The sequence below is a fragment of the Mesorhizobium sp. XAP4 genome (assembly GCF_029269325.1).
Classification (GTDB): domain Bacteria; phylum Pseudomonadota; class Alphaproteobacteria; order Rhizobiales; family Rhizobiaceae; genus Mesorhizobium; species Mesorhizobium ciceri.
The window spans coordinates 230,687-288,155 of record NZ_JARIXW010000004.1 but is presented as its reverse complement, the minus strand read 5'-3'; the positions used below and the strand labels follow the sequence as shown (position 1 = coordinate 288,155).

The window sequence follows — 57,469 nt, the reverse complement described above, 5'->3', positions numbered from 1 at the left end:
CGTCGAACAGATATTCGTTCTGCTGCTGGCCGACCGCATAGCGCTTGCGGCCGCAGTCGCCGAGTTCGCCGAAATTGCAGTCGACCGAAATCTGCGTCTCCTTGCCTTCTTCGGAGCGGGCAATGATGTCGAACACGGCATGTTTGCCGGCCAGTTTCTCCAGCACGCCTTGTCCAACGTCGAAGCTGATCGCCGAACCGGACGCGCCGGAACGGATGCGCAGGAACGAACCGGTATCGTCCTTCATCACCTCGGCCCTGGCGTCCGATGGCGCACTGACATGCGATGCATCGGCCGGCGAAAACACATTGATCCAGTCGCGCGACTGGTCGGCGGCGCCGGGTTTTGCCGGACCGCCGTCGGCCGGTGTGAAATCGTCGTCCTCGACGGTCGGCGGCGCTTCAGGCGGTGCGGTGTCGAGTTGGGCCGACGTCTTGAACACGCCGGTCTGCACGGCGAAGAACAGGCCGATGCCAACTGCTGCCAGCAGTGTCACGGTCAGGAAGATGGCGGTCAGCGGCAGGCGACGCCCTCTTATGCGTCGTTCATCGCGGTCGGGCGCCACTTCCGTGGTCGCGCCGGCCGAGGCCGGAACCGACATGTCGATGGCCGGAGCATCGGGAAGCGTGGCGTCCGGCATGATGTCGGGAACGACGGGCAGGACGCGCGAGCGCGGCGCATCGGCAGCGGATTGCACGGGGCCGTCGACGACGACATCGGGGGACGATGCCTGTCGGCCGGTTTCGACCGCGGACGCCGAGTCCGCTCCGAGTTCGACCGCCGGTGCATCGCCCTGCGGGCCGACATCCGGCACCGCCGGCAGGAACTCGGATTCGATTTCGGTGATTTTCGCCTGGATTGCCTTGCGGCGCTTGATGGCGACCTCAACGGTCACACCGGGATTGGCCTGGAGCGCGCGATCAAGCGCGGCAAAAGCCGAGCGATAGACCCTCTCGCGGAACGCGCGGTCCTCGGCATTGCCTTTCTCCAAGGCGTTCCGGATCGCTTTTTCGATCGCGTCCAAGCGGGTCCCTCTGTCTTTGCCAACCTTGCCGTGATCGTTAGCCGCAGGCGACCAATCAATCAACGGGCGAGCGGCGCATTCTGCCTCGCAGAGGTATGCAAAGTCCATTCCGGCGCTGTTCCGGCAACAAAATCAGCATGTTTCACCGATCTTCACGCGCGGGGAGCGCACGCACCGTGCGCCGCATCCCCTTGACGATTGATTGGCGGACAAGGCGGCGGCCGGCTTTCGAGGGTGCCATGACGCCGCCGCAGGAATTGCCAAGTCGCATCTTGAATTCGCGCCCGGTTGCGTCTATCACCGCCGCATCTTGGAGGCGTTGGCTTCCCGGGCCGCTTTAGCTCAGTTGGTAGAGCACCGCATTCGTAATGCGGGGGTCGCGTGTTCGAGTCACGCAAGCGGCACCATTTACTTGTTCACAGCCGTCCATTCGTTTGGGGCCGCCCCCCAACATCTCACGACTTAGATGGGACGGCTGACGTGCCTCGGGACTGCTTGAAGTCGGTGGGAGTAAGGCCAGTTTGGCGCTTGAAGGCGCGGCTGAAGTGTCCCGCATTGCTGAAGCCACAGCGGAATCCAATCTCGCCCATGTTTAGGTCGCTAACCTCGAGGAGCGTCTTTGCGTAGTGCACGCGTATCGCGAGATATGCCGACAGTGGGCTCCTACCGATTTCAGCAAAAAACAACCGTTCAAGCTGTCGTCTCGAAACGCTGAGCGACCCTGCAATGTCGCTGACAGCCAACGTTTCTTGGACGTTGCTCTCCATGAGAAGGAGGGCACGCCTCAGTTGTCTACTTTCGGCGTTTGGGAAAAGATCTCCCACGGGCTGGACGTCGCGGGTCGTCCTGACCCGATCAAGAATAAGGATCTTGGCAGCTTTCTCGCTGGCTTTCTTACCAATGGACTCTGCCACAAAATGACCAGCCAGGTCGGCCGCTCCGACACCGCCAGCGCAGGTTGCGCGGCTTCTGTCGACGGAGAACAGGCTATCCGCATGTGCCAAGACTTGCGGGAACATGGTACGGAAATCTTTGACGTGGAGCCAGCTCACGGACACGTTGTAGCCGTCCAGCAATCCATATCGAGCGAGTACGAAACTGGCTGTGCAGAGCGCCGTCAATCGAACTCCGCGCGATGCGGCCTTTAGCAGGAAGGCTTCCTTCTGGCTTCCAAGAGTATCGCCCGTGTTCAGAAGCCCCCCAACGACAACGATATCGTCGTATTCCTCCGGGTGCTGGAGTTCTCTCGTCGGCATCACTTCGATGCCGCAACTTGCGCGGATAGGCAAACCACGCTCGCCAACCACTTGCCAGTCGAACTCTACTCTTCGACTCCGATCATCCTCGTCGCCCGCAAGCCGCAGCGTGTCGACGAAAAGCGCAAACGGCGAAAGCGTAAAATGGCGCGTCAGCAGAAACGCAAACTTTCTGGCCATCTCTCGTCATCACCGGTTAGATCGGAGAACTACTGCAGCGTATCGAAAAGTGCCGCGACGATCATTTCAGGCGCATCTTCCTGGACGAGATGACCTGCTTGAGGCACGGCCGTCATCACCCCGTTGGTGAGCTTCTCGGACAATTTCTGTCCTTGCGCGATTGGGATCCACTCGTCTTCACGACCCCATAGAATTCGAACGGGAAAATTCATCGGCCTATAAAGCTTTTCGACTTCGTCGGTGAATTTTTGATCCATTTGGGCGATCTGTCGATAGAAGGCCGGCTTGCCTACGGGCCCAAGCCAAGGCTGCATGTAGAGGTCCAGAGCTTCGCTGCGAAGGGTCTGGAACGCCGCGCCTTGCAGGTACGCTCGCAAGATCGATTCGTGAATGTAATCCGGGGCGCCGGCAAACGCGGCTTCGTGCTTTCGCACATGCTGCACCAATGCGGAGCCCCAAGGGGCGACCGCCACAGGGTCGACCAACAACAGGCTACGATACCGCACATCGTTAAGATAGTGGGTGCGAAGTGCAGTCGAGCCGCCAAAATCATGACAAAGGACGTCAGGCTCCTTCACGCCCCACTCCTTCAACAGTGAGGCAAAAAGTTTGTTCTGCACGCCTAGCGACACATCCTGACCATCCGCCTTTGCGGATTGACCATATCCGAGGAGATCGAAGAAATAGACCGTCCGGCGTGAAGCTATGAGAGGCGCTATGCGGCGCCATACTTGTGACGAAAACGGCGTTCCATGAAGCATCACCAAGGGAGCGCCCTCCCCGATCCGGCCCCACGCAACGTCCTGGCCTTCAAAACGAAACGACTGATCTAGCTTCAGCATCGGTGCCTCTTGATAACCTCTATGATGATGATTGCGGAAATCGTCCCAAGGCGGAACGATCCCGAGCGACGCCTATCGTTCTGCGCGGTTCCCCGGGTTCGCCGGCTGATTGGCAGAGTACAACACCGGTCGAAATGAACTGGTGCCCCCACCGTTTTCGCTACCCCACAGTCCGCCGTATCCAATCATGGCCGCCATGATCTGGTCCTTTGTCACTCGACCCAACGGTTTGCCGTGTCCGTCGACGACGACGCTCTCGTGCCCGCCATGCTGGCACATCAGCTTTGCAGCCGCATTCAGGGTGGTGTCAGCTGAGAGAAGAGATTTCGGCAAAGCGCTCGCCGGATTTGACGGCGTCATAATCGCGTCAACTCGTATTATACGTCCTCTGTTGACGTCCTTTACAAACGAGGCCACGTAGTCATCTGCCGGCCGAAGAACGATGTCCTGGCTCGAACCTTGTTGAACTATCTGGCCGTTGCGAAGGATGGCAATCTGGTCTCCCAGTCTCAACGCCTCATCAAGATCGTGCGTGATGAACACGATCGTTTTTTTCACCTCCTGCTGAATATTCCGCAGCATCTCCTGCATGTCTGATCGAATGAGGGGATCGAGGGCAGAAAACGCCTCGTCCATCAGCAGGATTGGCGAGTCGCTTGCCAAAGCCCGAGCCAACCCGACACGTTGCTGCATGCCGCCCGAAAGCTGGTTCGGATACCGGTTTTCAAATCCGTTCAACCCAACGCGTGAAATCCAGCGCATCGCCTTTTCACGATGCCTATAGCGATCGCCGCCTTGGATCTCCAGGCCGTACAGGGTGTTCTCCAGAACGTTGCGATGCGGAAGCAAAGCAAATTTTTGAAACACCATCGCCGTGGTGTTGCGACGAAAGGCCCGCAAAGCATGCTCATCCAGTTTGAGAACGTCTTGGCCGCCAACGATGATCTGGCCAGCCGTCGGCTCAACCAGCCGGTTAATGTGCCGTATCAAGGTGGATTTCCCGGATCCCGAAAGGCCCATTATGACGTGGACCTGGCCAGCAGCCATATTGATGCTAACGTCGTTCAGTCCAAGGACAAGCCCGTGGCGTTCGTTCAACTCATCTTTCGTCATGCCTCTCGCCAATGCATTCAGGTGGTTGTTGGCATTGGCTCCGAAGAGCTTGAACAGATGTGAGATAACGATTCCGACTTGTTTTTCTTCACGATCAGGCATGCATCAACTCCAGGTGTCGCTGCAGCCGCTTGCCATAAGCTTGGCTGATACGGTCAAAAATGATGGCGATACCAACAATGGCTAGTCCATTGAACAAACCCAGCGTGAAATACTGATTGTTGATCGCTTTGAGGACGGGTTGACCCAAACCCTGCACCCCGATCATCGAGGCAATGACGACCATGGCTAATGCCATCATGATGGTCTGATTGACGCCAGCCATGATGGTCGGCAGCGCCAGGGGAATCTGGACGTCTCGCAGCTTTTGCCAATTGGACGAACCGAAGGCATCGGCCGCCTCTAGTACGTCCTTGTCCACGAGGCGGATGCCCAGATTTGTCAGCCTGATCATGGGAGGGATCGCATAGATTACGACGGCTATCACACCAGGAACCTTGCCGATTCCCAGCAGCATCACCACCGGGATCAGATAAACGAAGCTTGGCATGGTTTGCATGACATCGAGTACCGGATTGATGACCCTCTGGATGCGCTCCGATCTCGACATCGCAATTCCAACCGGCGCACCGAGCACGATGGCTATGATCGTCGAGACAAGGATCATGGACACCGTCTTCATCGTATCGTCCCACATGTTCAGGAACCCGATTGCAACGAGGGTGACGACGGTTCCAGCCACGGTTGTCAAGTTTCGGGATGCAAGCCATGCCAGCCCAGCCGCCAGCGAAATGATCAGCGGCCAGGGCGTGTCGGTTAGAAAGTGCTCGCACTTGATCAGAAGGTACTGCAACGGCGCGAAAACGCCCTCAATTGAATCGCCGTATGTTCGGGTGAAGGTTCGAAAAGCGTCATCCAGCCCCTTTTTGACAAGCCGCAAGGCCTCGTCATTGAGATGGGGAAAATTTGTCAGCCAATCCATGAGGAGTTCTCGGTCGGTCAGCCCAGTGAGGGCAATGGCGGTCGCAATGATGGCCGCTCTAAAGGCCACCACCGCGACACGTTGATTAAAGTGCCGCTTTGATTTTTCCGGCGACGCCGACCGGGACCCACTTGGCCCAGATATCCTCGCGTGTCTTGAGGAAATACTTTGCCGCATCGTCACCAGTGGCCTGGTTGTCGGTCATCCAGGTCAAGAGACCGTTCACCGTATCGTTGGACCACGACCGGGTTTGCAGGTACTCCATCACTGCGGGATCAGTACGATCCGAAAAGCCTTTCGTGACGATCGTCTTTACTCGATCTTGCGGCCAAACGTTTGGCTTTGGATCGGCACAATCCGCCACTGTATTGCAACGCTTCCATTCAGCCTGATTGTAAGGAACCCCGAAGTCGAGCTTCACCATTTCATACTTTCCCAGAATCGACGTCGGAGCCCAATAGAATCCGAGCCAGCCTTGGTGGCGCTCATATGACTTTGCTATCGATCCATCCAAGCCGGCTGCCGATCCGGTGTCGATCAAGGTGAAGCCGGCTTTTTCAGCGCCGTAGGCTTTGAAGAGCTGCGTTGTAACAACCGTCGCGCCCCAGCCCTGAGGCCCATTGAAGACCGCCCCTTTCGATGAATCTTCAGGTGCTGGAAAGAGCTCCGGATGTTTGAGCGCATCCGCAATGGTTTTGATATCCGGGTGTGCTTCGGACACATACTTTGGAATCCACCACCCGTTGACGCCACCATCTTTGAGGGCCGCGCCAGTTTCAACAAGCTTGCCTAGCTTGATGCCGGTAGCGACAACATCTGGCAGCAGATCGACCCAGATCTCGGGAGCAACATCGGGCTTTCCCTTTTCGATCATGGAGGTGACCGTCGGCACGGTGTCCCCTTCGAGAATTTCCGCATCACATCCGAACCCAGCTTTAAGAATGAACTTGTCCAGGCTTGCCAGCACTTCAGCGCTCTGCCAATTCATGCTGGAGATTGTCAGCTCATCGCAGCTTGATGCAGCATTCGCAGGGAGTGACTCCAGTACAAGAATTGTCAGGCACGCCGCCAGTGGGAGATTTTTCACGTCGTTTCCCCTTTCATTTGCCTATGTGTTACTGAGTAGCGCGCTTGATCGGAGCCGGTCTGTCCGGCGACCGTGATGACGGAACAGACACGCAACGCATCAAAGAGCGCAGCATGGATGTTCCTCGAAGAGACCGCGTCACCAATCCGGAACAACACGAAATCACCGGCCGGATTCACCGTTCGGTACTCGGCTTTGCCGTCCAATAGAGATGCTACTTCTATTTGGCCGTTGTTGACTGAATGACTTTGAAGATCGAAGTACAATTCAGCGTTTTCTTCCGTCCCGACTTCATAGAAGACATGATCGGCCTGGAATTTTTCTTCCAGGTCGGTGAGGACGTTTCGCACGGTGACGGTCAAACGGTTGCCGTCAGGGCTCAAGGCAACGATCTCACGGTCGGTGAGGAAGTTCACCCCGCGCTGATACAGGTTGCGCATGCCGACGCCGTAGTTCGTCGGCCCGAGATTATGAAGAGGTGTGCGATCCGGCGTTAAGAGAGTGACGCAAGCACCGGATTGGGTTGCTACCTCCGCCGCCACCAGCGAGTGATGGTCGCCTCGATCGTCGAAAATGATGACCTCTCCAACAGGAGGCTGTCCGGTGAACACGTCCCAAATCGGCCGGGCAAGATGCGCGCCGCCAATGTTCAGCGAGCGCGGCAGTGCGCCTGTCGCGATCACCACCAACACAGGTTTCTCACGCAGGATGTCCTCGGCTTCCGCCAGCATGTTGTAGCGAACATCAACGCCGAGATGCTCGAGTTCATTGACCAGCCAATCGATGACCCCGCGCATCTGGCGCCTGGTGGAACCTGCGGCCGCCATGTTAATCTGCCCACCCAGCTGGTTGGACGCTTCGAACAGGGTCACCCTGTAGCCCCGCTCGGCGAGAACACGGGACGCCTCCAGTCCTCCTGGCCCTCCACCAACAACGACAGCGCGCAAACCCGCTATTTCATGGCGGCGAAAGCGATGCGGGAAGAAACGCTCGCGACCGGTCGCGGCATTCTGGCCGCATAAAGCGTCTTTGCCTTGATTAACCCGGTCTGCGCAGTAGTTCATTCCGACGCAGGTGCGGATACGATCTTCCTGCCCGGTTTGCAGCTTTGAGACCAGGTAGGGATCGGCGATGTGAGCCCTGGTCATTCCCACCATATCGACAATGCCGTCGCGCAGGGCATGGCGAGCAGTTGCGATATCGGCAATGCCTCCTGCATAGAATATAGGTAGTGAAACGGCCTCACGTATGTCTTTGGCAACTCCAAGGAAACGGGCTGCGGGAGTGCCCATAGGAGGCATCCATTGAGCCAAGCCCAGATCGTCGTATGGCGCTCCCGCAAGCACGTTGAGGAAGTCGACCAGGCCGCACTGCTCAAGCCGCTGGGCGATCTCGATGCAGTCCTCGCGGCTGAGCCCACCTTTGAGGAAATCGTTACCGGTGATCCTCAGTCCTATGATGAACTCGTCGCCCACAGCATCGCGGACGCCGTTCAGGACGTCGAAGGTGAGTCGAAGCCGGTTCTCCAGGGAGCCGCCATAATCGTCCTGTCTGAAATTGATCAGAGGGGATAGGAATTGTCCCAGCAAGTGCGAGTGCGACAGGATTTCGATTCCGTCAAAACCGCCCTTTTTGCATCGTACAGCCGCGGCCGCAAAGTCCTTGGTGACGCGTACTATGTCAGCCCTTTCCATACTCTTTGGATAGGCTCGGTGCGCCCGTTCTCGCGTGTTAGATGGTCCTATTACTGGCAGCCATTCCCCTACGTCGCTGGATGTACGCCTCCCCATATGTGTCAGCTGACACATAATCGCGGCGCCATGGGAATGAACGCCCCCGGTAAGCAGTTCAAACCAAGGCAGGATGCTGTCATCGCCGGCATAAAGTTGCCCAAACGCGGACGGGCTGTCCGACGAAACGTTGGTCGATCCCCCCACCACCGTTAGAGCAAGCCCTCCCTTGGCCTTCTCCTCATGATAGAGCCGGTAGCGCTCCGTAGGCCAACCGTTCTCTACATAAGCCGGCGCATGAGCGGTGCTCATAATCCTGTTTCGAAGTTGCAGAGACCTGAGCTGGAATGAATCGAGCAACGGGTCCTTTTGTCGATGGCTATCGTGAGATGGCACTCTTGGCTTCCTCAGCGTATTATGGCTGGGACTATGATTACGGGGTGCTTTTCGGATAGTCAGCGTAAGATCGATCACGCCTGAGGTAAATCAGATTGACGTCTCGTCCGCCTTTGAGATTGCCGCCACTACACAGTCTGGTCGCGTTCGAAGCGGCGGGAAGCCACATGAATTTTACCGCTGCGGCTCATGAGTTGAATGTCACCAGGGAAGCGGTAAGCATGCAGGTCAGGCTCCTGGAATCCAGGCTTGGCGCCAAATTGTTCGAGCGGGGGCAACGAGGCGTGGCACTTACAGAATATGGGCGCCAATTTCACAATACAGTTTCAGAAAGCTTATGGCTGATCTCAAGGGAGTTTAACGAGAAAGTCGCTGACATTCCGGCAAATGTAACAGTTAGTACAACCGTTGCATTTGGAAGTTGCTGGCTGATGCCGAGGTTGGCTGATTTTCGAATTCGCAATCCCGGGATCAATATAAAACTGGTTGAAACCGATGAATGCTTGGATATGAGCAAATTCGGGATAGACATTTCGATTAGATATGGTCGCGGTGACTGGAATAGATTGAAGTCCGAGAAAGTGTTTAGTGAGGAGTTTTTTCCGATTTGCAGTCCAGGATATGTAAATGCTGTCGGCGCCGAAAACCTCCGCAAGTTTCAAAACGTGACGCTGCTGCATCTAGATGGGCGGGCTCACGAATGGGAGAATTGGGACAAGTGGCTTGAATTCGCGAAGCTAACTTCTTTACGCCCTCAGCAAGGAATCTGGTTTCAGAATTACGACAATCTGCTGCGGGCCACCCTCGAAGGGCAAGGGTTGGCGTTGGGATGGACACGCCTTGTTGAGGAGAAGCTGTCAAATGGGAGTCTCGTACGCCCTTTTGACCTCACCCTCACGACCGGCAATGGCTACTACATTCTTGAAGCTCCAGCGAATGCTCCAAATCGTGCCAGCAAGATCTTTAGGAACTGGATACGCGACAAAATGCGCATCTAGTCCCGTCGCCGTCGGGCGCTCATGGCAACCATGCAAGGATTTTTTCGTGTGTAACAGCGCCGTTACCCGCTGAAGGCCGCACACAGTAGTGTTCTTGTACATCGCGGATTTATACTGATTCGTAACTGGCTAGCTTTCCAGTTGAGTTCATGGACTACGCGCCCTCACTTGCGTCGGGTGGGATGGCCGATCCCATGCTGATTCAAGGCGCGGGCAAGGACGTTACGGGACGATGTCTAGGGAACTCGTTGCGACCCGCTTGGCATTTGATCGGCTGGCGGTCTTCGGCGCCGGTGGCCCCTGGGCTCGACGGTCAACGATTACTCGATCAGCATGAGCCGGCAATTGGCTGCCCGCAAGCGCACCATCCCCCCTCCTTTTCGTCGTCTACCCCTTCGCATCTGGTGCAAAGGATTGCGGCGCCGGCCTGGCAGATCTGCCATTGTCGAGACCCCGGTTTGGTGTGAAACTCATGGCCTCAGCATGGGAGGTCAAAAAATGCCCAACAATTTCAAGACCGGAGACGTGGTCAAGCTGAAATCCGGAGGCCCCAGGATGACGGTCAGCGATGGCGCAGCCTCGGGCATGTATCTGTGCCACTGGTTCAATCGCGAGGGCGAGGTGTGGACCCCGCAGCATGCCGGGTTCAAGCCCGAACAACTGATTGCGGCCGACCAGTCGGACTAGAGCTCCTTCCATCCCGATCGACGGGATGCGCACCCGAGCACGAACGGATCAGCACGCGCGACCGACGGATTTTCCGGGTCGCGGCGTTTAACGGTTGAAGCGCGATGACGGCACAAGCCGTCTGCGTCGCGCCAAGCTGGAGACGCACAACATGATCAGCCGTTCGATATTAGTCGTTGCCTTGAGTTTGCAGACCGTTGCGGCTCTTGCCCAGGCAACGACCCCGCCTGCACCGCAGACCGCCGCGCCACTTGCCGCGCCAGGCGCGTCGGGGACCAGGTCCGACATCACGCTGGCCAAATTCCAGAAGCGGCGCGAAAAGGCGATCATGGCGGCCGACACGGATGGCGACGGCAAGATCAGCCTGCTGGAATGGGAGGCCTTTCAGGCGAAGCGCAACGTCAAGAGCGACGCCGCCAAATCCTTCCCGCGGATCGATTCCAACCATGACGGCTTCATCGATCGCGCCGAACTCGATGCCTTCTTCGCCAAGCGCTTCGCCCGGCTGGACAAGAATGCCGACGGCATTTTGACGGCCGACGAACTGCCGGGCCACAAAACCGCTCCCAAGCAAGAGCAATGACCAAGAGGCAATGACGCGCGATGAACATCGGGAGTGCGCCGACTGATGGCTGCGGATCCGGACGAGGAGCTGGTTCGCCGTGTCGGCGCCGGCGAGCCGGCAGCCGTGCAAACGCTCGTCGCGCGCAAGCTGCCGCGTATCCTGGCGCTTGCCGTGCGCATGCTCGGCGATGCGGCGGAGGCCGAGGATGTCGCGCAGGAAACCTTCGTGCGGATCTGGCGCCATGCCGCGAGCTGGCGGCGCGGCAATGCGCGCTTCGACAGCTGGATCCACCGGGTGACGCTCAACATTTGCTACGACCGGCTGCGTCGCAGGCGCGAGTGGGTGACCGGCGACCTGCCGGACGTCGCCGATCCTGCGCCGCTTCCCGATGCTCATTCCGAGGAAGAAGCCCATCGGGTCGAACGGGCGCTGCAAGCCATAGCGCCGCGCCAGCGCGAAGCGATCGTTCTGGTCTACTATCAGGAGATGTCCAATATCGAGGCGGCAGCGACACTGCAGATCAGCGTCGATGCCCTGGAAAGCCTGCTCGCGCGCGGCCGGCGGTCGCTGCAAGCGATCCTGGCGGAGGATGGCGCCGATGAGTAAACGCCGGGCAAGCAGCAACGCAGCACGGCCATTGCGCCTTGCTGGTGCCGCCTGGCGCTCGGCGCCGACGGGCAAGGGGGAGACACATGGCTGAAGGGTCCAGGAACGAACCCGCAATGGATGCCAGGCGCTTTGCCGCCTTGGCGCAGGCCTATGGCGGCGACTTGCGGCGATGGCCCGAGGCCGAGCGAATGGCCGGCACGGTCTTTGCCGCAAGCGACGCGGGCGAGGCCATCTTGAGGCAGGCCGGGACACTTGACGCGCTGCTCGACAGCTACCGCGTCGACGCCCCGGACAAGGCACTGCACAGCAGCATTCTGCAGGCTGCCGGCCGGCACATCGTCCAGCGCCGGCGTCAGTGGTTCTGGTGGCTGGGACTTGGACTTGCCGGCATTGGTCTGGCCGGTGCCGTGGCAGGACTGGCCCTGGTGACCATCGTCACGCCGGAGGTCCAGCCGGACCACTATGTGCTCGATGCCGATGTAACGGCGTTTGGCGATGCCGGCCCGGATGCCGAGAACGGTGAGGAAAACCTATGAGCCCGCGCTGGATCCGTGGTCTGGTCATTGCTTCCGTGGTGCTGAACGTCTTTCTGGCCAGCGCATTTGTCGGTGGCGCGGTCTGGCTGAGAAATGCCAAATCGGGCTTCTCCCTGGAATCGGCCGGCCGACAGCTGCCCGACCAGGACCGCAAGGCGTTCCGCGAGGCGCTGCGCCAGGTTCGCGTGCAGTCCCGTCAGATTATTCTCGATGGCCAGCAGGCGAGGCAGGAGGCAGCGGACCTGTTGCAGCAGCCTGTCATGGATAAGGCCGCCTTGTCCGCCGCCCTGGAACGGGCACGCAATGCCGATGTGACGGTGCGCAGCCGGCTTGAACAGGCCATTGTCGACTTCGCGGCGAGCACATCGCCTGAAAACCGGAGCGTGCTGGCACAGGCGTTGCTGCGCCATATGGAACGCCGCGCCACCGTTACGCCAAAAAAATCGCCATGACGACCGACGGAAAAGGCCGGAGACGCCGTTTAACGATGCGAAGGGACAAGCCTGCCCTGTGCACCATACAGGACGGCCATCTTCATCGTCGAAAGCACTCGGAGTCCAATTATGAGTCGCCTGAAAAACTATGCAGCAACCGCTATCCTGGCCATCGGTGGAACTGTCGCGACAGCCTCCGCGTCCAGCGCAATGCCCATCGTGTCCGTTGCCAAGCCAGCCACCCCGGCACTGGTCGAGCATGTCCGCTGGGGCTGCGGCATCGGCTGGCACCCTAACAGATGGGGCCGCTGCGTGCCGAACGGCGTCGTCGTCGTGCGCCCGCGCTACCACTACTGGCACGGTCCGGCCTACGTCTGGCATCCGCATCATCACTGGCGCCACTGGCACCATTACTGATCAAAGCACCGCGGGGCCAGGCACCTTCGGGGCGGCCCCGCGCGAGCGCTGGCGCGCACCGGACAATCCCGACCAGCCGAGTTAAGGTTAAATTCACTATACATTTGTTCTTAGCCCGCAAATAATCGAAGAATTTCCCGAAACTATGCTCAGGCATCTTCGTGGGAAAATCTGTGGTTCAGCTTCAAGGTCTTGGACGGGTGCTCTGCCATCCGCTGACGCTGGCCGTGGTCAGCCTTGCAGGCGTCTTCGCCGCCGGACGGGCCGAGCACGAATGGCTGTCGGTGCCGTTCTCGCTGGCGCTGGTGGCTGCCCTTGCCGGACTTCTGTTCCTGGCTTCGGGGCGCCTTGCCTTTTCCGTCTATCTCGCCTGGATGGGCATTGCCTTCGTCACCGTGGTTTCGGCGATCAAGTTCAGGCTGAAGGGGTTTTCGCTGCACTTCTACGACACGGTCTTCGTGTCGAGGGATCCGGAAGTGTATCGTTTCCTGCTCGGCTCCTACCTCCATCTGATCGCGCCGGTCGTCATTGCCCTGGGGCTCGGCATTACGGCGGCGGTGCTTCTGTTCCGGATCGATCGGAAAATCGGCTGGCCGGTGTCGGCACGCGTCCTGGTCATGGCGGCGCTCGTCGTTCTGGTGCCGCTGACCTTTCCGGCCGAGGCCTCGAAGGACCGCTATTTCTACTACATGCAGGGCCGGCACATGTCGGCCTTCTTCGTCTCGCTGCTGGATTTGCACAACCTGGTTGTAGAATCGGGCTTCGAAAAGCGGCTGCAAGCCGTGGCGCCGCAGCCGCCTTTTGCCGACACGGTCGATTGCGGCGACCGGGCTGATCTTCCCGACGTCTTTTTCGTGCTCAGCGAAAGCCAGTCCGATCCCGGCTATTTTCCGCAGGTCGGCAACGGCGCGGGATTCCTGCAAGATTCGCACCGGGGGCCGGCACGCCGCACCAGATGCAGGTCGAGACGTTTGGCGGCGGCACTTGGATCACCAATCTGTCGCTGATGACCGGCCTGTCGGCCACCGATTTCGGCTGGCGAAGCCCCTATCTGACCATCACCCTGCAGGACAAGGTCGCCGGAGCCTTGCCGGAGGTGCTGGCGCGTTGCGGATATCGGACTGTCGTGATGACGCCGATGGACTTTTCGTTCGTCAATGAAGGGCCGTTCCTGAAATCGATCGGTTTCGAGACCGTGCTCGACATCAAGGACATCGCCGCGCCCTTCTATCACCTGCGCGACAACTTTTATTACCAGGCGGCCGAGGCATTCATCGCCAGGCACCATAGGGAAGACGGCCGGCCGCTGTTCCTCGAAATCCAGACCATGTTTCCGCACTCACCCTATGAGGGGCGGATGGAGCCCGGGCTGAAGGTCGAGGGCGAGCCTTTCTCGGGCGATTTCCAGACCAATGAGTATCTGCGCCGGATGGCGGTAGCGCGCGGCGATTTCCAGGATTTCCTCGACAAGAGGCAAGCGGATGCCGGTGAACGCGGCGCCGTGGTGCTCGAATTCGGCGATCACCAGTCGTCGGCGACCAAGCCGTTCGTCGAGGCGATCGCCGGGGACGACGCCTTGGCGACCCCTGGCTCGCTTGCCTATCGCACTTTCTACACGCTCACCACCTTCAACCATCCTTTGCGCCATCCGATGCCTGACCTGGCCCCGCTCGACGTCGGCTTCCTCAGCGCAAGCCTGCTCGACGCCGCCGGCCTGCCGATGTCGCCTGTCATGGCCGATCTCGTGCGCCTGCGCGACCGTTGCGGCGGCAGGTTTCATGGTTGTCAGGATCGGGCGGAGGTCGATGCGCATCTGCGTAGGCGCGTCGATTCAGGGCTGCTGTATCTGTTCGCCGAAGCGGCGCCGCTGCATGGGCTGGCGCCGCTCCAATCTGTGGATGCCCGTTAAATCAGCCTATTTTATCCGGCCCCAGCGTCGCCACGGTCTTCAGCGCACCATCCAGCATGTCGCCCTTCTCGTCCTTCAGCGCCATCTCGCGCAGGCGGCGGATCCAGTCGGCGGCGTCGGTGCGGCCCTTGACCAAGTCGAGCGCCGAGAGCACGCGGTCGAATTTCGATTGCGCCCGGACATGGGTGTCGCTGTAGCCCTTGATCAGCCGGCGGCAGTTGAGGATTTCGACGGCCAGTGCGTAATCCTGGGGCACATGGTCGAGCGCCAGCGCGTACCAGCGGTCGAGATGCGCGACCTCGACCTTGTGGCGCAGCAGGTTGCGGCGCCAGCGACGCAGGCCGCCGATGAACCACAGAGCGGCAAAGCCGGCAAAACTGTCGGTGCGGATGCGGCGGCCATGATTGATGCGACGATCGAGAAAGGCGGCGAGCTTCGGCCGGTTTTCGATGTAGCTGCCCAGACCCGCCGGCAGCGTGCCGCAGAACTCCTCGATGCGCGGATGGAAATATTCGGTCACCTGCAGGATCGAGCCATCCTTGACGCCGACCTCGCGGCGCACGCGTTTGTCGCGCGTCGAACGTGTCTTGAGATCGGCGACGCGGATCATGTCGTCGTAGCACAGCGCGTTGGCCAGATGCTTGGCGGCAGCGATGGACAAGCCATAGCCCTGAATCGGCCCGTCCAGCGCGACGGCCTTGTCCAACCGGTCGAGATAGTCGCGCCCATAGGCGATGTCCTGATAGTCGACGACCTTTCTCAAGCCTCGAAGCGCCATATCGCGCACGGCCACCGGCAACAGATCGATGCGGGCAGCCAAGGCCTGCCAGCCTTGCAGCAGGTTTCGCGGGCCACTCACCTGTCCGGCGCCCAGGGCAGATTCGACAATCGCGGGCTCGGCCGGCTTTGGCACCGGCGCTGCCGTGCCGCGCGCACGGTCAAACGCGGCACCGAAGGCGGCGAGGCTGGCCTTGACGCCCCGGCCGCCGGCACCGATCGCCTGTTCGTAGCTCTCGCGCGTGAACGGCAGGGCGTCGGACCCCGCCAGCGCGCCAAGCAGGCTGGCCGAGATCATCGAGCCATTGTCGGCGGCGATCTTTTCCATGTCGAAAGCGATGAAGCGCTTCGATGCGGCTTCCGCCGTTGCATGCACCTTGGAGGACGAAGCCCGGCCGTCGCCCGGTTCGATCTTTTCCGACACGGCGGCGATGCGGTGCGACGAGGCGATCAGCGTGGTGCGCTCGGGCGTGACGAAGCCGCGAATGATGGCGCGGCCGGCTTCCATCAACTCCGCCGCGATCAGTATGTCGACATCGCCCTGCGAGGGCGACAGCGCAAAGACCGGCAGCCGGCCGGTGTCGCGGGCCATCTCGACATAGTAGATGGTGGCGCCGGTACGCTGGGCGACGCCGGCGACCGAGGTCGACTGCGCGACATAGCCGTTGCGCTCAGCGACATCGGTAATCCAGTCGGCGAGCACGCCGCCGCCCTGGCCGCCGACCGCCAGCACGGCGAGCTTGATGACACGCTCACCATCTTGAGCGCTGGCGTGGGCGCGAAGTGGGGGGACGGCGTCAAGCATCGGCGAAAGTCAGGCGCCGGCTTTCGCGGCGACGCTGCAACAGGCTGATGGTGGCGCGGCGCGCCGCTTCCAGGAAGCGATCCCAGCGGCTTGGATTGTGGACGACGTCGGCGCGATAGAAGGACGGGCAGAGCACCGCCGCATCGGCGACCTCGCCGCAATTGCCGCAGCCGACGCAACTCTGGTCGATATGCGCGACCGGATCGTCGCGCAAAGGATCGTCGAGCGACTTGACCGACAGCGATGGGCAGCCGGACAGCCGCATGCAGGCATGGTCACCGGTGCAGATGTCCTCATCGACGCCGAACTTCGGTTTCACGACACGGGTCCCGCCCTTGATCGCCTTGTCGACCAGCGGCTTTTCGCGGCGCTGGCGGTTGAGCATGCATTCGGACGAGGCGACGATGACTTTCGGCCCCTTCTCCTCCGTCGTCAGCGCCTCGCGCAGCGTGTCCTGCATCTTGGTCACGTCATAGGTGCGGTCGACATGGCGCAGCCATTTGACGCCCATGCCTTTGACCGCCTCGGTGATCGGATGCTTCGTCGACTTGGTCTTGTTGCCGGCGCGGGATGAGAGGATGTCCTGGCCGCCGGTGGCGGCCGAGTAAAAATTATCGACGATGACGATGACGCCGTCGTTCTTGTTGAACACCGCGTTGCCAATTGAGGAGGTCAGGCCGTTGTGCCAGAAGCCGCCGTCGCCGACGAAGGAGATGGAACGCCGCTTGGCATCAGGCGAATTGAAGGCTGAGGCGGAGGCCGGGCCCAGCCCGTAGCCCATGGTGGTGGCGCCGAGCTCGAAAGGCGGCATGATCGAGAACAGATGGCAGCCGATGTCGGAGGCGATGTGATGCTTGCCTAGCTCCTGCTCGACCAGTTTTGTCGCGGCAAAGATCGGCCGTTCCGGGCAGCCGATGCAGAAGCCCGGCGGACGGCCCGGCACGACATTGATGAGGTCAGCGGCATCAACGCCGTCGCCGACCTTGTTGGGCGCGCGCACCTCGCCCGGCAAAAGATGCGGCGCCTCGGCGCGCAGGAAGGCGCCGATGCCGTCGAGCATGACCTGGCCGGTGTATTCGCCGGCCATCGGCAGATGCTCCTTGCCGACCAGCCTGGTGCCTCGACCGGCCTTGTGCAGCATCGAAGCAAAGGCCTGTTCGATGTAGTTGGGCTGGCCTTCCTCGACGACCAGCACCGACTGCTTGCCCTCGCAGAACGACAGGAACTCGTCGTCGATCAAGGGATAGACGGCATTGAGCACATAGAGCGGCACGTCGGTGTCGCCATAGGTGTCGGCAAGGCCGAGCCGCTGCAGCGCGCGGATGACCGAATTGTACATGCCGCCCTGCATGACGATGCCGACCGAGCCATGGTCCGAGCCGAAGAACTCGTTGATCTTGTTCTTGGCGATGAAGTCGACCGCCGCCGGCCAGCGTTTCTGCACCTTCTCCTTCTCATGCAGGAAGGAGGCGGGCGGCAGCACGATGCGGCCGGTGTCGCGGCGCGGCGCGTCGAGGGCATCGGCGACCGTCATCGGCGGCCGCTTGTTGTCCTTGGCGATGAAATGGCCATGCACGTGGCAGCAGCGGATGCGCACCTGCAGCATGACCGGCGTGTTGGAAATCTCCGACAGCTCGAAACCATCCTCCACCGCCTTGACGATCGATGGCAGATTGGGTCGCGGGTCGAGCAGCCACACCTGGCTTTTCATGGCGAAGGCATGGCTGCGCTCCTGCATGATCGAGGAGCCCTCGCCATAGTCTTCGCCGACGATGATCAGCGCGCCGCCGGTGACGCCGCCGGAGGCGAGATTGGCGAGCGCGTCTGAGGCGACGTTGGTGCCGACCGTCGACTTGAAGGTCGCCGCACCGCGAATGGGATAATGCACTGACGCCGCCAGCATGGCGGTGGCAGTGGCTTCCGAGGCGCTGGCTTCGAAATGCACGCCGAGCTCGCCCAGAATGTCCTGCGCGTCGGCCAGCACGTCCATCAGGTGGCTGATCGGCGCGCCCTGATAGCCGCCGACATAGCCGACGCCGCATTGCAGCAGCGCCTTGGTGATGGCGAGAATGCCTTCGCCGACAAACTCCTCGCCGGCACCGAGCCTGAGTTTTTCGACTTCCCTGGCAAAAGACCGTTCGGCCATTCTTTTTCTCCCTTCCGTTACCGCCAGCGCTGGCGGCGCGTAGGTCTAGATGTCGTGCTTGCGAATGTTCTTCAGCATCTTCAAAAGCGTGGCGATGAGTGCGGAATATTCGGCATCGTCGATGTCGTCGAACATCGCTTCGAACGCGTCGTGCATGGCCGGCCAGGCGCGGGTGAACTCGGCGCGGCCCTCGTCGGTCAGGAACACATGGCGGATTCGGCTGTCGGTGACACCCTGCTCGCGTCGCACCAGACCCTGGCCCTCCAGCGTATCGAGGGTCCGGCTCAAGGTCGATTGCTCGATGACCGTATAGACCGAGAGGTCGTTGACGGTGATGCCGTCGGTGACCGACAGCACGGCGAGCGTGCGCACCTGCGGAATGGTCAGGCCCTGCTTGCGGAAATCGTCGCGCAAGGTGGCGTTGTAGCGGCCCATGATGCGGTTCATCAGATAGGGCGCGAATTGCTGCAGCCCGATCTGCCCCAGGGTCGAAATGCGCTGGCGCTTTTCCGCGACCTTCTCTTCCATCACAGCCTCCCCGCCAGGAGAAATCCGGAACCGCCGCCGAGACCCGCGCCCGGGTGGGTCGAGGCGCCGATATGGTAGAGACCCTTGATGCCGGTCTGATGGTTGCGGCTGGTCTTGAACGGCCGCCACAGGAAAGACTGGTCGATGGTCGAGGAACCGCCATAGGGGTCACCGCCGACCAGGTTGATGTTCATCGCTTCGAGATCGGCCGGCGAATAGGCGCGGCGCGCGATGATGCTGTCCTTGAAGCCGTCGATATGGCTGGCGAGGATCGCCTCCGTGCGATCGGCATAGGCCTCGCGCAACGCGTCGGTCCATTGCCCGTCGGCCGGGGCCTGCAGTTTGCCTGCGGCGTCGCCCTTGATAAAGCGAGGCGCCTCTGGCAGTTGCAGCCACAGGATCGCCTTGCCCTCCGGGCAGCGCGATGGGTCAAGCGCATGCGGCTGGCCGACACAGATGGTCGGCACCTCCGGCAGCATGCCGCGCGCCGCCTCGTTGCAAGCTTTCGAGACGCCATCCAGGCCGGGCGTGAGGTGCAGCAACGCCACCTTATCCAAGCCTTCGCCCGGCCATGCGGGCGGTTTGTCCAAGGCGTAGTGGATCTGGAAATTGCCTTTGCCGTAGCGGTACTTTTGCGTCGCCTCGACATCGGCTTTGGGTGCATCCGCGCCAAGCAGCCTGCCATAGAGCTGCGTTGGCGTAACCGAGCAGATGACGCTCTTGTCGGCATTGATTGTCTCGCCCGAGGCCAGCCGCACGGCGGTTGCCCGGCCATTGTTTTGAACGATCGAAGCGACATCGGCGCCGGTGCGGATATCGCCGCCGCGTTCCCGAATCAAAGCCTCGAAGGCCGCCAGCAGGTTTTTTGCCCCACCCTTGACGATCGGTGCTCCGGCCGCCTCAAGTGCGAAGGCGATCACCTTGGCGATCTGGCCGGAGAAGGCGTCCTCGGGTCCAAGCCCGGCATGCAGTACCCAGGGTGCCCACAGCGCGCGGATGGTTTCGGACCGGTAGGTGTTGTCGAGCCAGCCGCGCGCCGGCACCAGAGCTTCGCCGAGGAAGGCGGCAAGGCCGCGCGGGCCACGCCGCCAGCCATCACCGGCAAGCAGCTTCGCTGTCGGGTAGGACCACAGGTTGCCGCCGAGCAAGCCAAATAGCAGGCCGGCATTGCGTTCGATGCCGCCGACATCATCCGCGTGCCGGTCACCGTCGCCTGCCGCGATTGCGTTGAGGGCGGCGATGTTGGCGGCACGGTCGGTGCTGAGCACGGCATGGCTGCCATCCGGCCGCAGCACGCCCGTCGGCGTGCCCGTGTGGCAGAACTCCAGCCCGTGGCGCGCGAGATCGGCGCCCAGTGCCGCAAAGGCCGGCGAGGTGATGAACAGCACGAAGGTCGTCGCCATCACATCATGGATGAAGCCGGGTGCGGTGATCTCCTCGGTGCGCAAGCAACCGCCAATGCGGTCGTTGCGCTCCAGGACGAGCACACGCGCCCCTTTGCCGCCGAGCATCGCCGCGCAGACCAGCGCGTTGATGCCGCTGCCGACGATGATGTGATCGGGGGCGGTCATTGGCGGTTGCTCTTTGCTTGCGGGCAGTGGAGTTCAATCGCGTGGAATTGCGCTCTACGGCGCCCCCCTCTGGCCTGCCGGCCATCTCCCCCTCTTGGGGGGAGATTGGCAGCTTCGGCGCCCCACTCAATCCTGCAACGTCGCAGATTGGCGAAAACCATTGTGAAGGCCAATCTCCCCCCTTGAGGGGGAGATGTCCGGCAGGACAGAGGGGGGCGCCGTAGGGCGCTAGCGCTACAAGCCTGCCACCCTCTACCTGCCATCAACCCGGTTTCGCCTTCTCGCATGATCTTCTCCCGAAGACCCACCTCGCTTTATTGCTTCGACACCAGTGCCAGCGCGCGAATCGGGCTGCCGGTGCCGTGCTCGATCTTGAGCGGCGCCGCGATCAGGATGGCGCCCTTCGGCGGCAGTTGATCGAGGTTGCAAAGGCTGGCGAGACCGTAGCGGTTGGCCTTGTGCATCAGCGTGTGCGCCGGGAATGGCGGCTCCATGCCACCGGCCTTGCCGGCATCGGTGCCGATCGTCTCCGAGCCCCAGCCCTTGATGTCCTTGCTGATCAGGAACTGGATGGCTTCGGCCGTCGGGCCGGGCGTGTGCGGGCCGGTCTCGTTGGCATTGAGGAACTCGGCTTCCGAGCCGTTGCGCTTGTACCAGTCGGTGCGCATCACCACCCATTCGCCGGCATTGATCGCACCGTGCTCGGCTTCCCAGGCCTTGATGTGGTCGACGGTGAGCAGGAAATCGGGGTCGGCGGCGGCTTCCTTCGAACAATCGATGACATTGACGGGGCCGACGAAATTCTGCGCCGGAATGGTGTCGGTGGCGCCGTCCGGATAATCCTTGCCGCTGATCCAGTGCTGCGGCGCGTCGAAATGCGTGCCCGAATGTTCGCCGAGCTTCAGCCAGTTCCAGGCCCACCACGGACCGTTCTTGTCGTAACGGGAGATGTTGTGGATCTCGACCTTCGGCGTGTCGACGGCGAGTTCCGGCGGCAGCTTGATCAACGGCGTATCCGGCCCGAGCGGCGCCGACAGGTCGACCACCTTGATGGCGCCTGAAAGAAGCTGGCCGGCGACTTCGCCGAGGAGTTTTTGCGTGTCCATGGTTTGAAGTTCCCTCTTTCGTGTGATGATCAAGGCTCGTCTCGGCCCTTAATATCCTACTAGACGAAAACATATGCATCTGCAATTATCTTTAAGCATAAAGGAAATGGGGACGGGGCGTGAGCGAGTTCGACGCCATCTTTGTCGGGGCGGGCCACAACAGTCTGGCATGCGCCGCGCATTTGGCGCTCAAAGGCTGGAAAACAGGGGTTTTCGAGCGCGGCGCGACAATCGGCGGCGCCGTCCAGACGCGCGAATTCACCCTTCCCGGCTTCCGCCACGATTTCGGCGCGATGAATCTCAGCCTCTTCGCCGGCTCGGCCTTCCACCGGAAATATGCAAATGAATTGAAAGTGCAGGGGCTGGAGTTCGCCCCGGTCGCCGACTGTTTTGCCAGCGCATTCCCTGACGGGCGCTGGTTCGGCGTCAGCAACGATCTGGAAAAGACCGCCGCGCGCATCGCCGCCTTCTCAGCCGCCGACGCCGCCACATGGCGCAGGCTGGTTGCCGCCTTCCCGACGGAGGCCGAACACCTGTTCCGGCTGCTGGGTTCGCCGATGAGTGCCCGCGCGCTTGCCGGCACGGCGTGGAACCTGTGGCGCAAGAAGGGCATCGCCGGTTCGCTCGATACGGGCCGCCTGCTGCTGTCCTCACCCCGCGCCTGGCTGGAGGAAACTTTCGAGTCGCCGCATATCAGGGCAACGCTCGCCACTTGGGGCATGCATCTCGATTTCGCCCCGGATGTCGCCGGCGGTGCGGTTTTCCCCTATCTGGAATCGATGGCCAACCAGAGTTTCGGCATGGTGCTGGGCAAGGGCGGCGCCGACACCATCATCCGTGCCCTCTCTGGCATGGTGACCTCCGCCGGCGGCAAGATCGTCACCGGCGCCGAAGTCGCCGAGATCACCGTTTCGGCCGGCAAGGCGACCGGCGTGCGGCTTGCTTCGGGCGAGACGCATACCGCCACCAGGGCAGTCATTGCCGGCGTCGCGCCTAAGGCGCTGACGGGCAGATTGCTGCCCAATGGTTCGGGCGACGCCGGCTTCGACACGGCGATGCAGAAATTCCGCCATGCGCCAGGCACGATGATGATCCACCTAGCGCTGGACGATTTGCCGGATTGGCGTGCCGGAGCGGAGCTTCGGCAGTTCGCCTATGTGCATCTGTCGCCGTCGCTCGACGCCATGTCGCGCACCTATCAGCAGGCGATGGCGGGCATGCTGCCGGACGAGCCTGTGCTGGTGGTCGGCCAGCCGACGGCGATCGACCCGTCGCGGGCGCCTCAGGGAAAGCATGTGCTGTGGGTGCAAGTGCGCATGCTGCCGGCCGAAATCCTGGGCGATGCCGCCGGCAAGATCGCACCGAACCATTGGGACAAGGTGAAGGAGGCCTACGCCGAGCGTGTCCTCGACATCATCGAGACCTATGCGCCCGGCCTGCGCAACAAGATCCTCGGCCGCGCCGTCTTCTCGCCCATCGACCTCGAGCGTGAGAACCCGAATCTCGTCGGTGGCGACCAGGTCTGCGGCAGCCATCATCTGGCGCAGAACTTTTTATTCCGCCCGGCGCGCAACTATGCCGGCTGGAACACGCCGGTGGCGCATCTGCACCTCACTGGAGCCGCGACATGGCCGGGCGCCGGCACCGGTGCGGCGTCGGGCTTCATGCTCGCACAACAGCTTGGCGGGAGGTAGGAGCCGGAGATTTCCTTGAGGCTACGAGGGGCAAGGCGCTGCTGCCCAAGAAGCCTGAACCGATGACATGAAGACGCCGCGCAGAAACAAAACCAACAAGGGGAACGACCATGATAATCAACAGACGTGAATTGCTGGGATACAGCGCCGCGGCACTCGGGGTGGCCGCCGTCGGCCTGCCGCAGATCGCTAGGGCGGCTGCCGGCGAACTGACCATCGCCTACAATGTCAACCTGCCATCCTGGGATCCGACCACCGGACCTTCGGCCGTCAACCCGACGATCCAGGGGCTTTACCAGTCGGTATTCGACCAGTTCATCCCGCAGAAGCCCGATTTGTCCTTCGCGCCGGGCCTGCTCACCGAATGGGGCTGGAACGACGACCGCACGAAGATCATGATGACGGTGCGCGAAGGCGTGACCTGGCATGACGGCTCGCCGTTCACGGCCGAGGACGTCGTCTGGTCGCTACAGCGGGCAGGCGACGAAAAGACCGGCAACCCGATCCAGTTCGTCTGGAAGAACGTCAACAACTTCAAGATCGACGGCAACAAGATCACCGGCGACGTCGTGCAGTTCGACCCGGTCTATTTCAAATGGATGTCGTTCCTGACCGGCTACATCATGCCGAAGACCTATTACGAGAAGGTCGGCGCCGAAGGCTTCGAGAAGGCGCCGATCGGCACCGGCCCCTACATGGTGGAAAAGTTCGAGCGCAACGCTTTCCTGCGGCTCAAGGCAAACCCGAACTACTGGGGCGGCAAGCCGGCCTTCGAGAATGTGACGATCAAGTTCGTCGCCGACGCGGCAAGCCGCGTCGCCGAGATCGAATCCGGCTCCTCGCAAGTGACGCTCGAAATCCCCTACGAGGAGTATGACCGGCTGATCGCCAAGGACGGGCTGGCCGGCTCGTGCAAGAACGTTTCCGACATCGGCATGATCTTCTTCAACGACATCGAGGCGATGCTGGACAAGAACGTCCGTCAGGCCGCCGTGATGGCCGTCGACAAGAAGCTGCTGGTCGATCGCCTGCTGCGCGGCTACGGACAGCCGATCGATACGCTGGAAACGCCGGAATACGCATCCTACGACGCGTCGATCAAGGTCGAGCACAATCCGGAAAAGGCCAAGGAATTGCTGGCTGCCTCCGGCTATTCGCCGGAAAAGCCGGTCAAGTTCACCATCCAGACGACCAAGGGCTTCAAGCCCAAGGACTATGAGATGATCCAGGCGATCGTCGGCATGTGGCGCAAGGTCGGCATCGAGGCGACGATCGAGGTCTACGAGATCGCAAAGCACTACGAACTGCGCGCCGCCGATAAGCTGGCGCCGGCCGCCTTCTACAACTGGGGCAACGCCATCGGCGATCCGACCACCTCGACCGGCTTTGCCATGTACGGCCCGAGCCCGCATTCGGTGTGGGACAGCCAGGATTTGATCGACATGATCAACCCGTTGTGGGGCGAGAAGGACGAGGCCAAGCGCATCGCCGGCTGGAAGGCTGTCGACAAATACATCGCCGAGCAGGCCTATGTGCTGCCGCTGATGCAGTATGCGCAGCCCATCGTCCATGCCAAGGGCGTCAATGTGGTTCAGCATGTGTCGGGCGCGCTGCTGCCGGCCCTGATGACCCCGGCCTGAGAGAGTCGAGAAAGGCGCGCTGTCGCAAAGCCGACATGCCTTCTCCCAACTTGCGCAGGCCCCCTCATCCGGCCCTTCGGGCCACCTTCTCCCCGCTGGAGAGAAGAGACCGGCTCAGCCGTCAGCGGCCGGATGAGGGTCTTCGTTCCATCAGTCACTGAAACGCATTAGGCCTACGCCAGAATGCTCCTGCAAAGATTCCTGATCCGTCTGCTGACGATGCTGATCACGCTGTTCGGCGTGGCCATCGTCGTCTTTGTCGTGATCCGCGTCGCGCCCGGCGATCCGATCGCCATGATGCTGCCGCCTGGTGCTACGGATGCCGACATTGCCCGGCTGCGAGCGCTCTACGGCCTCGACAAGACCATCGTGCAGCAATTCTTCATCTGGCTGTCAGGCGTCGCCAGGGGCGATTTCGGCACCTCGATTTCGCTCAGGCAGGATGTGCTGGGTCTCGTCTTCAACCGGCTGCCAGCGACGCTGGAGCTTGCCATCGTCGCGCTTGTGATGGCGGTGGCGCTCGGCGGCACGACGGCAATCATCGGCGCGCGCGAACGCGGCACGGCGGTCGAGGCCGGCATCGACATCGCCAGCGGCGCGGCGCTTTCCATTCCCGACTTCCTGTGGGGCCTGGTGCTGATCCTGCTGTTCGGCGTGCTGGTGCCGATCTTCGACATTTCCGGCCGGGTGTCGCCGCAACTCGACCTACCCTTCGTCACCCAGTTTTATCTGTTCGAGAGCTTGCTTCGTCTGCGCCTCGACCTGACCTGGGATCTCCTGAAACACATGCTGATGCCGGCCGTGGCGCTGGCGCTGCCGCTGGCGGCGATCATCTCGCAGCTGCTGAAACAGTCGCTGAAGGAAGTGCTCGACCTCGACTACGTCGTGCTGGCGCGGGTCAAGGGATTCTCGGAAACACAGGTCATCCTGCGCGAAGCGCTGAAGAATGCCGCGCTGCCGACGCTGACGCTGGTCGGCGTGCAGTTCACCTTCCTCATCGGCGGCACCGTCATCGTCGAACGGCTGTTTTCCTATGAAGGCCTCGGCAACATGGCGATCGACGCCGTCATCAACCGCGACCTGCCGCTGATCCAGGGCATCGTTCTGGTCTTCGCGCTGCTGTTCGTGCTGATCAACCTCAGCGTCGACATGATGTACGCACTGCTCAATCCAAGGCTGCGCCATGGATGAGGGCCGCGCTCAAAGACGAGCTGTGTCGCCGCGTCTGTGGCTGGCCGGCGGCTGGCTGCTGCTGGCGCTTCTGGCGGCAATCTTCGCGCCGCTGGTCGCGCCGCAGGATCCGCTGGCGCAGGATTTGATGCTGGAACGGTTGCCGCCGTTCTGGATGGCCGGCGCCGAACCCGGCTATTGGCTCGGCACCGACAGCCTCGGCCGCGATCTGTTGTCCCGGCTGATCTTCGGCGGCCGCATCGCCTTCATCGTCGCTTTCGCCGCGGCCATCGCCGCCTGCCTGGTCGGCTCGATGCTGGGGCTCATAGCCGGCTATTTCGGCGGCTGGGCCGACCGCATCATCTCGCGCATCGTCGATGTCTGGATGGCATTTCCGCCGGTGCTGTTCGCCATCCTTTTGGTTGCGGTGCTCGGCACAGGCTTGAGTTCCGTCATCCTGGCCATCGCCATCATCGACTGGACGCGTTTCTGCCGGGTGATCCGTGCCGAGACGATGGGCCAGTCGCGCATGGACTATGTCGAGAATGCCCGCATCGCCGGCTATGGCCGCATCGGCATCATGCTTCGCGAAGTGCTGCCCAATGTGGTGCCGTCAATCGTGGCGCTGCTGTCGCTGGAGATGGGCATCGCCGTCATCGTCGAGGCGATCCTGTCCTTCGTCAATCTGTCGATCTCGACCGACGATCCGACCTGGGGCGGCATCATCGCCGAGGGCCGGCTGTCGATCCATCAGGCGTGGTGGGTGCTCGTATTTCCGCTGATCACGCTGATCCTCACCGTGCTGTCGTTCAGCCAGTTCGGCGAGGCGCTGAAGACGCGCTTCGACCCGGTGCTGCGATGAGCGCGGTCTGCCTTGACATCGCCAATCTGAGCGCCGTGCTGCCCAACGGCCAGCGCGTGCTGCGTTCGGTGTCGCTCTCCGTCCAACCCGGCGAGGTCCGCGCGTTGGTCGGCGAAAGCGGCGCCGGCAAGACGATGATCGGCAAGGCTGTGCTTGGTGTGCTGCCGTCGAGCGTGCGCATCGTCGAAGGCGATATGTTGCTTGAGGGCGAAGACCTCGGCAAGTTGCCGCCCAAGGCACGGCGCACGCTGATCGGGGCATGCACGGCGCTGATCCCGCAGGACCCGCTGACCGCTCTCAACCCGTCACGCCGCATCGGCTCGCAGATGACCGACCGGCTGGTGCGCATCCTCGGCTGGAGTGGCGAGAAGGCCGATACCCGCATTCGCCAGTTGCTGGACGAGGTGCAGATCCGCGACCCCGACCGCGTGCTCAAAAGCTATCCGCACGAACTGTCCGGCGGCATGCGCCAGCGCGTGCTGATCGCCGCCGCCTTCGCCGCGGAGCCAAGGCTGATCGTCGCCGACGAGCCGACCACGGCGCTCGACGTCACCGTGCAGAAGCAGATCCTGCGGCTGATCGCTGCGTTGCAGCGCGAGCATGGCACGGCGATCCTGTTCGTCACCCATGATCTCGGCGTCGTCGCCAAGATCAGCCAGAGGGTCTCGGTGCTCTATGCCGGCAAGGTGGTGGAGGAGGCCGAGACCGCAGCGCTCTTCGCCGCGCCGCAGCACCCCTACACACGGGCGCTGATCGCGGCGACGCCACGCTACACCGATCCTTTCGCCTCGCTAAGACCGGTGGACGAGGCGGTGCTGGCCGGACTTGCTTCGGAGATCGCTGCCGCCGACCAAGCCTGGAGGCGGCCGCATGGTTGAACCGTTGTTCTCCGTGCGCGGGCTGAAGGTCGCGCTGCCCGACATGACGCGCAAGCCACTGATCGGCCGCGCGCCATTGGCCGAAATCCTGAAGGGCCTGGACTTCGACCTGCCGCGGGGCTCGGTGACCGGCATTGTCGGCGAATCCGGTTCGGGCAAGTCGACGCTCGGCCGCGCTTTGGTGCGCCTGCTGGAGCCAAGCGCCGGCAGCATCCGCTTCGACGGCCGCGACATCACCAATCTGCCGGAAGCGGAGCTGCGGCCGCTGCGGCGCAATCTGCAGATGATTTTTCAAGATCCGATGTCGTCGCTCAACCCGCGCCGCACCATTGCCAGCATTATCGCCGCGCCTTTGAAGCAGAATGGTCTTGGCGACAACCTGAAGGCGCGCGTCGCCGAGGCGCTGCAGCGTGTCGGCCTGCCGCAAAGTTTCGCCAGCCGCTATCGGCACGAACTGTCGGGCGGCCAGCGCCAGCGCGTCGGCATTGCGCGCGCTCTGGCACTGTCGCCAAAATTCGTGCTCGCCGACGAGATCGTCTCCGGACTCGACGTGTCGACGCAGGCGCAGATCCTGACCCTGCTGGAGGAGCTTGCCGCGGAGATGGGGCTGACCGTCGCTTTCATCAGCCACGATCTGTCTGTCATCCGGCGGCTGTGCCGGCAAGTGATCGTCATGCGCGAAGGCGCGATCGTCGAAGCGAGCGCCACCGACGCCTTGTTCGAGAAGCCGCAGCGGGCCTACACGCGCGATCTCATCGCAGCCATTCCGCTGCCCGAAATCGATGCGAGCTGGCTGGACATTCCTTCCGCCGCCAAGGCGCCGACATGAATGCATACGCACGCCGACTAGCGGGCCTCGGACGTGCGACCACAAAGACCCAAGTCCCGCCAAATGGAGAGGACTGACATGAAGACCACAATCGCAATTGCAACGCTCGCCGCCGCAATGCTCGGCAGCGCCGGCATGGCCTCGGCGGATTCGATCCCGGGCATGCGCGGCCACGACCACACCGGGATCACGGTTCCCGACATGAAGCAGGCGGTCGACTTCTTCACAGAAGTGGTCGGCTGCAAGAAGGCGATGTCGTTCGGCCCGTTCGCCGACGACAAGGGCACGTTCATGCAGGATCTTCTGGGCGTCGATCCGAAGGCGGTGATCGAAGAGGTCACCATGGTGCGTTGTGGCTACGGCTCGAACATCGAGCTGTTCAAATACACAGCACCGGACCAGAAGGACCTGACTCCGAAGAACAGCGACATTGGCGGCTTCCACATCGCCTTCTATGTCGACGATGTCGCTGCTGCCAAAGCCTATCTCGAAGGCAAGGGCGTCAAGACGCGGATGGGGCCGCTGCCGGTCAAGGAAGGGCCGGCCGCCGGCCAGACCATCCTCTATTTCCAGGCGCCGTGGGGGCTGCAACTGGAAGCGATCAGCTATCCCGATGGGATGGCCTATGAGAAGGGCGCCGAGACGGTGTTGTGGAGCCCGAAGAGCCCGGAAAAGTGATCCGGCAGCGCGCTTGCGCGATGACACGCAGGCGCGCTTTCGCCATGTCAGGACGATCGTTCTGATATGAAACTTTAAGCTTGAAATATCTTGTCGCCGGCGCGATACTGAACTCCAGCAAGCGAAGAGGAGATCGCACAGATGAAGGTTGCGGTTCTCGGCGGCGGACCAGCCGGCCTCTACTTTGCCATTTCGATGAAACTGAGGGACGCCGCCCACGATGTGACGGTGTTCGAGCGCAACCGCGCCGACGACACGTTCGGCTGGGGCGTCGTGCTGTCGGCCGAAACGCTCGACAATCTGTCGAAAAACGATCCGGTCAGCGCCGTCTGGATCAAGAAGCACTTTGCCTACTGGGACGACATCGCCGTCATTCATGACGGCGTGCGCACGGTCTCGTCAGGGCACGGTTTCTGCGGCATCGGCCGCAAGCGGCTGCTGGTCCTGCTGCAGCGCCGGGCGCGTGAACTCGGCGTCAAGCTGATGTTCGAGACCGACATTGCAGATCCCAAGCCCTACATGGCGACGCATGATCTGGTCGTCGCTGCCGACGGCCTGAACTCAAGGGCGCGCAACAGCTTCGTCGACATCTTCAAGCCCGACATCGACACCCGCAAATGCAAGTTCGTCTGGCTCGGCACCAACCAGAAATTCGACGACGCCTTCACCTTCATCTTCGAGAAAACCGAGCATGGCTGGGTGTGGGCCCACGCCTACCAGTTCGACAGCGACACCGCGACCTTCATCGTCGAGTGCAGCGAGCAGACCTGGGCTGCCTTCGGCTTCGGTGCGATGTCGCAGCAGGAATCGATCGCCGTTTGTGAGCGGATCTTCGAAAAACATCTCGGCGGCCACGCCTTGATGACGAATGCCAACCATATCCGCGGTTCGGCCTGGATCAATTTCCCGCGCGTGCTGTGCGAGCGCTGGTCTTACAAGAATCTCGCGCTGATGGGCGATGCAGCGGCATCGGCGCATTTCTCGATCGGCTCCGGCACCAAGCTGGCACTGGAAAGTGCTGTGGCGCTGGCCGAATATGTCGAAACCGAGCCGGACTTGGATGCCGCCTTCCGCAGATATGAGGATGCCCGCCGCACCGAGGTGCTCAAGCTGCAATCGGCGGCGCGCAATTCGCTGGAATGGTTCGAGGAGGTCGAGCGCTATCTCGGCCTCGATCCGGTGCAGTTCAACTATTCGCTTTTGACCCGCTCGCAGCGTATCAGCCACGAGAATCTGCGACTGCGCGATGCCGAATGGCTTGAAAGCGCGGAAGAATGGTTCCAGCGCCAGGCGGGCGCCGGCGGCAACAGCCTGCGCCGCGCGCCGATGTTCGCGCCGTTCAAGCTGCGCGACATGAGGCTGCAGAACCGCGTCGTCGTTTCGCCGATGGCGCAGTACAAGGCTGTCGACGGCTGTCCGACCGACTGGCATTTCACCCACTACGCCGAGCGCGCCAAGGGCGGCGCCGGCCTCATCTATATCGAGATGACCTGCGTCAGCCCGGAAGGGCGCATCACGCCCGGCTGTCCCGGCTTCTACGCGCCCGAGCATGAGGTGGCGTGGAAGCGGCTGGTCGATTTCGTCCACACCGAGACCGAGGCCAAGATCTGCGCCCAGATCGGCCACTCCGGCGCCAAGGGCTCGACCCGGCTCGGCTGGGAGGGCACTGACGTGCCGTTGGTCTCAGGCAACTGGCCGGTGATGGCGGCTTCGGCCGTTGCGTGGTCGCCGCAGAATCAGGTTCCGAAGGCGATGAACCGCGCCGACATGGACCGCGTGCGCGACGAATTCGTGGCGTCCACCGAGATGGCCGATCGTTGCGGCTTCGACATGCTCGAAATCCACGCCGCGCATGGCTATCTCTTGTCGTCCTTCATCACGCCGGTCACCAACCGGCGCACGGATGAATATGGCGGTTCGCTGGACAATCGCATGCGCTATCCCCTCGAAATCTTCCGCGCGGTGCGCGCCGCCTGGCCGGCGGAGAAGCCGATCTCGATGCGCATTTCCGCCAATGACTGGGTCGGCATCGAGGGCGTGACGCCGGCCGACGCGGTCGAGATCGCGCGGCTGCTGCATGAGGCCGGCGTCGACATCTGCGATGTCTCGGCAGGCCAGACCTCGGCACTGGCCAAGCCTGTCTATGGCCGCATGTTCCAGACGCCGTTTTCCGACCGCATCCGCAACGAGGTCGGCATGGCGACGATGGCGGTCGGCAACATCTACGAGCCGGACCATGTCAATTCGATCCTGATGGCCGGCCGCGCCGACCTGGTGGCGCTGGCACGCCCGCATCTTGCCGATCCCTACTGGACGCTGCATGCCGCCGTCACGCTCGGCGACCGCGGTGTCAAATGGCCTGATCCCTATCTGCCCGGACGCGACCAGCTCTACCGTCTGGCCGAGCGCGACGCCGCAGCGGGGCTGAAAGTATGACGGCCGCCGCGACGATACCCGGCAAGCATGCGCTGGTCACTGGCGGCGGCTCCGGCGTCGGGCGGGCCATCGCGCTGGCGCTGGCTGCTGCCGGCATCGGCGTCACCATCTGCGGCCGCCGGGAAGCAGAGCTCGCCAAGGTGGCCGGCGAAAACGACCGCATCTCTGGCATCGCCGCCGATGTCACCGACGAGGCGGCAATGGCGGCGCTCTACGAGAGGGCGCAAGCCGCGCGCGGCCCGTTCGACATCGTCGTCGCCAATGCCGGCATGGCCGGCAGCGCGCCGGCGCACAAAACCGCGCTCAGCGACTGGCAGCGGACGCTCGACGTCAATCTGACCGGCGCCTTCCTGACGGTGAAGCCCGCGCTGGCCGGCATGGCCGCGCGGAAAACGGGACGAATTGTTTTCATCGCCTCGACCGCCGGCCTGAAAGGCTACGCCTATGTCGCGTCTTACGTCGCCGCCAAGCATGGCGTCATCGGCCTGATGCGGGCGCTTGCCGCCGAAACAGTGAAATCCGGCGTCACCGTCAACGCGGTGTGCCCAGGCTTTGTGGAAACCGAAATGCTGGAAGAGTCCATCCAGCGCATCATCGAGAAGACCGGCCGCTCGGTCGAGCAAGCGCGGTCAAGCCTCGCCTCGACCAACCCGCAAGGCCGCTTCATCCAGCCGGATGAGGTCGCCGCCGCCGTGCTGTGGCTGTGCGGCGACGCCGCCCAATCGATCACCGGACAGGCGATTTCCATCTCAGGAGGCGAAACATGGTAGCCGGCCCCCTGCCCGCGCCGTCGGGACCCGGCAAGGACCGCTTGCGTCTGTGGATCAGGCTGCTGCGCGCCTCGCGCACGATCGAGGCCGAGCTGCGCGAGCGGCTGAAGAAGGACTTCAACACCACGCTGCCGCGCTTCGACGTGATGGCAGCGCTTTATCGCGCGCCGGAAGGCATGCTGATGAGCGACCTGTCGCGTTTCCTGCTGGTCTCTAACGGCAATGTCACGGGCATCGTCGACCGGCTGGTTTCGGAAGGACTTGTCGCCCGCGCGCGGCGCAATGGCGACCGCCGCACCTCGATGGTGCGGCTGACCGAGGAAGGCACGCAGGCTTTTGCCGCGATCGCCGCGGCGCATGAAGGCTGGATCGGCGAATTGCTGGGCAAGGTCAGCGAGGACGACGCGCGCCGGCTGACCGGCATGCTGACCTCGTTCCGCAGCAACTGGGAGGGACGCGAATGACCGCAATGGCCGGGCGCAAGCCGAAGCATTTCCTCTGGGAGGTCGAGGGCAGGATCGCCAAGGTCCGGCTCGACCGGCCGGAGCGCAAGAACCCGCTGACCTTCGACAGCTATGCGGAACTCCGCGACACGTTCCGCGACCTCGTCTATGCCGACGATGTCGACGCCGTGGTGTTCCTTTCCAATGGCGGCAATTTCTGCTCCGGCGGCGATGTCCACGACATTATCGGCCCGCTGGTCAAAATGGACATGAAGGAGCTCCTGGTCTTCACCCGCATGACCGGCGATTTCGTCAAGGCGATGCTGAATTGCGGCAAGCCGATCATTGCGGCGGTCGACGGCGTCGCGGTCGGCGCCGGCGCCATCATTGCGATGAGCTCCGACATCCGCATCGCCACGCCGGAAGCCAAGACCGCGTTCCTATTTACCCGCGTCGGCCTCGCCGGCTGCGATATGGGCGCCTGCGCGATCCTGCCGCGCATCATCGGCCAGGGCCGCGCCGCCGAGCTGCTCTACACCGGCCGCACCATGACCGCTGATGAAGGCGAACGCTGGGGTTTCTACAACCGGCTGGTCGATGCCGCATCGCTGGAGGCCGACGCGCTCGACATGGCGGCGCGCATCGTCTCCGGCCCGACCTTCGCGCACGGCATCACCAAGACCCAGCTCAACCAGGAATGGTCGATGGGTCTCGACCAGGCGATCGAGGCGGAAGCGCAGGCGCAAGCGATCTGCATGCAGACCCGCGACTTCGAACGCGCCTACAAGGCGTTCGTGGCCAAGGAAAAGCCGGTGTTCGAGGGGGATTGAGGATGATGCTTTGCGTGGAGACGTTGGCGGGAGGGGGGCGCCGTAGTGCGCAAGGCCTCAATAGCGGGGCCACCAATGCCTGATCGTTCCTTCCTCTCCTGGCCGTTCTTCGAAGACCGCCATCGCCACCTCGCCGAGCACCTCGAGGCATGGTGCACGACCAACCTCCCAGTCGATCACCATGATGTCGACGCCGCCTGCCGCGAGCTGGTCAGCAAGCTCGGCCGAGACGGCTGGCTGAAGCCAACGGCGCTCGACACCGACAACCCGGGTCCCCTCGACGTCCGCACTTTGTGCATCACGCGCGAGACGCTCGCCCGCCATGACGGGTTGGCCGACTTTGCCTTCGCCATGCAAGGGCTGGGCACCGGCGCGCTCAGCCTGTTCGGCACGGTGGAGCAGCGGCAATGGCTTTCGAAGACGCGCGCCGGCAAGGCGATATCAGCCTTCGCCCTGTCGGAGCCGCGCTCGGGATCAGATGTCGCCAACACGGAAATGACGGCGACCCGCGACGGCGACAGCTACGTTTTTACAGGCGAAAAAACCTGGATCTCCAATGGCGGCATCGCCGACCTCTACGTCGTCTTTGCCCGCACCGGCGAGGCGCCGGGCGCCAAGGGACTTTCCGCTTTCCTCGTGCCTGGCGACGCCAGGGGCCTTGGCATCGCCGAACGGCTCGAAGTGATCGCGCCGCATCCGCTGGCGCGGCTGTCTTTCGACCGGGTCCGCCTGCCGGCCACCGCACTGATCGGCAAGCCAGGCGACGGCTTCCGCATCGCCATGTCGGTGCTCGATGTGTTCCGCTCGACCGTCGGTGCGGCGGCACTCGGCTTTGCCCGCCGCGCACTGGATGAAAGCATCAAACGCGTGGCCGAACGCAAACTGTTCGGCGCGCCGATGGCCGAATTGCAAATGGTGCAGGGGCACATCGCCGACATGGCGCTCGATGTCGATGCGGCGGCGCTGCTGGTCTACCGTGCCGCCTGGACCAAGGACATGGGCGCTGCCCGCGTCACCCGCGAGGCGGCGATGGCCAAGCTGTTTGCCACCGACAAGGCGCAAGAGGTGATCGACAAGGCCGTGCAACTGCACGGCGGCGACGGCGTCCGCAAAGGCCACATCGTCGAAAGCCTGTATCGCGAGATCCGCGCGCTGCGCATCTATGAGGGTGCCTCCGACGTGCAGAAAGTGGTGATTGCGCGGCAAGTGATGGGCGCGGCCTGAAGCAGGTCGCGCCCACGGACCAAACTGTTTTGACAATGGATATTGCGAACCGAGTTTTGACGAATCGGGAGACTGAAATGCACCAGATTTTGCAGCCGGAAGGCTGGGCCAAACCTGTCGGCTACGCCAACGGCGTCGCGGCGCGCGGTCGGCTCGTCTTCGTTGGCGGACAGGTCGGCTGGAACGGCCAATGCCAGTTCGAAACCGACGATTTTGTTGGCCAGGTGCGGCAAACGCTTCAGAACATCGTCGCGGTGCTGGCGGAAGCCGGCGCGGGGCCGCAGCACATCACCTCGATGACCTGGTACTTCACCGACAAGGCCGAATACCTTGCCAATCTCAGGGGTATCGGCGAGGCCTATCGCGAGGTCATCGGCCGGCATTTTCCGGCGATGGCCGCCATGCAGGTGGTGGCGCTGGTCGAGGATCGCGCCAAGATCGAAATCCAGGCCACCGCCGTCATTCCGGAATAAATTATTGGCTGCCTCAGGAATAAATTATTCGCGAAGCCCCGCCTGCCTCAAGATCGGCAGCACGTGATCGCAGAAATAGGGCAGTTCTTGCGTGTAGTTGACGAAGGACAGCGCGATGCCCTGATAGCCGTGCCCGGCAATGGCGACCATGTCGGCGGCGATCGTTTCCGGCGTTCCGATCAGCGGGTAGGTGCCGGCGCCGCCGGCGAAACGCTGCCGGTAGCGGTCATAGGCGTGCGGGTCGTGCGATTGCGAGAATTCCTTCTTGCCGGCCATGTGGGCATCGACGGCGTCATGGTCGGCCATATCGACGGCGTAGCGCGTGTAGTAGGCCTGCGCCTCTTCCATCGTCGGGCGGCAGACGACATGCGCCACGGTGTAGACGCCGACATCGCGGCCTGCCTTATCGGCCCGCTCGCTGATGTCGGCGACATGCTTGCCGGCATCGCTCATTTCCGAAAATGTCGTGAACAGATAATCGCACCGGGCGGCAGCGAAATCGCGGCCCGGCCCGCCGAAGGCGGCGTTCATGGTCACGGGGCGCGGAACCTGCAGACTGGCCGGCCGGCTGACAGCCTCCTTGAGGCGGTAATAAGTGCCTTCGTAATCGAGCGGCTCGGCCGACGCATAAAGCTTTTCCAGGATTTCGATCCATTCGGCCGCCTGATCGTAGCCCTTCTCGACCAAAGGCGTGCCGAACATGCCGAATTCCTTCGGGTTCCAGCCGCAGACGATGTTCAAGCCCGCGCGGCCCTGGCTAATATGGTCGACCGTCGCCAGCGCCTTGGCGGCATAGAGCGGATGCACCAGCGGCACATGCACGGTCATGAACAGGCCGATCTGCTCGGTGGCCATGGCGAGTGCCGCCGCCCAGGTGAAGGTCTCGAACGACCATTCGCGCACCTTGTTGCGGCCGCCGAAGCCGCGCCAACGCGCGATCGGCAGCATGAACTCCAGCCCGGCGCGGTCGGCGATCTGGGCTGCGGTCACATTGTCCTGCCAGCTCGCCGCCCAGCGCTCCGGCACATCGGTGATGGCAAGCCCGCCATCGGCATTGGTCGAAAAGACGCCAAGCTTCAGTCTGTTCGGGCCGTGCAAAGGGTGTGGTTTGTTCACGTCGCTGCCTCCCGGCGAAGATCGCACGCTAGGCCCGCGCAGAAATATTTCAAGCCTGAAATAGCTTGGCGTCACCATCGCTCGCGGGTATCGGTTCCAGCGGGCCGCACCGTGTCCACCACGCAACGGACATCGCAGCTTTTTAAGCTTAAAACTTTCGCCTTGAAAAGCGCCGCACTTTGGATAAGCATTCCGGAGTCGATGGCGTTTGCCGTGCCGGACGGGCTTGCCGGCCAGTCCATCGAGCAGACCAGTCCATCGTGCCGGCCAGCCATCGTGGGTGCTCCGGGTGGGAGTCTCAGTTCTTGTCGTTCATACTGCCCCAGTCATCATCCAACACGCGCCCTGCCTTCGATGACGTGCGCGCGGATTCGCGGTCTGCAACACACAACATCGCCAACCGTGACCGCATGGTCGCTGCCATGAATTGACGCCCTGCGTGAAGCGGGGCGGCAAAAAACCGTGCGGGAGCAACCCGCCCGATCAACAACAGAGGGAACAAAAATGAGCTTCACGCGTCGCAAATTGCTTCTTCTCGCCGCCGCCATCGGCATCGCCGCCGGCCCCGCCACGGCCTATGCCGCCGATGTGCTGAATGTCGGCGCCTACCCGACCAACCCGCCCTTCGAATTCAAGAACGAGAGCGGCACTTTCGGAGGCTTCGAGGTCGACATCGTCAACGAAGCCGCCAAGCGCATCGGCATGACCACCGACATCGCCGATCTCGGTTTCCAGGCGCTGTTTGCCGCCACCACCTCGAAGCGCATCGACGTCGCCATCTCGTCGATCACCATCACGGCGGAGCGGCTGAAGTCACAGTCGTTCACGCAGCCCTATTATGATTCCGATATGGGCATCGCCACCAAGGCCGACAGCCCGATCAAGGCCGAGGCCGACCTCAAGGGCAAGATCATCGGCGTGCTGTCCGGTTCGACCGGCGAAACCTGGGTCAAGGCGCATCAGGAAGCCGACGGCTTCAGCGACGTGAAGGGCTACGACACGCAGCAGAACCTGCTGCTCGACCTCAGCGCCGGCCGCGTCGATGCGGCAGTCAGCGACATTCCGGGCATGGAATATTCCTTCACCAAGATGAAGGACCTGGTGGTCAAGGAGCGCATCAAGACCGGTGAGCAATACGGCCTGATGATGACCAAGGACCACCCGCTGCTCGGCAAGCTGAACGATGCGCTGAGCGCGATGAAGAAGGACGGCACGCTGGCCGCGATCCACAAGAAGTGGTTCGGCAGCGACGCGCCCGCCGACTCTTCGACCATGAAGGAAATGCCGCTGCCGAAGGCCTGAGCTGAAAGCTGCGGTAACATCGTGCCGGCTTTCCAGGCCGGCACGATTCTTTCACGCCTGGCCGCCGGCTTCTGCCGCAGATCTCCTGCCCTCGGCGGGCCCATCGAGTTTAACGTGAGCATTCTTTGCTCTGGGGTTCGGGAACGCTCCCATGTCGCTGATCGACACCTTCTTCAACCCCGACGTCATCATGTCCAGCCTGCCGGCGCTGCTGCGCGGCTTCCTGAACACGCTGCTGCTCGGCATTTTGAGCATCGGCATCGGCATCCCCATCGGCCTGGGGATCAGCCTGGTGCGGCTCTATGCGCCGAAGCCGCTGCGCTGGCTCGCGGTCGGCTACACCGACATCTTCCGCGCCCTGCCGGTGCTGGTCGTGCTGATCCTGATCTACTATGCGCTGCCCTTCCTCGGCATACGCCTGTCGTCCTGGGCATCGGCGGTGACAGCCTTCGCCTTCATCATGTCGGCCTACTCGGCCGAGGTGTTCCGCTCCGGTATCGAAAGCATTCCGCGCGGCCAGTTCGAGGCGTCGCAGGCGCTTGGCCTGCCGTTCCTCCTGACCTTGCGCAAGGTGGTGCTGCCGCAAGCGATCCGCGTCGTCATCCCGCCGATGACCAGCAACTGCGTCTCGATGTTCAAGGACACCTCGCTCGCCTCCACCGTGGCGCTGCCGGAACTCTTGAAGGAAGCGACCAACGCGCAGTCGCTCTACGCCAACCCATCGCCGCTGATCGGCGCCGCGCTTGTCTATCTCATCTTCCTCTGGCCGATGGTCCGCCTCGTCAGCCTGCTTGAAGAGCGCTTCAAGACCGAAAAGAAGCGCTGACCTCCGCCACCTGATCCCCGTCCAAGCCCTCCGCAGGAGCCTACCCGTGAATAAGCACCAAACCGACAATGCGAATGCCACCGCGTTCCCCGTCGACACCATCCGCGCCATGTTTCCAGCCTTGCAGCGGGCCGGCGATTTCATCTTTTTGGACAACGCCGCCGGCGCGCAGATCCCGCAGAGCGTGCTCGACGCGGTGACCAATCATCTGGTTTCGCACAATGTGCAGCGTGGCGGCCGCTATGGCCGCAGCGTCACCGTCGACCAATCGGTCGCCGATGCGCGGACAAGCGTCGCTCTGCTCATCAACGCCTACAGCCCGGCGGAAATCTGCTTCGGCATGAATGCCACCTCGTTCATCCGCCTGGTCAGCCTCGGCATCGGCCAGATGCTGCAAGAGCGCGACGAGATCGTCGTCACCGACATGGATCATGACGCCAACATCGCGACTTGGCTGGCGCTGGAATCGGCCGGCGCGAAATTCAAATGGTGGCGGATGCGCGAGGACGGCAATCTGCATGTCGACGATCTGCGTCCGCTGGTTTCGGACCGCACCCGCCTGATCGCCTGCACGGTCACGGCGCACTCGATCGGCTCGATCGTCGATGTCGCTTCGGTGGCCAAGATCGCGCATGCGGCCGGCGCCGAAGTGTTCCTCGACTGCGTGCATTACGGGCCGCATGGACTGATCGACGTGCAGGCCTGGGACTGCGACTATCTCGTCTGCTCCGGCTACAAGAATTTCTCGCCGCATATGGGCTTCCTGTGGGGCCGCTTCGAAACGCTGAAGCGGCTGCCGACCTTCCGCGAGGACTTCATCCCCGACGAGCCGCCCTACAAGGTCGAGGCCGGCACCTTCATCTACGAGAACGTCTCCGGCATGGATGCCGCCGTGCAGTACCTGGAACTGATCGGCCGCAATCTGGCGCCGTCCAACAACCGCTCCCGGCGCGACAACATCGTTGCCGGCATGGGCGCCATCCGCGACTATGAGTTGGTGCTGGCGCGCGAGATGCTGGCCGTGCTGAAAGGTTGCGGGGCAACCATCTACGGCGTTGCCGACGAGGCCAGGATCACCGAGCGCGTGCCGACCTTCTGCTTCAACATCGGCAAATTGTCACCACAACGGATCGTCGAGGAAATGGCCGAGATGCAGATCGGCATCCGCGACGGCCACATGTACGCGCCACGGCTGATGAAGCGTCTCAATCTCTCGATGGACAGCGGCGCCATCCGCGCCTCGCTGGTGCATTACAATACAGTCGAGGAGATCCATAAATTCGGCGAGGCGCTGCGCGCCATCATCGCCAAGCTGTCGTGAGAGGCGGTCTCTCCAGCGTCGTCATCCATGGGCGGAACAAGGGAGCGTAGCGACACAGTGCAGACCCGAGGATGACGAAGAGACGTTAAGCCGCTTTCTTCTTCGCCAGCCTCGCCTTGATCGACGCGACGTCGGCGCGCGGTGTCGCCGCGAACAGCGTCCGGGTGTAGCTGTGCTTGGGGTCGGCGAAGACCTCGTCGCGCGAGCCGTATTCGACCGCTTCGCCGAAATACATCACCATCACGTCGTCGGCGATGTAACGCACCACGGACAGATCGTGGCTGATGAAGACATAGGTCAGCTGGAACTCATGCTGCAGGTCGGCAAGCAGGTTGAGCACCTGCGCCTGCACCGACAGATCGAGCGCCGAGACCGGCTCGTCGAGCACCAGCAGGCTCGGGTTCAGCATCAGCGCGCGGGCAATGGCGATGCGCTGACGCTGGCCGCCGGAAAACATATGCGGATAGCGATTGTAGTGCTCGTGGCCGAGGCCAACCTTCTTCAGCATCTTCATCGCAAGGTCGCGCCGCTCGGACGCCGGCTTGTCGGTGTTGATCAAAAGCGGCTCGCCCAGCACGTCGCCGATCTTCTGGCGCGGATTGAGCGATCCGTAGGGGTTCTGGAAGACGATCTGCACCTTGCGGCGCATCTCCTTGGTCAATCCCCCCTTGGCGATGTCAACCTTGTTGCCGTCGATGAACAATTCGCCCGATGTCGCCGGATCGATCAGCGTGATGATGCGGGCAAGCGTTGACTTGCCGCAGCCGCTTTCGCCGACAATGGCCAGCGTCTTGCCCTTGTCGACCTTGAACGAGACGCCCTTGACCGCGTGCACGGTGCGCGGCCCGGTGAACAGGCCGCCGCCGATGTGGTAGTCGCGGACGATGTTCTTGCCTTCGAGAACCGTGGTGCTCATCAGGTGGCTCCCGCAGCAGAAGGCGCCGGCTCGAACATCATGTCGGAAACGGTCGGCAGCCGGTCGCCGACGGCGTTTTCCGGCAGCGCCGACAAAAGCGCCCGCGTGTAATTGCTCTTTGGCGATTCAAACAGCGACAGCACGTCGGCCTCTTCCATCTTGCGGCCCTTGTACTGGACGATGACGCGGTCGGCGGTCTCGGCCACCACGCCCATATTGTGGGTGATCATGATCAGGCCCATGCCGTATTTGGCCTGCAGCGAAACCAGCAGATCGAGGATCTGCTTCTGGATGGTGACGTCGAGCGCCGTGGTCGGCTCGTCGGCGATCAGCAGTTTCGGATTGCAGGCAATGGCGATGGCGATCATGACGCGCTGGCACTGGCCGCCCGACATCTGGTGCGGGAAGGAACTCAGCCGCTCTTCAGGGTCGGCGATGCCGACCAGCTTCATCAGTTCGATGGCACGCGCCCGGCGCTGGGCGCGGTCCATGCCCATGTGGAAGCGCAACACCTCCTCGATCTGGAACCCGACGGTGAAGCACGGATTGAGGCTGGCGATCGGCTCCTGGAAGATCATCGAGATGTCCTTGCCGACGATCTTGCGCCGTTCGGACGGGCTGAGCTTCAGCAGATCGACGCCGTCGAAGGCCATGCGGTCGGCCTTGACGGTTGCCGTGTTGGGCAACAGCCCCATCACCGCCAGCATCGACACCGACTTGCCGGAGCCGGACTCGCCGACGATCGCCAGCACTTCGCGCGGCTCGATCGACAGGTCGATACCTTGCACGGCCATGAACGGTCCGGCCGCGGTGTCGAAGGAAACGGTGAGGTTCTTGATCTCGAGCAGAGGCATGCTCACGACCTCTTCAGCTTGGGGTCGAGCGCGTCGCGCAGGCCGTCGCCGATCAGGTTGATGGCAAAGACGGTGATCAGGATGGCGAGGCCGGGGAAGGTCACCACCCACCAGGCGCGCAGGATGAACTCGCGCGCTTCGGCCAGCATGGTGCCCCATTCCGGCGTCGGCGGCTGCGCGCCCATGCCGAGGAAGCCAAGGGCCGCCGCCTCGAGGATGGCGTTGGAGAAGGACAGCGTCGCCTGCACGATCAACGGCGCGATGCAGTTTGGCAGGATGGTGACCAGCATCAGCCTGAGATGGCTGGCGCCGGCGACCTTGGCCGAGACGACATATTCGCGGGTCTTTTCGGCCATCACGGCGGCGCGGGTGAGCCGGGCGAAATGCGGCTGCAGCACGAAGGCGATGGCGATCATGGCGTTGACGAGGCCGGGGCCAAGCACCGCGACCAGCACCAGGGCCAAGAGCAGCGACGGGAAGGCCAGGATGATGTCCATGATGCGCATGATCAGCGTGTCGACCCAGCCGCGGCAGTAGCCGGCGAGCAGGCCGAGGATGACGCCTGAAATCAGCGCTGACGTGACAACGACGAAGCCGATGGCGAGCGAGAAGCGCGAGCCGTAGATCAGGCGCGACAGCATATCGCGGCCGACGGCGTCGGTGCCGAGCAGGAACTGCGCATTGCCGCCCTCCTGCCAGGCCGGCGGCGTCAGGAAGAAGTCGCGGAACTGATCGTCCGGCGAATGCGGCGCCAGCAGCGGCGCGAAGATGGCGATCAGGATCAGCAGCGCGAAGACGAAGAGCCCGATCACCGCGCCCTTGTTGACGGAGAAGTAATGCCAGAACTCGCCGAACATCTGCAACCTGGCGTCCTGCGGCTTGACGACGGTCGCGGCTTCGATGGTGGCGGGGCCTTCATTGCTCATGTCAGTTGGCCCGGATGCGTGGGTTGATGACGGCGTAGAGCACGTCGACGATGAGGTTCACCGACATGACGATCAACGCGATCAAAAGCAACCCGCCCTGCACGGTGAAATAGTCGCGCTTGGAAATGGCGTCGATCATCCATTTGCCGATGCCGGGCCAGGAGAAGATGCTCTCGGTCAGGATGGCGCCGGTGAGCAGCGTGCCGACCTGCAGGCCGATGGTGGTGACGACCGGGATCAGCGCGTTGCGGAAGGCGTGCAGGCCGATGACCCTACGCGGCGCCAGGCCCTTGGCGCGCGCGGTGCGGACATAGTCCTCACCCAGCACCTCAAGCATCGCCGAGCGCGTCTGCCTCGCGATGACGGCGAGCGGAATGGTGCCGAGCACGATGGTCGGCAAGATCAGGTGCGACAGCGCCGAACGGAAGGCGCCCTTCTGGCCCGAGATCAGGGAATCGATGGTCATGAAGCCGGTCACCGGCTTGAAGAAGTAGAGGAGGTCGATGCGGCCTGAAACCGGCGTCCAGTGCAGCATGCCGGAGAACACGATGATCAGCAGCAGACCCCACCAGAAGATCGGCATGGAATAGCCGGCCAGCGCCGTGCCCATGGTCAGTTGGTCGAACCAGGAGCCGCGGCGGATGGCAGCGAAAATGCCGGCGGCCACACCCAGGATGACGGCAAAGATCATGGCGAAGATGGCGAGCTCGACCGTTGCCGGAAAGCGGACAAGGAAGTCCTTGAGCACCGGTGTCTTGGTGGAAAACGAGGTGCCGAAATCACCGCCGAGGATGTTCGTCAGATAGGTCAGATATTGTTGCCAGATCGGCAGGTCGAAACCGAACTGGTGCATGAGCGCCGTGTGGCGTTCGGGCGACAGGCCGCGTTCGCCCGCAAGCACCAGCACCGGATCACCGGGCAGGATGCGCACGAAGCCAAAGGCGAGGATGGTTATCCCGATGAAGGTCGGGATGATGAGGGCGAGCTTGCCGAGGATATAACGCAGCATGGCGGGCGAGTGGGGGCGTCACCACATGGTGGCGCCCCCGTTTCGCAACCTTATTCGGCGATATCGACGCCGTCGAAGCGGTGGATACCGAGCGGATCCATCGCAAAGCCGGTGACGGTCTTCTGCATCGGCATGAACACCTTGGAGTGAGCGAGCGTCGCCCAGGGTGCCTGTTCCTTGAAGATGACCTGTGCCTGTTCATAGAGCTTGGTGCGCTCGGCCTGGTCCGAAACGGTCTTGGCCTTGTTGATGAGCGCATCGAAGTCCTTGTTGCACCATTCCGCGCGGTTGTTCGAACCGACGGAAGCGCAGCTCAGGAGCACGCCGAGGAAGTTGTCCGGATCGCCATTGTCGCCGGTCCAGCCGACGATGACGGCGCCGTCGTGATCAACCGCGGAAGCGCGCTTGAGGTATTCACCCCAATCGTAGCTGACGATCTCGACGGTGACGCCGACCTTGGCGAAGTCCGCCTGGATCAATTCGGCGGTGCGGCGCGCGTTCGGCATGTAGGGGCGCGACACCGGCATGGCCCAGACGTTCATCTTGAGGTCCTTGACGCCGGCCTCTTCAAGCAGCTTCTTGGCTGCATCCGGATCGTACGGATCGTCCTTCACTTCCTTGTTGTAGGACCACATGGTCGGCGGGATCGGGTTGACCGCCACCTGGCCGGCACCCTGGAAGACCGCGTCGATGATGGCCTTCTTGTTGATGGCCATGTTGAGCGCCTTGCGCACGCGCACGTCGTCGAACGGCTTCTGCTGGGTGTTGTACATCAGCGCGCCGACATTGAGGCCTTCCTGCTCCTCGACCTTCAGGTTCGCATCGGCCTGCAGGCCGGCGATGTCGGCCGGTGCCGGGTACGACATGATGTTGCATTCGCCGGCCTTGAGCTTCTGCGCGCGCACGGCCGGATCGGTGGTGATGGCGAAGACCAGATCGTCGATCTTCTGCTTGCCGCCCCAATAGTCCGGGTTGGCCTTGTAGCGGATGGCGGCGTCGGTCTGGTAGTCGACGAAGATGAACGGGCCGGTGCCGATCGGCTTCTGGTTGAACAGCTCAGGCGTCTTGTCGGCCTGCAGCTTGTCGGCATATTCCTTGGAGACGACGGACGCAAAATCCATGCCCAGCGTCGGAATGAAGGTGATCGCCGGCTCCTTGAGGGTGAACTTCACCGTCAGGTCATCGACCTTCTCGACCTTGGTGATGTTGTCGCCGAACTGGTCATTGTAATACTGGTAGGCAATGCCCGGAATGTACTGGAACCAGGGACCGTTCTTGTCGACCTGACGTTCGAACGAGAACACCACATCGTCGGCGTTGAAGTCGCGCGTCGGGGTGAAATAGTCGGTGGCGGCGAATTTGACGCCCTTGCGCAGCTTGAAGACATATTCCTTGCCATCGTCGGAGATCGTCCAGCTTTCGGCCAGGCCCGGCGAGGTCGTCGTCTTGCCGTGATCGAATTCGACGAGGCGGTTGAAGACGGTGCGCGAGGACGCGTCGAACGTCTGGCCTGCGGTATACGGCGCCGGATCGAAACCTTCCGGCGAAGCTTCCGCGCAGTAGACCAGAGTTTTCGCATTGGCCATGCCGCCCAGGACGCTTGCAGCCAGCAACGCGGCTGCAAAAGTCAGCTTCTTATTCATTGAGCACTCCCTGATGTTCTTCCAAGCCCCTCTATCAGGCTCGCGAAGCGCGCATATAAGCACCGTTTTTCCGGCTTTGGAACACCCCGTTTGCTTACCCCGCGGGAAGCAGGAAAAAAATCCGCAACTTTGCCAAATTGCAGAAAAAATTAGCCGTTTCTTCCGTTCACGAGATTATTAACAGCCGAATTTTTTTATTGATCGCCAGGCTGACGATATAAATGTTCCCGGCGCTTCCGAGCGGCCGTGGGATGCGTCAGGACACCGCCTGGAGCGCTGGCGGCGGCAAAGACTTTCGACGGCAAATCTTTCGCCGCGTTGCCGCAAGGGCAAGACTTGCACGCTCACCAAGGGAGGCAATACATAGGGTGTAGCGGCCGCAGCGGAGGACGCCCTTGCCAATTCAGGGGCGAGTGCGGCACGGATGAACAAGACTTGTCCAGGGAGGAACGGTTGGCAAAAGCATCAAGGACGACGGCGCCGGTGAAAGCGGGAGCCAAGGCGCCGTCGAAAGCAGCCGGTACTGCCAAGCCGAAAGCACCCGTTGCCAAAGCCGCCAAGCCGAAGGCGGCCGCGGCACCTGTAAGGGCAAGCACAAAGCCGGCGGTGAAAGCCCCGGCCAAGGCTGCGGCCGGAAAGACGGCGCCGGGGCGTAAAGCGGGTGCGGCAAAGCCCGCTGCCAGGCCGGCGTCGAAGGCCGCGGCAGCGGTGAAGGCCCCACCGGCGGCAAAGCCGGCCGACGCCACCGCCAACCGATTGCCGAAAGCGCTGACGGCGTTGGCCGCCGGCTTGCCGGAAAAGCCGTGGCTCAAGAGCTATCCGAAAAACGTGCAGGCGGAGATCGGCGCCCTGCCCTACAGCTCGATCGGCGATTTCCTCGTCGCCGCCTGCAAGCAGTTTTCCGCGCAGCCGGCCTTCACCTGCATGGACAAGTCCATCAGCTACACCGATGTCGAGCGGCTGTCGGCGGCCTTCGGCGCCTACCTGCAATCGAAGGGCCTGCAGAAAGGCGCGCGCGTCGCGCTGATGATGCCCAACGTGCTGCAATATCCGGTGGCGATGATGGCGATCTTGCGAGCGGGTTATGTGGTGGTGAACATCAATCCGCTCTACACGCCGCGCGAGCTCGAACACCAGCTGAAGGATTCCGGGGCGCAAGCCATCGTCATCCTGGAGAACTTCGCCAACACCTTGCAGGCGGTGATCGCCAGGACCGCGGTCAAGCATGTGGTGGTCGCCGCGATGGGCGACATGCTTGGCGGGCTGAAGGGCACAATCGTCAATTTCGTCGTGCGCCGCGTGAAGAAGATGGTGCCGGCATGGTCGCTGCCCGGCCATGTCAAGTTCAATGCCGCCATGAAGGCCGGCGCCGGTATGGGCTTCAGGCCGGCCAAGGTGGCAGCCGACGATGTCGCCTTCCTGCAATATACGGGCGGCACCACGGGCGTCTCGAAGGGCGCCACGCTGCTGCACAGCAACGTGCTCGCCAACGTCGCGCAGAACGCGCAGTGGATGGAGGACGCCTACACGATCAAGCCGAAACCCGCGCATCCCAACTTCATCTGCGCGCTGCCGCTCTATCATATCTTCGCGCTGACGGTGAACGCGCTGATGGGCATGCAGCAGGGCGCCCGCAATGTGCTCATTCCCAATCCGCGCGACATCCCAGGCTTCGTCAAGGAATTGCAGAAATATCCGGTGCACATCTTTCCCGGCCTCAACACGCTGTTCAACGCGCTGCTCAACAATGAGGATTTCCGCAAGCTCGACTTCAAGCCGCTGGTGCTGACGCTGGGCGGCGGCATGGCGGTGCAGAAGGGCGTCGCCGAACGCTGGAAGGCGCTGACCGGATGTTCGGTCACCGAAGGCTACGGCCTCTCGGAAACCTCGCCGGTGGCCACCGCCAACAAGTTCACCGCCGGCGACTTCACCGGCACCATCGGCTTGCCGCTGCCCTCGACGGAGATCGCCATCCGCGACGAAGACGGCAACAATTTGCCGCTCGGCGAGGTCGGCGAAGTCTGCATCCGGGGGCCGCAAGTGATGGCGGGCTACTGGAACCGGCCGGATGAGACCGCCAAGGTGATGACCAAGGACGGCTACTTCAAATCCGGCGACATGGGCTTCATGGACGAGCGCGGCTACACCAAGATCGTCGACCGCAAGAAGGACATGATCCTGGTCTCGGGCTTCAACGTCTATCCCAACGAGCTCGAGGAAGTCGTGGCGATGCATCCGGGTGTGCTCGAAGTGGCGGCGATCGGCGTGCCGGACGAGCATTCAGGCGAGGTGCCGAAACTGTTCGTGGTCAGGAAGGATCCGGCGCTGACCGCCGAGGCACTGACCGCCTTTTGCCGCGAGAACCTGACCGGCTACAAGCGGCCCAGATACATCGAATTCCGCACCGAACTGCCGAAGACGCCGGTCGGCAAGATCCTGCGGCGAGCGCTGCGCGAATGATTGCAGCCGTCGGCGCGGATGCCGTAGATGCACCTTGCCGTCCTGACCCGGCAGAGTTCATCAGGACGAACATGCGCCTCGCCCCGGTGCCGTCGGTGCCTGAGATCCAGCTTTTTACACCGCACCCGGCCAGTGGCCTGAGACGGCTTACCGATACGCACCAAAGCGCTGACGACGATGACGACACGATCGAGGCGGACAACAATGGACCTGAGCCGCAGCCGCCTTACTGGGCTTACGTGTGGGCCGGCGGCGCGGTGCTTGCGCGCCATATACTGGATCATCCGCAAACGGTAGCCGGTCGCCGCGTGCTCGACCTTGGTGCCGGCTCCGGCCTTGTCGGCATCGCCGCAGCCAAGGCCGGTTCGCGCGAAGTGATCGCCGCCGAGATCGACCGTAACGGCGTTGCCGCGATCGGCCTCAATGCCGCGGCCAACGGCGTCGAGATCGCCATTGTCGACAAGGACATTACCACGGGTCCCCCGCCGGCGGTCGAGCTCGTGCTTGCCGGCGACGTGTTCTACGGCCCTGAGGTTGCTCTGCGGGTTATCCCGTTCCTCGACCGCTGCCTGGCGGCCGGCATCGAGGTGCTGGTCGGAGATCCCCGCCGCAACGACCTGCCGCTGTCCCGGCTGCGATTGCTCGCCGAATACAAGGTGCCGGATTTCGGCGACGCGAAGGGGGCTGCGACTAAGCCGAGCGGTGTCTTTTCGTTTGAGGCGGGAGAGCGCTAACGGAGGAAGCAAAGCCCGATCGCTCTCGATGACTGGGTTGGACCCTCTGCGCACGCCCACCTTTCTTATGGCAGGTGTGCTGTGTTCGAACTTGTTCTCCCAATTTCCGGTCAAGGGCGACGATTCGGAGGAGAAATGGCAGGAGACCAAGCACCTTTTGCTAGGAGCGACCAGATTTTTCCGGAGATAGAGTGGGCCGAAGTATCGGCGGCAAGCCTCGGCTGGTCCACCCGGCGCCTCGCCGCTCTTGCCCACGATTTGGCGGACGGTCGCTCAACAGCTCTGATGATCATCGCCGGCGGAAGCGTCGTTTTTCAGTGGGGTGACTTAGCTCAGAAGTCGAGCGTGGCTTCCGTCCGGAAAAGCCTGATCAACGTCCTCTACGGCATCTACATTGCGGAAGGCAGGATAGATCTGAACGCGACGCTCGCAGAACTGCATATCGATGATTTCCAACCGCTCACACAAGTTGAGCAGCAAGCCACAGTCGCGGACCTCCTGGGAGCCCGATCAGGCGTCTATCTGCCCTCGGTCTACAATACGGACCATGGGCGACCAGAACGCGGCAGCCACGCACCCGGCTCGCGCTGGTTCTACAACAACTGGGATTTCAACGTGCTCGGTACGGTTCTGGAGCGTCAAACAGGCCAGACCGTATTCGAGGCGCTTGCCATGCGAGTCGCAGGTCCTCTCGGAATGCAGGACTTCGAACGAGAGGACGGTCACTATCTCGGGGGCCGGGAATCCCTACATCCTGTCTACAAGCTCAGCATGACCGCCCGCGACCTCGCGCGCGTCGGCCTGCTCTACCTTCACGGTGGTCGCTGGGGAGGGCGCCAGCTTGTCCCTGAGAGCTGGGTTCGGGAAAGTACTCGCCCACAGTCGGACATTGGAGGAGGTAGGGGCTACGGCTACCTTTGGTGGACGGCAGCGGCCAATGCGCCCGGCGACAGCATCAGCGTCCATGCGCCGATGTTCTATGCGAGCGGCTTCGGTGGACAGTACATTGTCGTTGTTCCAACGCTTGATCTCGTCATCGTGCACAGATCGGCAAGAGTCGATCACGGCATAAGTCATGCTCGAATGGGAGATATTCTCCGCCTTGTCCTCGCGGCAATGCCAGACCGACACCGGTGACTTGGATCGCCAGTTTCAACGTCGAAAGTCCACCTATTCTCGGCTATTGGGGAAAGCCCGGTTGATTTGATCCCCGACCTTGTCCGTCAGATCGTCTCCTTGACCCGTGCCGAGAGAAAATCCGGCAGGTCGGCGACCGAATCCAAAACCACATCGGCAATGCCGGCCAGCGATTCGCGGGTGCCGGTGCCGGAGAGCACGCCGACCGCCAGCCCGCAGCCGCCGGCACGTGCCATTTCGAGGTCGTGCCGGTTGTCGCCGACCATGGCGATTTCCGCCGGCTTGAGGCCGGTGAGATCGCTAAAGGCCTGGATCGTGTCGGGCGCCGGCTTCGGATTGGCCACCGCGTCGTAGCCATAGGCCGCGTCGAACAATTGAGCGACGCCGAGCGTGACCAGCGTCTTTTCCGCGCCGCTGGTCGAATCGTTGGTGGCGACGCCAAGCCGGTAGGATTTCCTGTGCAGTGCCGTCAGCGTATCGACGATGCCCGGCAGCGCCACGGCCATCGCCGAGCCTTGTACGGAGGTGATCTCGTTGAAGCGGGCAACCGCAAGCATCTGGTCCTCGTTGGACAGGCGTGGGAACCACAATTCGACGACGTCGAGATTGGTGCCGGAGGCAAAGATGGAGTCCGGCTTGAAACGCTTGTTGGCGAAATCGAAGCCGGCAGCGGCCAGCAGCCTGTCGGCTTTCCAGCGATCGCCTTCCGACGCATCCATGGCCATGAAGTCGGCAACGCCGAGCCAGGTGGCGTTGAAGTCGACAAGCGTGCCGTCCTTGTCGAACAATATTCCCTTGATGTCTGCCAAGCTTTTCACTCCGAGCCACGCAAATGCTGGATGAATCCCACAAGGCCAGCGGTCGATGCATCCCGATTGGCGGCACTTTCCTTGCCCTCCACGACAGGCAACAGGCCGGTGGCCAGTTCCTTGCCGAGTTCGACGCCCCATTGGTCGAAGGAGTTGATGTTGAATAGCGTGCCCTCGACGAAGACGCGGTGCTCGTAGAGCGCGATCAGCCGGCCGAAGGTGCGCGGGTCGAGCTTTCTGTAGAGGATGGTGATCGAGGGACGGTTACCCGAGAAGACGCGGTGCGGCGCGATCTTGTCGACCTCGGCCGGCTTCATGCCCTTGGCCAGCATCTGGGCGCGCGCCTCCTCCAGCGTGCGGCCCTTCATCAGCGCTTCCGACTGCGCCAGGCAGTTGGCGAGCAGCAGATCATGCTGGTGCTTGAGATCGGGCTCGTGACCGATGGCCGCGGCAAGGAATTCGACCGGAATGAAATCGGTGCCCTGGTGCAGCAGCTGGAAGAAGGCATGCTGGCCGTTGGTGCCGGGCTCACCCCAGACCAGCGGTCCGGTCGGCGTCGTCACCGCCGTGCCTTCGAGGGTGACGCTCTTGCCGTTCGATTCCATGTCAAGCTGCTGCAAATAGGCCGGCAGCCTGGACAGGCGCTGGTCGTAAGGGATGACGGCGCGCGCCCGGTAACCGCAGATCACGCGATGCCACCAGCCGACCAGTCCCAGCAGCGCCGGCAGGTTCTCCTGCACCGGCGCGGTGCGGAAATGCTCGTCCATCTCATGCGCGCCATCAAGGAAGGCGCGAAAATTCCGCGGGCCGACAGCGATCATCACCGGCAGGCCGATGGCGCCCCAGAGCGAATAGCGGCCACCGACCCAGTCCCAGAAGCCGAAGACGCGATCGGGCGCGATGCCGAACTTGGCCACCAGGTCGAGCGCGGTCGAGACGGCGGCGAAATGCTTGCCGACCGCTTCCTTGCCGAGCGCCTTCTGCACCCAGTCGCGCGCCGTCTGCGCATTGGTCATCGTTTCGACGGTGGTGAAGGTCTTGGAAGCGATGATGAAAAGCGTGGTCTCGGCGGAGAGGCCCTTCAGCGTGTCGTGGATATGGGCGCCGTCTATGTTGGAGACGTAATGCGCGCGCGGCCCGTCATGATAGGGCGCCAGCGCCAGCGTCGCCATGGCCGGGCCGAGATCGGAACCGCCGATGCCGATGTTGACGATGTCGGTGATCTTCTTGCCGGTGGCGCCGGCCGCCTTGCCCGAGCGCACGGCATCGGCAAAGGCGCCCATGGCGTCGAGCACGGCGATGACGTCCGCCTTGACGTCCTGGCCATCGACGGTGACGCCCTTGCCGGTCAGGTTGCGCAGCGCCGTGTGCAGCACGGCACGGTCCTCGGTGACGTTGATCTTCTTGCCGGCGAACATGGCGGCGCGGCGGCCTTCAAGATCGGCGGCCTGGGCGACCTTTTCCAGCAGCTCCATGGTGGTCGCGTCGACCGCGCATTTCGACCAGTCGAGCAGCAGATCGCCGTCGGTGGCGGAGAATTCCACGAACCGCTTGGGATCGGCGGCGAAGGCCTGGCGCATGCTGGCGGGCGCCGCCGCGCGGTGGTCGCGCAAGGCGGCGAGCTGTTTTTGAAAGGACGATTGATCCACTGCCAAACTCCGAGACCTCGAGCCATCATTACGGACCGGATGTTTCCGGCGCGTGTCGTCGCGACAATCTATCGGGCCGAACTCCACCCGTATCAATGCGCAGCGATGACGCACACCCACACGCCGCCATGACGCACCATGTCATCGCCGGGATGAAGCGCCGCGTCACCCCACGATGCCGCAACGCGGCATCAAAAGGACGTGAAGGATCACTGGCATAAATCCCAACGATCAGAAAAATTGATTGGCGCAACCCCTTGTGCCACGGTTACGTTCGGCTGGTCCAGCCAAACGAAAAAGGCTGGCCATCGAGGAAATCTCCCATGCCACAGCGAAACGACACGGCGATATGGTCCGGCCTGTTCCGGATTTCGGCCGAATCCGGCCAAACCCTGCAGGCGCAGATCCGCCAGGCCATCGTAGCCGCCATTCTCGACCGCCAGATCGCCGCTTCGATGCCGCTCCCTTCCTGCCGCATCCTGGCCGAAAAACTCGGCGTGGCGCGCGGAACCGTGGTGCTGGCGTTCCAGCAGCTCGTCGACCAGGGTTTCCTGGTGGCGCGCGAGCGGCGTGGCCATTTCGTCAATCCCGATGTGCTGGCGACACCGGCCAAGCCGCACCAGAAGGCGCCCGACCAGGCCAATGAGATCGACTGGAAGGCACGCCGCAAGATCGCCGCAAGCGACATGCCGCCGCCGGCCAAGCACGAGAACTGGATCAAGTCGTCCTATCCTTTCGTCTACGGGCAGTTCGACCCGGCGCTGTTCCCGACCGCTGAATGGCGCGAGTGCAACCGCATGGCGCTTGCCGTGCTGGAAATCCGCAACTGGGCGTCCGACATGGTCGACCGTGACGATCCGCTGCTGATCGAGCAGATCCAGGCGCGGCTCCTGCCCCGGCGCGGCATCTTCGCCAATCCCGACGAGATCATCGTCACGCTGGGCGCCCAGAACGCGCTCTACATGCTGGCGACGCTGCTGATGTCCAAGGGCTCCAAGGTGGCGATGGAGGACCCCGGTTACCCCGACGCGCGCTCGATCTTCCGCCTTGCGGGCGCAGAGATACAGCCGGTGCCGGTCGACCAGTCCGGCATCGTAACTGCTTCTATTCCCAATGATTCCGGCTTCGTCTTCGTCACGCCCAGCCATCATTGCCCGACCATGGTGCCGTTGTCGGCGGAACGGCGGCAGGATCTTCTGGCGCGCGCCAACCGCTACAACCAGATCATCATCGAGGACGGCTATGACAGCCAGCTTCTCGACGAGGCACCGCAGCAAGCGCTGAAGAGCCTCGATCGTTCCGGCCGCGTGGTCTATGTCGGCTCTATGTCCAAGACGCTGGCTCCCGGCCTGCGGCTCGGCTACATCGTGGCGTCCGCCGGACTGATCGCGGAGCTCCGGGCGCTGCGCCGCTTCATGCTGCGTCATCCGCCGGCCAACAATCAGCGCGCCGTCGCACTGTTCCTGTCGCTCGGCCACCACGAGGCGCTGGTGCGGCGGCTGTCGTCAGCCTTCGACGAGCGGCGCAAGCGGCTGGTCCATGCGATTTCCGCCTTCCTGCCGGAATGGCGTTCGACCGATTCGGCCGGCGGTACGTCGCTGTGGCTCGAAGGGCCGCGCGGCACCGATTCGCGCGGGCTTGCCGAGGCAGCGGCCTCGCGCAGCGTCATCATCGAGCCAGGCGACCGCTTCTTCGATCGCACTGAAAAGCCTTCGCGTTTCATGCGGCTGGGCATCTCGTCGATCGCGCTACAGCACATCGAGCCAGGCATCCGCGAACTGGCCACGGCCGCCGGACGCAGACCCGCGGCCGCCTGATCCATCATCGACCTCTCGTGACCGGAGCCGCTCGCAGCGGCTCCGGTATTTTAGTTCTGGCACATGGAACTGAGCCAGCTGGCCCATAGGATGGGCCAGTGCCGGCGGCATAGTCGGCGTCATCAGGGGAAGAAGCAGGCCGATGGTGGACCAACCGCCACGAGTTCCTGCCGACGAAGTTGGAGTGCTCCATGCCAGTGGCTGTCGAACAGCAGGACACGCCGGCGAACCGTCGTCCACAACGCTCCGGTCTTCGCGAAACAGGACATGCCATGCGATCATCTCCCCTGGTGGAGGATACCAGACCACAGCACAAGGCCATCGAGGGCGGCGGCTACGGGCCGCTTCGCGGGGATGACCGCGAGCGTATCCACGAAGGCGTACTGACGCTTCTGGAGACAGTGGGTTTCGCCAACGCCATTCCTTCCTGCATAAAGGTGCTGACCAAGGTGGGGGCGATCCATGGCGACGATGGCCGGGTCCGCTTTCCGCGCGCGCTCGTGCTCGACACCATCAAGCGGGCGGCACGACATTTCACGCTTCATGGCCAGGACCCCAGGCACGACATGGTGGTCCAGGGCAAGCGCGTGCACTACGGCACGGCAGGCATCGCCGTGCACCTGGTGGATCTGGAGAAGCGTGAGTACCGCGAATCCAAGCTGCAGGATATTTATGATGCCGCCCGCATCGTCGACGGGCTGGACAACATTCATTTCTTCCAGCGGCCGATGGTGGCGCGCGACATCGCCGATCCGCTCGAGATGGATTTCAACACGCTTTATGCCTGTGTGATGGGAACATCGAAGCACGTCGGAACATCCTTCACGGTGCGTGAGAACGTGAAGCCTGCACTTGAAATGCTGTACGCCATCGCCGGAGGCGAGGAGAATTTCCGCGCCCGGCCATTCGTTTCCAACTCCAATTCATTCGTCGTGCCGCCGATGAGGTTCGCCGAGGATGCCTGCGGCGTGCTCGAGGCCTGCGTCGAAGGCGGCATCCCGATCCTGCTGCTGTCGACCGGCCAGTCCGGCACGACGGCACCCGCGGCGATGGCCGGCGCCGTCGTGCAGGCAGTGGCCGAAGTGCTGGCCGGCCTGGTCTATGTCAACGCGCTCAAGCCCGGCCATCCGGCGATCTTCGGCGCATGGCCGTTCATGTCCGACCTGCGCACCGGCGCCATGGCCGGCGGGTCGGCCGAGCAGTCGGTGGCAACGGCGGCCTGTGCCCAGATGGCGCAATTCTACGACCTGCCCGGTGGCTCCGCCGCCGGCATGACGGATTCGAAATTGCCCGACATTCAGTCCGGCTACGAAAAGGGCATCACCAATGTGATGGCCGGCCTCTCCGGCCTCAACCTCGTCTATGAGGCGGCCGGCATGCATGCCTCGCTGCTCGGCTTCTGCCTGGAGAGCCTGGTCATCGACAACGACATGCTCGGTCATTGCCTGGGCTGCGCGCGTGGCATCGACGTGACTGACGAGGCCCTGTCGATCGACAGCATCGCGGAGGTCTGCCTCAAGGGTCCGGGCCACTATCTCGACAACGAACAAACGCTCAAGCTGATGCAGACCGAGCACTTCTATCCTGCCCTCGGCGATCGTTCCTCGCCGAAGGAATGGAACGAAAAAGGCCGGCCTGATATATTGCTGCGTGCGATCACCGAGAAGAAGCGCATTCTTGCCGAACGATTTCCGCGCCATGTGCCAAAACAGGTCGACGACAGATTGCGTGCCCGTTTCGGCAACCTGATCCACCTGCCGCGCACGCATATGGGCGGCTGACCGGAGACAAGTCTCGTGCAGCCATACAGCCATACACGACCAACCATCGGGCAGAACGACAAATGAGTGTGCATCCTATCCAGCAAGCCCCCACCGACGGCGACGCGATCGATCGGCTGGTGGCATCTCATCGGCCAGGCCACGGCCTGGTGCGTGCCTTCTATCATGACCCGGCGATCTTCGAGCGCGACATGGAACGGGTCTTTCGCCGCCACTGGCATTGCCTGGCCCACGCCAGCGTTATCCCGAACCCCGGCGATTTCGAGCTGTTCAAACTGGGCGACGAGGCGGTCATCCTGACACGCGGCATGGATGGCACCGTGCATGCCATGCTCAACGTCTGTCGCCACCGCGGCGCCGAGGTCTGCACTAAGCAGAAGGGCAACGCGAAGATGTTCGTGTGCCCCTACCACGCCTGGGCCTATTCCAATGACGGATCGTTGCGCGCTGCCCGCCTGATGCCGAAGGATTTCGACCGCACGGCGCACGGCCTGAAGAAGCTTCATGCCCGCGTCGCATCCGGTCTGGTCTTCATTTCCTTCGCCGAGACGCCGCTCGATTTCGATCCTATCGAACAGTCGCTGCGAACGAGCTGCGGCCAGTATGGCTGGGGCGACGCCAAGGTTGCGTATCGTCAGTCCTATCCGCTCGACGCCAACTGGAAGCTCGCCGTCGAGAACTATGTCGAATGTTACCATTGCGGGCCGGCGCATCCGGAATATTCGCAGACGCATGCGCTGGAAAAGCCGGCAGAAATGATCGAGCAGCTCAATGCGGCGATGGAGCAACGCACCTGCGCGCTCGGCATCGAGATCGGCAGCGCCAACCGCTGGCAGAACTCGGCGGCCGGTCAGGAAGCAATCCACACCTTCCGCTATGCGCTCTATGACGGCGTTTCGAGCGGCAGCCAGGATGGATCGCCGGTGGCCCCGCTGATGGGACGCTTCTCCGACTATGACGGTGGCGTCACTTCCATCCATCTCGGCGGTACGACCTTCCTCGTATGCTATCCCGATCACGGCATGATCTACCGCTTCATCCCGAAAACGGCTGGCACCTGCGAGATGGAGCTGATCTGGCTGGTGCGCGGCGACGCGGTCGAGGGCCAGGATTACGATCTGGAGAAGCTGACCTGGCTGTGGAAGATCACTACCGAAGAGGACAAGAAGATCATCGAGCACACTGCGCGCGGCGTGCGCTCGCACTATTTCGTGCCCGGACCTATCGCGCCGATGGAATACAACGAACTGCGCTACATCGGCTGGTATCTCGAGGAGATCAGCCGGGCCTGAACGGCTCGGCTGCCTTAGAGCATTCACCGTTTCACGGAAACGGCGATCTGCTCTAACTCTTTGTTTTGACGCAATTCTAGACGGAAAACCGCTCACACTTTTCCTAGAATTGCTCTAGGAGAATCAGGCAGATCTTGCCTTTCGCGTCATTCAGCGCTGAGCCCGTATCGGTCGACGACTTCGGGGTTGATGAGCTTGGCATGCAGCGTCATCAGCACGATCTGCGCGTCGAGGCTGTCACCGGCTTCAAGC

The 57,469-nt window shown here is 62.5% G+C and carries 53 protein-coding genes and 1 tRNA gene (2 of these 54 cut by a window edge); 32 read left to right on the top strand and 22 right to left on the bottom strand.

Features of this window, described 5'->3' with window-relative positions:
* Positions 1-1,024 carry the 5' portion of a hypothetical protein gene (locus P3C39_RS18990; RefSeq protein WP_275954094.1) on the bottom strand. The gene continues 116 nt to the left of window position 1, outside the view, so 1,024 of the gene's 1,140 nt are visible here — the first part of the coding sequence; the start codon lies at positions 1,022-1,024; its stop codon lies off the left edge, out of view.
* 331 nt (positions 1,025-1,355) lie between these two features.
* On the opposite strand from P3C39_RS18990, the gene P3C39_RS18985 reads away from it, so the two are divergent.
* Positions 1,356-1,431: transfer RNA gene (locus P3C39_RS18985), tRNA-Thr, on the top strand.
* 48 nt (positions 1,432-1,479) lie between these two features.
* Here P3C39_RS18985 and P3C39_RS18980 read toward each other — a convergent pair.
* From P3C39_RS18980 to P3C39_RS18955, 6 genes are all read right to left on the bottom strand, one after another.
* Complete coding sequence (locus P3C39_RS18980) at positions 1,480-2,460, bottom strand: GlxA family transcriptional regulator (protein WP_275954095.1); 981 nt, start codon at positions 2,458-2,460, stop codon at positions 1,480-1,482.
* 29 nt (positions 2,461-2,489) lie between these two features.
* Entirely contained in the window at positions 2,490-3,302 is an 813-nt protein-coding gene (locus tag P3C39_RS18975) for an alpha/beta hydrolase (RefSeq protein WP_013527951.1), read from the bottom strand.
* Between the two features lie 72 nt (positions 3,303-3,374).
* Entirely contained in the window at positions 3,375-4,517 is a 1,143-nt protein-coding gene (locus P3C39_RS18970; RefSeq protein WP_275954096.1) for a glycine betaine/L-proline ABC transporter ATP-binding protein, read from the bottom strand.
* Entirely contained in the window at positions 4,510-5,397 is an 888-nt protein-coding gene (locus tag P3C39_RS18965; RefSeq protein WP_275954097.1) for a proline/glycine betaine ABC transporter permease, read from the bottom strand. Before P3C39_RS18965 ends, P3C39_RS18970 begins: the two co-directional genes overlap by 8 nt.
* Positions 5,398-5,482: 85 nt before the next feature.
* Complete coding sequence (locus P3C39_RS18960; protein WP_275954209.1) at positions 5,483-6,457, bottom strand: ABC transporter substrate-binding protein; 975 nt, start codon at positions 6,455-6,457, stop codon at positions 5,483-5,485.
* Positions 6,458-6,480: 23 nt separating this feature from the next.
* Positions 6,481-8,610: an FAD-dependent oxidoreductase gene (locus P3C39_RS18955; protein WP_275954098.1), complete on the bottom strand. Its 2,130-nt coding sequence runs from the start codon at positions 8,608-8,610 to the stop codon at positions 6,481-6,483.
* 95 nt (positions 8,611-8,705) lie between these two features.
* Between P3C39_RS18955 and P3C39_RS18950 the strand changes: the two genes are divergently transcribed.
* From P3C39_RS18950 to P3C39_RS18910, 9 genes are all read left to right on the top strand, one after another.
* Positions 8,706-9,608, top strand: coding sequence for a LysR substrate-binding domain-containing protein (locus tag P3C39_RS18950; RefSeq protein ID WP_346016448.1), 903 nt, complete (start codon positions 8,706-8,708; stop codon positions 9,606-9,608).
* Positions 9,609-10,106: 498 nt separating this feature from the next.
* Positions 10,107-10,295 carry a DUF2158 domain-containing protein gene (locus tag P3C39_RS18945; RefSeq protein WP_013527958.1) on the top strand — a complete coding sequence of 63 codons (189 nt, stop codon included), beginning with the start codon at positions 10,107-10,109 and terminating at the stop codon, positions 10,293-10,295.
* A 151-nt stretch (positions 10,296-10,446) separates the two neighbouring features.
* Entirely contained in the window at positions 10,447-10,878 is a 432-nt protein-coding gene (locus P3C39_RS18940; RefSeq protein ID WP_275954099.1) for an acid-shock protein, read from the top strand.
* Between the two features lie 45 nt (positions 10,879-10,923).
* Positions 10,924-11,466 carry an RNA polymerase sigma factor gene (locus tag P3C39_RS18935; protein WP_275954100.1) on the top strand — a complete coding sequence of 181 codons (543 nt, stop codon included), beginning with the start codon at positions 10,924-10,926 and terminating at the stop codon, positions 11,464-11,466.
* 86 nt (positions 11,467-11,552) lie between these two features.
* Entirely contained in the window at positions 11,553-12,005 is a 453-nt protein-coding gene (locus P3C39_RS18930; RefSeq protein WP_275954101.1) for a hypothetical protein, read from the top strand.
* A 35-nt stretch (positions 12,006-12,040) separates the two neighbouring features.
* Positions 12,041-12,457 carry a periplasmic heavy metal sensor gene (locus P3C39_RS18925; RefSeq protein WP_275954102.1) on the top strand — a complete coding sequence of 139 codons (417 nt, stop codon included), beginning with the start codon at positions 12,041-12,043 and terminating at the stop codon, positions 12,455-12,457.
* A gap of 111 nt (positions 12,458-12,568) precedes the next feature.
* A complete protein-coding gene (locus tag P3C39_RS18920) occupies positions 12,569-12,856 on the top strand; it encodes a hypothetical protein (RefSeq protein ID WP_013527963.1) in 288 nt (95 codons plus the stop codon).
* Between the two features lie 173 nt (positions 12,857-13,029).
* Positions 13,030-13,863 carry a hypothetical protein gene (locus P3C39_RS18915; protein WP_275954103.1) on the top strand — a complete coding sequence of 278 codons (834 nt, stop codon included), beginning with the start codon at positions 13,030-13,032 and terminating at the stop codon, positions 13,861-13,863.
* Complete coding sequence (locus P3C39_RS18910; RefSeq protein ID WP_275954104.1) at positions 13,812-14,765, top strand: sulfatase-like hydrolase/transferase; 954 nt, start codon at positions 13,812-13,814, stop codon at positions 14,763-14,765. Before P3C39_RS18915 ends, P3C39_RS18910 begins: the two co-directional genes overlap by 52 nt.
* A gap of 1 nt (position 14,766) precedes the next feature.
* On the opposite strand, the gene P3C39_RS18905 is transcribed toward P3C39_RS18910, so the two are convergent.
* The 5 genes from P3C39_RS18905 to P3C39_RS18885 all read right to left on the bottom strand — a co-directional run bounded on the left by P3C39_RS18905 (position 14,767) and on the right by P3C39_RS18885 (position 21,698).
* Complete coding sequence (locus P3C39_RS18905; RefSeq protein WP_275954105.1) at positions 14,767-16,347, bottom strand: indolepyruvate oxidoreductase subunit beta family protein; 1,581 nt, start codon at positions 16,345-16,347, stop codon at positions 14,767-14,769.
* Positions 16,340-18,493, bottom strand: a complete 2,154-nt coding sequence (locus tag P3C39_RS18900) for an indolepyruvate ferredoxin oxidoreductase subunit alpha (protein WP_275954106.1) — start codon at positions 18,491-18,493, stop codon at positions 16,340-16,342. The genes P3C39_RS18905 and P3C39_RS18900 overlap by 8 nt, the downstream gene beginning before the upstream one ends.
* Before the next feature lie 45 nt (positions 18,494-18,538).
* Complete coding sequence (locus P3C39_RS18895) at positions 18,539-19,021, bottom strand: MarR family transcriptional regulator (RefSeq protein ID WP_013527967.1); 483 nt, start codon at positions 19,019-19,021, stop codon at positions 18,539-18,541.
* On the bottom strand, positions 19,021-20,592 hold the full coding sequence (locus P3C39_RS18890) for an NAD(P)/FAD-dependent oxidoreductase (protein ID WP_275954107.1): 1,572 nt from the start codon (positions 20,590-20,592) through the stop codon (positions 19,021-19,023). The genes P3C39_RS18895 and P3C39_RS18890 overlap by 1 nt, the downstream gene beginning before the upstream one ends.
* 314 nt (positions 20,593-20,906) lie before the next feature.
* Positions 20,907-21,698 carry a cyclase family protein gene (locus P3C39_RS18885; protein ID WP_024503404.1) on the bottom strand — a complete coding sequence of 264 codons (792 nt, stop codon included), beginning with the start codon at positions 21,696-21,698 and terminating at the stop codon, positions 20,907-20,909.
* A 119-nt stretch (positions 21,699-21,817) separates the two neighbouring features.
* Between P3C39_RS18885 and P3C39_RS18880 the strand changes: the two genes are divergently transcribed.
* From P3C39_RS18880 to P3C39_RS18820, 13 genes are all read left to right on the top strand, one after another.
* Complete coding sequence (locus P3C39_RS18880; RefSeq protein ID WP_275954108.1) at positions 21,818-23,392, top strand: NAD(P)/FAD-dependent oxidoreductase; 1,575 nt, start codon at positions 21,818-21,820, stop codon at positions 23,390-23,392.
* 110 nt (positions 23,393-23,502) lie between these two features.
* A complete protein-coding gene (locus tag P3C39_RS18875) occupies positions 23,503-25,032 on the top strand; it encodes an ABC transporter substrate-binding protein (protein ID WP_275954109.1) in 1,530 nt (509 codons plus the stop codon).
* A 183-nt stretch (positions 25,033-25,215) separates the two neighbouring features.
* Positions 25,216-26,223, top strand: a complete 1,008-nt coding sequence (locus P3C39_RS18870; protein ID WP_127366625.1) for an ABC transporter permease — start codon at positions 25,216-25,218, stop codon at positions 26,221-26,223.
* Positions 26,216-27,064 (top strand): ABC transporter permease, encoded by an 849-nt coding sequence (locus P3C39_RS18865; protein WP_013527973.1) that lies wholly within the window; start codon positions 26,216-26,218, stop codon positions 27,062-27,064. Before P3C39_RS18870 ends, P3C39_RS18865 begins: the two co-directional genes overlap by 8 nt.
* Entirely contained in the window at positions 27,061-27,942 is an 882-nt protein-coding gene (locus tag P3C39_RS18860; protein WP_013527974.1) for an ABC transporter ATP-binding protein, read from the top strand. Before P3C39_RS18865 ends, P3C39_RS18860 begins: the two co-directional genes overlap by 4 nt.
* The gene (locus P3C39_RS18855; protein ID WP_275954110.1) at positions 27,935-28,771 is read left to right on the top strand and encodes an ATP-binding cassette domain-containing protein; all 837 of its coding nucleotides are present in this window, start codon (positions 27,935-27,937) and stop codon (positions 28,769-28,771) included. The genes P3C39_RS18860 and P3C39_RS18855 overlap by 8 nt, the downstream gene beginning before the upstream one ends.
* Before the next feature lie 78 nt (positions 28,772-28,849).
* Positions 28,850-29,449: a VOC family protein gene (locus tag P3C39_RS18850; protein ID WP_275954111.1), complete on the top strand. Its 600-nt coding sequence runs from the start codon at positions 28,850-28,852 to the stop codon at positions 29,447-29,449.
* Between the two features lie 141 nt (positions 29,450-29,590).
* A complete protein-coding gene (locus P3C39_RS18845; protein ID WP_024503398.1) occupies positions 29,591-31,885 on the top strand; it encodes a bifunctional salicylyl-CoA 5-hydroxylase/oxidoreductase in 2,295 nt (764 codons plus the stop codon).
* Positions 31,882-32,655, top strand: a complete 774-nt coding sequence (locus P3C39_RS18840; protein WP_275954112.1) for an SDR family NAD(P)-dependent oxidoreductase — start codon at positions 31,882-31,884, stop codon at positions 32,653-32,655. Before P3C39_RS18845 ends, P3C39_RS18840 begins: the two co-directional genes overlap by 4 nt.
* Entirely contained in the window at positions 32,649-33,119 is a 471-nt protein-coding gene (locus tag P3C39_RS18835; RefSeq protein WP_013527979.1) for a MarR family transcriptional regulator, read from the top strand. Before P3C39_RS18840 ends, P3C39_RS18835 begins: the two co-directional genes overlap by 7 nt.
* On the top strand, positions 33,116-33,928 hold the full coding sequence (locus P3C39_RS18830) for an enoyl-CoA hydratase family protein (RefSeq protein WP_013527980.1): 813 nt from the start codon (positions 33,116-33,118) through the stop codon (positions 33,926-33,928). The genes P3C39_RS18835 and P3C39_RS18830 overlap by 4 nt, the downstream gene beginning before the upstream one ends.
* A gap of 75 nt (positions 33,929-34,003) precedes the next feature.
* Positions 34,004-35,152 carry an acyl-CoA dehydrogenase family protein gene (locus P3C39_RS18825; RefSeq protein ID WP_275954113.1) on the top strand — a complete coding sequence of 383 codons (1,149 nt, stop codon included), beginning with the start codon at positions 34,004-34,006 and terminating at the stop codon, positions 35,150-35,152.
* Positions 35,153-35,229: 77 nt separating this feature from the next.
* Entirely contained in the window at positions 35,230-35,625 is a 396-nt protein-coding gene (locus P3C39_RS18820) for a RidA family protein (RefSeq protein WP_063169943.1), read from the top strand.
* A gap of 24 nt (positions 35,626-35,649) precedes the next feature.
* On the opposite strand, the gene P3C39_RS18815 is transcribed toward P3C39_RS18820, so the two are convergent.
* Positions 35,650-36,741 (bottom strand): LLM class flavin-dependent oxidoreductase, encoded by a 1,092-nt coding sequence (locus P3C39_RS18815; RefSeq protein WP_024503393.1) that lies wholly within the window; start codon positions 36,739-36,741, stop codon positions 35,650-35,652.
* Between the two features lie 71 nt (positions 36,742-36,812).
* The gene (locus P3C39_RS18810; protein ID WP_224618506.1) at positions 36,813-37,016 is read right to left on the bottom strand and encodes a hypothetical protein; all 204 of its coding nucleotides are present in this window, start codon (positions 37,014-37,016) and stop codon (positions 36,813-36,815) included.
* 229 nt (positions 37,017-37,245) lie between these two features.
* Here P3C39_RS18810 and P3C39_RS18805 point away from each other — a divergent pair, with 229 nt between their 5' ends.
* The 3 genes from P3C39_RS18805 to P3C39_RS18795 all read left to right on the top strand — a co-directional run bounded on the left by P3C39_RS18805 (position 37,246) and on the right by P3C39_RS18795 (position 40,190).
* The gene (locus P3C39_RS18805; RefSeq protein WP_275954114.1) at positions 37,246-38,043 is read left to right on the top strand and encodes an ABC transporter substrate-binding protein; all 798 of its coding nucleotides are present in this window, start codon (positions 37,246-37,248) and stop codon (positions 38,041-38,043) included.
* A gap of 151 nt (positions 38,044-38,194) precedes the next feature.
* Entirely contained in the window at positions 38,195-38,869 is a 675-nt protein-coding gene (locus P3C39_RS18800; RefSeq protein WP_013527987.1) for an amino acid ABC transporter permease, read from the top strand.
* Positions 38,870-38,915: 46 nt separating this feature from the next.
* Positions 38,916-40,190 (top strand): cysteine desulfurase-like protein, encoded by a 1,275-nt coding sequence (locus P3C39_RS18795; RefSeq protein WP_275954115.1) that lies wholly within the window; start codon positions 38,916-38,918, stop codon positions 40,188-40,190.
* Between the two features lie 85 nt (positions 40,191-40,275).
* On the opposite strand, the gene P3C39_RS18790 is transcribed toward P3C39_RS18795, so the two are convergent.
* The 5 genes from P3C39_RS18790 to P3C39_RS18770 all read right to left on the bottom strand — a co-directional run bounded on the left by P3C39_RS18790 (position 40,276) and on the right by P3C39_RS18770 (position 45,538).
* Positions 40,276-41,106, bottom strand: coding sequence for a dipeptide ABC transporter ATP-binding protein (locus P3C39_RS18790; RefSeq protein WP_275954116.1), 831 nt, complete (start codon positions 41,104-41,106; stop codon positions 40,276-40,278).
* Positions 41,106-41,960, bottom strand: a complete 855-nt coding sequence (locus tag P3C39_RS18785; RefSeq protein ID WP_024503389.1) for an ABC transporter ATP-binding protein — start codon at positions 41,958-41,960, stop codon at positions 41,106-41,108. The genes P3C39_RS18790 and P3C39_RS18785 overlap by 1 nt, the downstream gene beginning before the upstream one ends.
* Positions 41,961-41,962: 2 nt before the next feature.
* Positions 41,963-42,817 (bottom strand): ABC transporter permease subunit, encoded by an 855-nt coding sequence (locus P3C39_RS18780; protein ID WP_224618710.1) that lies wholly within the window; start codon positions 42,815-42,817, stop codon positions 41,963-41,965.
* 70 nt (positions 42,818-42,887) lie between these two features.
* Positions 42,888-43,895 carry an ABC transporter permease subunit gene (locus tag P3C39_RS18775; protein WP_063169936.1) on the bottom strand — a complete coding sequence of 336 codons (1,008 nt, stop codon included), beginning with the start codon at positions 43,893-43,895 and terminating at the stop codon, positions 42,888-42,890.
* A gap of 50 nt (positions 43,896-43,945) precedes the next feature.
* Positions 43,946-45,538, bottom strand: a complete 1,593-nt coding sequence (locus tag P3C39_RS18770) for an ABC transporter substrate-binding protein (RefSeq protein WP_013527993.1) — start codon at positions 45,536-45,538, stop codon at positions 43,946-43,948.
* Positions 45,539-45,991: 453 nt separating this feature from the next.
* Here P3C39_RS18770 and P3C39_RS18765 point away from each other — a divergent pair, with 453 nt between their 5' ends.
* The 3 genes from P3C39_RS18765 to P3C39_RS18755 all read left to right on the top strand — a co-directional run bounded on the left by P3C39_RS18765 (position 45,992) and on the right by P3C39_RS18755 (position 49,869).
* Positions 45,992-47,998, top strand: coding sequence for a long-chain fatty acid--CoA ligase (locus tag P3C39_RS18765; RefSeq protein ID WP_063169935.1), 2,007 nt, complete (start codon positions 45,992-45,994; stop codon positions 47,996-47,998).
* Positions 47,995-48,732: a methyltransferase gene (locus P3C39_RS18760; protein WP_275954117.1), complete on the top strand. Its 738-nt coding sequence runs from the start codon at positions 47,995-47,997 to the stop codon at positions 48,730-48,732. Before P3C39_RS18765 ends, P3C39_RS18760 begins: the two co-directional genes overlap by 4 nt.
* A gap of 135 nt (positions 48,733-48,867) precedes the next feature.
* Positions 48,868-49,869 carry a serine hydrolase gene (locus P3C39_RS18755; RefSeq protein ID WP_275954118.1) on the top strand — a complete coding sequence of 334 codons (1,002 nt, stop codon included), beginning with the start codon at positions 48,868-48,870 and terminating at the stop codon, positions 49,867-49,869.
* A gap of 86 nt (positions 49,870-49,955) precedes the next feature.
* On the opposite strand, the gene P3C39_RS18750 is transcribed toward P3C39_RS18755, so the two are convergent.
* Together P3C39_RS18750 and pgi are read right to left on the bottom strand one after the other, a co-directional pair.
* Complete coding sequence (locus P3C39_RS18750) at positions 49,956-50,678, bottom strand: HAD family hydrolase (RefSeq protein ID WP_013527996.1); 723 nt, start codon at positions 50,676-50,678, stop codon at positions 49,956-49,958.
* Between the two features lie 5 nt (positions 50,679-50,683).
* Positions 50,684-52,327: a glucose-6-phosphate isomerase gene (pgi, locus tag P3C39_RS18745; RefSeq protein WP_275954119.1), complete on the bottom strand. Its 1,644-nt coding sequence runs from the start codon at positions 52,325-52,327 to the stop codon at positions 50,684-50,686.
* A 323-nt stretch (positions 52,328-52,650) separates the two neighbouring features.
* On the opposite strand from pgi, the gene P3C39_RS18740 reads away from it, so the two are divergent.
* From P3C39_RS18740 to P3C39_RS18730, 3 genes are all read left to right on the top strand, one after another.
* Positions 52,651-54,144 (top strand): PLP-dependent aminotransferase family protein, encoded by a 1,494-nt coding sequence (locus P3C39_RS18740; protein ID WP_024503382.1) that lies wholly within the window; start codon positions 52,651-52,653, stop codon positions 54,142-54,144.
* A 191-nt stretch (positions 54,145-54,335) separates the two neighbouring features.
* Positions 54,336-55,925, top strand: coding sequence for a trimethylamine methyltransferase family protein (locus P3C39_RS18735; protein WP_024503381.1), 1,590 nt, complete (start codon positions 54,336-54,338; stop codon positions 55,923-55,925).
* A 62-nt stretch (positions 55,926-55,987) separates the two neighbouring features.
* On the top strand, positions 55,988-57,217 hold the full coding sequence (locus P3C39_RS18730) for an aromatic ring-hydroxylating dioxygenase subunit alpha (protein ID WP_063171129.1): 1,230 nt from the start codon (positions 55,988-55,990) through the stop codon (positions 57,215-57,217).
* A 146-nt stretch (positions 57,218-57,363) separates the two neighbouring features.
* On the opposite strand, the gene P3C39_RS18725 is transcribed toward P3C39_RS18730, so the two are convergent.
* Positions 57,364-57,469 carry the end of a hypothetical protein gene (locus tag P3C39_RS18725; protein WP_082826722.1) on the bottom strand. 293 nt of this gene lie beyond the right edge of the window, so 106 of the gene's 399 nt are visible here — the last part of the coding sequence; the start codon falls outside the window, past its right edge; it ends in the stop codon at positions 57,364-57,366.

Bases quoted from the DNA above. Each gene is read 5' to 3' on its own strand.
- P3C39_RS18820 (WP_063169943.1), top strand. From the start codon at position 35,230: ATGCACCAGATTTTGCAGCCGGAAGGCTGGGCCAAACCTGTCGGCTAC.
- P3C39_RS18890 (WP_275954107.1), bottom strand. From the start codon at position 20,592: ATGACCGCCCCCGATCACATCATCGTCGGCAGCGGCATCAACGCGCTG.
- P3C39_RS18775 (WP_063169936.1), bottom strand. From the start codon at position 43,895: ATGCTGCGTTATATCCTCGGCAAGCTCGCCCTCATCATCCCGACCTTC.
- P3C39_RS18740 (WP_024503382.1), top strand. From the start codon at position 52,651: ATGCCACAGCGAAACGACACGGCGATATGGTCCGGCCTGTTCCGGATT.
- P3C39_RS18840 (WP_275954112.1), top strand. From the start codon at position 31,882: ATGACGGCCGCCGCGACGATACCCGGCAAGCATGCGCTGGTCACTGGC.
- P3C39_RS18895 (WP_013527967.1), bottom strand. From the start codon at position 19,021: ATGGAAGAGAAGGTCGCGGAAAAGCGCCAGCGCATTTCGACCCTGGGG.
- P3C39_RS18860 (WP_013527974.1), top strand. From the start codon at position 27,061: ATGAGCGCGGTCTGCCTTGACATCGCCAATCTGAGCGCCGTGCTGCCC.
- P3C39_RS18970 (WP_275954096.1), bottom strand. From the start codon at position 4,517: ATGCCTGATCGTGAAGAAAAACAAGTCGGAATCGTTATCTCACATCTG.
- P3C39_RS18875 (WP_275954109.1), top strand. From the start codon at position 23,503: ATGATAATCAACAGACGTGAATTGCTGGGATACAGCGCCGCGGCACTC.
- P3C39_RS18850 (WP_275954111.1), top strand. From the start codon at position 28,850: ATGAAGACCACAATCGCAATTGCAACGCTCGCCGCCGCAATGCTCGGC.
- P3C39_RS18770 (WP_013527993.1), bottom strand. From the start codon at position 45,538: ATGAATAAGAAGCTGACTTTTGCAGCCGCGTTGCTGGCTGCAAGCGTC.
- P3C39_RS18980 (WP_275954095.1), bottom strand. From the start codon at position 2,460: ATGGCCAGAAAGTTTGCGTTTCTGCTGACGCGCCATTTTACGCTTTCG.
- P3C39_RS18965 (WP_275954097.1), bottom strand. From the start codon at position 5,397: ATGGATTGGCTGACAAATTTTCCCCATCTCAATGACGAGGCCTTGCGG.
- P3C39_RS18910 (WP_275954104.1), top strand. From the start codon at position 13,812: ATGCAGGTCGAGACGTTTGGCGGCGGCACTTGGATCACCAATCTGTCG.
- P3C39_RS18825 (WP_275954113.1), top strand. From the start codon at position 34,004: ATGCCTGATCGTTCCTTCCTCTCCTGGCCGTTCTTCGAAGACCGCCAT.
- P3C39_RS18730 (WP_063171129.1), top strand. From the start codon at position 55,988: ATGAGTGTGCATCCTATCCAGCAAGCCCCCACCGACGGCGACGCGATC.
- P3C39_RS18800 (WP_013527987.1), top strand. From the start codon at position 38,195: ATGTCGCTGATCGACACCTTCTTCAACCCCGACGTCATCATGTCCAGC.
- P3C39_RS18940 (WP_275954099.1), top strand. From the start codon at position 10,447: ATGATCAGCCGTTCGATATTAGTCGTTGCCTTGAGTTTGCAGACCGTT.
- P3C39_RS18735 (WP_024503381.1), top strand. From the start codon at position 54,336: ATGCCAGTGGCTGTCGAACAGCAGGACACGCCGGCGAACCGTCGTCCA.
- P3C39_RS18945 (WP_013527958.1), top strand. From the start codon at position 10,107: ATGCCCAACAATTTCAAGACCGGAGACGTGGTCAAGCTGAAATCCGGA.
- P3C39_RS18865 (WP_013527973.1), top strand. From the start codon at position 26,216: ATGGATGAGGGCCGCGCTCAAAGACGAGCTGTGTCGCCGCGTCTGTGG.
- P3C39_RS18810 (WP_224618506.1), bottom strand. From the start codon at position 37,016: ATGGCTGGCCGGCACGATGGACTGGTCTGCTCGATGGACTGGCCGGCA.
- P3C39_RS18755 (WP_275954118.1), top strand. From the start codon at position 48,868: ATGGCAGGAGACCAAGCACCTTTTGCTAGGAGCGACCAGATTTTTCCG.
- P3C39_RS18845 (WP_024503398.1), top strand. From the start codon at position 29,591: ATGAAGGTTGCGGTTCTCGGCGGCGGACCAGCCGGCCTCTACTTTGCC.
- P3C39_RS18885 (WP_024503404.1), bottom strand. From the start codon at position 21,698: ATGGACACGCAAAAACTCCTCGGCGAAGTCGCCGGCCAGCTTCTTTCA.
- P3C39_RS18870 (WP_127366625.1), top strand. From the start codon at position 25,216: ATGCTCCTGCAAAGATTCCTGATCCGTCTGCTGACGATGCTGATCACG.
- P3C39_RS18935 (WP_275954100.1), top strand. From the start codon at position 10,924: ATGGCTGCGGATCCGGACGAGGAGCTGGTTCGCCGTGTCGGCGCCGGC.
- P3C39_RS18780 (WP_224618710.1), bottom strand. From the start codon at position 42,817: ATGTTCGGCGAGTTCTGGCATTACTTCTCCGTCAACAAGGGCGCGGTG.
- P3C39_RS18975 (WP_013527951.1), bottom strand. From the start codon at position 3,302: ATGCTGAAGCTAGATCAGTCGTTTCGTTTTGAAGGCCAGGACGTTGCG.
- P3C39_RS18920 (WP_013527963.1), top strand. From the start codon at position 12,569: ATGAGTCGCCTGAAAAACTATGCAGCAACCGCTATCCTGGCCATCGGT.
- P3C39_RS18790 (WP_275954116.1), bottom strand. From the start codon at position 41,106: ATGAGCACCACGGTTCTCGAAGGCAAGAACATCGTCCGCGACTACCAC.
- P3C39_RS18900 (WP_275954106.1), bottom strand. From the start codon at position 18,493: ATGGCCGAACGGTCTTTTGCCAGGGAAGTCGAAAAACTCAGGCTCGGT.
- P3C39_RS18785 (WP_024503389.1), bottom strand. From the start codon at position 41,960: ATGCCTCTGCTCGAGATCAAGAACCTCACCGTTTCCTTCGACACCGCG.
- P3C39_RS18930 (WP_275954101.1), top strand. From the start codon at position 11,553: ATGGCTGAAGGGTCCAGGAACGAACCCGCAATGGATGCCAGGCGCTTT.
- P3C39_RS18805 (WP_275954114.1), top strand. From the start codon at position 37,246: ATGAGCTTCACGCGTCGCAAATTGCTTCTTCTCGCCGCCGCCATCGGC.
- P3C39_RS18905 (WP_275954105.1), bottom strand. From the start codon at position 16,347: ATGCTTGACGCCGTCCCCCCACTTCGCGCCCACGCCAGCGCTCAAGAT.
- P3C39_RS18855 (WP_275954110.1), top strand. From the start codon at position 27,935: ATGGTTGAACCGTTGTTCTCCGTGCGCGGGCTGAAGGTCGCGCTGCCC.
- P3C39_RS18760 (WP_275954117.1), top strand. From the start codon at position 47,995: ATGATTGCAGCCGTCGGCGCGGATGCCGTAGATGCACCTTGCCGTCCT.
- P3C39_RS18835 (WP_013527979.1), top strand. From the start codon at position 32,649: ATGGTAGCCGGCCCCCTGCCCGCGCCGTCGGGACCCGGCAAGGACCGC.
- P3C39_RS18830 (WP_013527980.1), top strand. From the start codon at position 33,116: ATGACCGCAATGGCCGGGCGCAAGCCGAAGCATTTCCTCTGGGAGGTC.